The organism is Kitasatospora sp. DSM 101779 (assembly GCF_025655475.1).
Classification (GTDB): Bacteria; Actinomycetota; Actinomycetes; order Streptomycetales; family Streptomycetaceae; genus Kitasatospora.
This window is the reverse complement of the sequence record NZ_JAHTIK010000001.1, coordinates 5781325-5838995: the sequence shown is the minus strand read 5'-3', so window position 1 is coordinate 5838995 and position 57671 is coordinate 5781325. Positions and strand designations below refer to the sequence as shown.

General features: G+C 70.6%; 53 protein-coding genes, 1 other RNA gene and 1 pseudogene (1 of these 55 running past the window's edge). 46 read left to right on the top strand and 9 right to left on the bottom strand.

The features are described from left to right. Positions 1-470, top strand: the 3' end of a protein-coding gene (locus KSNIM_RS26595) for a PucR family transcriptional regulator (RefSeq protein WP_263105652.1). The gene continues 796 nt to the left of window position 1, outside the view; only the last 470 of its 1266 coding nucleotides appear in the window; its start codon lies beyond the left edge, outside the window; its stop codon occupies positions 468-470. Positions 471-570: 100 nt separating this feature from the next. Continuing rightward, positions 571-834: a hypothetical protein gene (locus tag KSNIM_RS26590; protein ID WP_263105651.1), complete on the top strand. Its 264-nt coding sequence runs from the start codon at positions 571-573 to the stop codon at positions 832-834. Positions 835-928: 94 nt separating this feature from the next. Here the strand turns inward: KSNIM_RS26590 and KSNIM_RS26585 are convergent, their stop codons facing one another. Together KSNIM_RS26585 and KSNIM_RS26580 are read right to left on the bottom strand one after the other, a co-directional pair. After that, positions 929-1171 (bottom strand): helix-turn-helix domain-containing protein, encoded by a 243-nt coding sequence (locus tag KSNIM_RS26585; protein ID WP_263105650.1) that lies wholly within the window; start codon positions 1169-1171, stop codon positions 929-931. Beyond that, a complete protein-coding gene (locus KSNIM_RS26580; RefSeq protein ID WP_263105649.1) occupies positions 1171-1662 on the bottom strand; it encodes a DUF2975 domain-containing protein in 492 nt (163 codons plus the stop codon). Before KSNIM_RS26580 ends, KSNIM_RS26585 begins: the two co-directional genes overlap by 1 nt. 626 nt (positions 1663-2288) lie before the next feature. Between KSNIM_RS26580 and KSNIM_RS26575 the strand changes: the two genes are divergently transcribed. Continuing rightward, complete coding sequence (locus KSNIM_RS26575; RefSeq protein WP_263105648.1) at positions 2289-3782, top strand: NAD(P)/FAD-dependent oxidoreductase; 1494 nt, start codon at positions 2289-2291, stop codon at positions 3780-3782. A gap of 434 nt (positions 3783-4216) precedes the next feature. Continuing rightward, complete coding sequence (locus KSNIM_RS26570) at positions 4217-5461, top strand: cation:proton antiporter (protein WP_263105647.1); 1245 nt, start codon at positions 4217-4219, stop codon at positions 5459-5461. Between the two features lie 459 nt (positions 5462-5920). Here KSNIM_RS26570 and KSNIM_RS26565 read toward each other — a convergent pair whose 3' ends face one another. Next, entirely contained in the window at positions 5921-6658 is a 738-nt protein-coding gene (locus KSNIM_RS26565; protein ID WP_263105646.1) for a TetR/AcrR family transcriptional regulator, read from the bottom strand. A 99-nt stretch (positions 6659-6757) separates the two neighbouring features. Between KSNIM_RS26565 and KSNIM_RS26560 the strand changes: the two genes are divergently transcribed. The 40 genes from KSNIM_RS26560 (at position 6758) to KSNIM_RS26365 (ending at position 49155) form a co-directional block, all read left to right on the top strand. Continuing rightward, positions 6758-8371 carry a DHA2 family efflux MFS transporter permease subunit gene (locus KSNIM_RS26560; RefSeq protein WP_263105645.1) on the top strand — a complete coding sequence of 538 codons (1614 nt, stop codon included), beginning with the start codon at positions 6758-6760 and terminating at the stop codon, positions 8369-8371. A gap of 376 nt (positions 8372-8747) precedes the next feature. Further along, complete coding sequence (locus KSNIM_RS26555) at positions 8748-10103, top strand: acyltransferase (protein ID WP_263105644.1); 1356 nt, start codon at positions 8748-8750, stop codon at positions 10101-10103. Between the two features lie 146 nt (positions 10104-10249). Beyond that, positions 10250-10498, top strand: coding sequence for an acyl carrier protein (locus KSNIM_RS26550; RefSeq protein WP_263105643.1), 249 nt, complete (start codon positions 10250-10252; stop codon positions 10496-10498). After that, entirely contained in the window at positions 10495-11574 is a 1080-nt protein-coding gene (locus KSNIM_RS26545; protein WP_263105642.1) for a beta-ketoacyl synthase N-terminal-like domain-containing protein, read from the top strand. Before KSNIM_RS26550 ends, KSNIM_RS26545 begins: the two co-directional genes overlap by 4 nt. Before the next feature lie 108 nt (positions 11575-11682). Next, positions 11683-12933 (top strand): beta-ketoacyl-[acyl-carrier-protein] synthase family protein, encoded by a 1251-nt coding sequence (locus KSNIM_RS26540; RefSeq protein WP_263105641.1) that lies wholly within the window; start codon positions 11683-11685, stop codon positions 12931-12933. 47 nt (positions 12934-12980) lie between these two features. Next, positions 12981-14024, top strand: coding sequence for an aldo/keto reductase (locus KSNIM_RS26535; RefSeq protein ID WP_263105640.1), 1044 nt, complete (start codon positions 12981-12983; stop codon positions 14022-14024). 57 nt (positions 14025-14081) lie between these two features. Further along, positions 14082-15242 (top strand): nucleotide disphospho-sugar-binding domain-containing protein, encoded by a 1161-nt coding sequence (locus tag KSNIM_RS26530; RefSeq protein WP_263105639.1) that lies wholly within the window; start codon positions 14082-14084, stop codon positions 15240-15242. 9 nt (positions 15243-15251) lie between these two features. Further along, complete coding sequence (locus KSNIM_RS26525; protein WP_263105638.1) at positions 15252-16010, top strand: NAD-dependent epimerase/dehydratase family protein; 759 nt, start codon at positions 15252-15254, stop codon at positions 16008-16010. After that, positions 16007-16978 (top strand): Gfo/Idh/MocA family protein, encoded by a 972-nt coding sequence (locus tag KSNIM_RS26520; RefSeq protein WP_263105637.1) that lies wholly within the window; start codon positions 16007-16009, stop codon positions 16976-16978. The genes KSNIM_RS26525 and KSNIM_RS26520 overlap by 4 nt, the downstream gene beginning before the upstream one ends. Beyond that, positions 16975-17928 (top strand): 3-oxoacyl-[acyl-carrier-protein] synthase III C-terminal domain-containing protein, encoded by a 954-nt coding sequence (locus KSNIM_RS26515; protein WP_263108120.1) that lies wholly within the window; start codon positions 16975-16977, stop codon positions 17926-17928. The genes KSNIM_RS26520 and KSNIM_RS26515 overlap by 4 nt, the downstream gene beginning before the upstream one ends. After that, a complete protein-coding gene (locus KSNIM_RS26510; protein WP_263105636.1) occupies positions 17925-18731 on the top strand; it encodes a hypothetical protein in 807 nt (268 codons plus the stop codon). The genes KSNIM_RS26515 and KSNIM_RS26510 overlap by 4 nt, the downstream gene beginning before the upstream one ends. 13 nt (positions 18732-18744) lie before the next feature. After that, positions 18745-19209 (top strand): hypothetical protein, encoded by a 465-nt coding sequence (locus KSNIM_RS26505; protein WP_263105635.1) that lies wholly within the window; start codon positions 18745-18747, stop codon positions 19207-19209. A gap of 12 nt (positions 19210-19221) precedes the next feature. Next, complete coding sequence (locus KSNIM_RS26500) at positions 19222-20058, top strand: NAD(P)H-binding protein (protein WP_263105634.1); 837 nt, start codon at positions 19222-19224, stop codon at positions 20056-20058. Positions 20059-20317: 259 nt separating this feature from the next. Continuing rightward, the gene (locus tag KSNIM_RS26495; protein ID WP_263105633.1) at positions 20318-21793 is read left to right on the top strand and encodes an FAD-dependent monooxygenase; all 1476 of its coding nucleotides are present in this window, start codon (positions 20318-20320) and stop codon (positions 21791-21793) included. 49 nt (positions 21794-21842) lie between these two features. Continuing rightward, complete coding sequence (locus tag KSNIM_RS26490) at positions 21843-22169, top strand: TcmI family type II polyketide cyclase (protein ID WP_263105632.1); 327 nt, start codon at positions 21843-21845, stop codon at positions 22167-22169. Continuing rightward, positions 22166-23434 carry a beta-ketoacyl-[acyl-carrier-protein] synthase family protein gene (locus tag KSNIM_RS26485; protein WP_263105631.1) on the top strand — a complete coding sequence of 423 codons (1269 nt, stop codon included), beginning with the start codon at positions 22166-22168 and terminating at the stop codon, positions 23432-23434. Before KSNIM_RS26490 ends, KSNIM_RS26485 begins: the two co-directional genes overlap by 4 nt. Further along, on the top strand, positions 23431-24645 hold the full coding sequence (locus KSNIM_RS26480) for a ketosynthase chain-length factor (protein ID WP_263105630.1): 1215 nt from the start codon (positions 23431-23433) through the stop codon (positions 24643-24645). Before KSNIM_RS26485 ends, KSNIM_RS26480 begins: the two co-directional genes overlap by 4 nt. A 51-nt stretch (positions 24646-24696) precedes the next feature. Continuing rightward, positions 24697-24966: an acyl carrier protein gene (locus KSNIM_RS26475; protein WP_263105629.1), complete on the top strand. Its 270-nt coding sequence runs from the start codon at positions 24697-24699 to the stop codon at positions 24964-24966. Positions 24967-24983: 17 nt separating this feature from the next. After that, entirely contained in the window at positions 24984-25769 is a 786-nt protein-coding gene (fabG, locus tag KSNIM_RS26470) for a 3-oxoacyl-ACP reductase FabG (RefSeq protein ID WP_263105628.1), read from the top strand. 26 nt (positions 25770-25795) lie between these two features. Then, positions 25796-26743, top strand: coding sequence for an aromatase/cyclase (locus tag KSNIM_RS26465; RefSeq protein WP_263105627.1), 948 nt, complete (start codon positions 25796-25798; stop codon positions 26741-26743). 5 nt (positions 26744-26748) lie between these two features. Then, entirely contained in the window at positions 26749-28239 is a 1491-nt protein-coding gene (locus KSNIM_RS26460; RefSeq protein ID WP_263105626.1) for an FAD-dependent monooxygenase, read from the top strand. Positions 28240-28314: 75 nt separating this feature from the next. Then, the gene (locus KSNIM_RS26455; protein WP_263105625.1) at positions 28315-29079 is read left to right on the top strand and encodes an SDR family oxidoreductase; all 765 of its coding nucleotides are present in this window, start codon (positions 28315-28317) and stop codon (positions 29077-29079) included. Between the two features lie 120 nt (positions 29080-29199). After that, the gene (locus KSNIM_RS26450) at positions 29200-29772 is read left to right on the top strand and encodes an NADPH-dependent FMN reductase (protein ID WP_263105624.1); all 573 of its coding nucleotides are present in this window, start codon (positions 29200-29202) and stop codon (positions 29770-29772) included. A gap of 61 nt (positions 29773-29833) precedes the next feature. Continuing rightward, positions 29834-30493, top strand: a complete 660-nt coding sequence (locus KSNIM_RS26445) for a 4'-phosphopantetheinyl transferase family protein (protein WP_263105623.1) — start codon at positions 29834-29836, stop codon at positions 30491-30493. Beyond that, on the top strand, positions 30486-32075 hold the full coding sequence (locus tag KSNIM_RS26440; protein ID WP_263105622.1) for an acyl-CoA carboxylase subunit beta: 1590 nt from the start codon (positions 30486-30488) through the stop codon (positions 32073-32075). Before KSNIM_RS26445 ends, KSNIM_RS26440 begins: the two co-directional genes overlap by 8 nt. 11 nt (positions 32076-32086) lie before the next feature. Further along, a complete protein-coding gene (locus KSNIM_RS26435; RefSeq protein WP_263105621.1) occupies positions 32087-32302 on the top strand; it encodes an acyl-CoA carboxylase subunit epsilon in 216 nt (71 codons plus the stop codon). A gap of 42 nt (positions 32303-32344) precedes the next feature. Further along, the gene (locus tag KSNIM_RS26430; RefSeq protein WP_263105620.1) at positions 32345-33118 is read left to right on the top strand and encodes a thioesterase II family protein; all 774 of its coding nucleotides are present in this window, start codon (positions 32345-32347) and stop codon (positions 33116-33118) included. Further along, on the top strand, positions 33115-34485 hold the full coding sequence (locus tag KSNIM_RS26425; RefSeq protein WP_263105619.1) for a carotenoid oxygenase family protein: 1371 nt from the start codon (positions 33115-33117) through the stop codon (positions 34483-34485). The genes KSNIM_RS26430 and KSNIM_RS26425 overlap by 4 nt, the downstream gene beginning before the upstream one ends. A 17-nt stretch (positions 34486-34502) precedes the next feature. Beyond that, positions 34503-35825 (top strand): aldehyde dehydrogenase family protein, encoded by a 1323-nt coding sequence (locus KSNIM_RS26420; RefSeq protein ID WP_263105618.1) that lies wholly within the window; start codon positions 34503-34505, stop codon positions 35823-35825. A 670-nt stretch (positions 35826-36495) separates the two neighbouring features. Next, on the top strand, positions 36496-37347 hold the full coding sequence (locus tag KSNIM_RS26415) for a metallophosphoesterase family protein (protein ID WP_263105617.1): 852 nt from the start codon (positions 36496-36498) through the stop codon (positions 37345-37347). Further along, positions 37344-38021, top strand: coding sequence for a 4'-phosphopantetheinyl transferase (locus KSNIM_RS26410; RefSeq protein WP_263105616.1), 678 nt, complete (start codon positions 37344-37346; stop codon positions 38019-38021). The genes KSNIM_RS26415 and KSNIM_RS26410 overlap by 4 nt, the downstream gene beginning before the upstream one ends. A gap of 124 nt (positions 38022-38145) precedes the next feature. Then, a complete protein-coding gene (locus tag KSNIM_RS26405; protein WP_263105615.1) occupies positions 38146-38853 on the top strand; it encodes an SDR family NAD(P)-dependent oxidoreductase in 708 nt (235 codons plus the stop codon). 34 nt (positions 38854-38887) lie between these two features. Further along, on the top strand, positions 38888-40456 hold the full coding sequence (locus KSNIM_RS26400; RefSeq protein ID WP_263105614.1) for an ANL family adenylate-forming protein: 1569 nt from the start codon (positions 38888-38890) through the stop codon (positions 40454-40456). Beyond that, the gene (locus KSNIM_RS26395; RefSeq protein WP_317634115.1) at positions 40410-43472 is read left to right on the top strand and encodes an amino acid adenylation domain-containing protein; all 3063 of its coding nucleotides are present in this window, start codon (positions 40410-40412) and stop codon (positions 43470-43472) included. Before KSNIM_RS26400 ends, KSNIM_RS26395 begins: the two co-directional genes overlap by 47 nt. A 4-nt stretch (positions 43473-43476) precedes the next feature. Beyond that, a complete protein-coding gene (locus KSNIM_RS26390) occupies positions 43477-44730 on the top strand; it encodes a cytochrome P450 (protein WP_263105613.1) in 1254 nt (417 codons plus the stop codon). A 36-nt stretch (positions 44731-44766) separates the two neighbouring features. Further along, complete coding sequence (locus KSNIM_RS26385; protein ID WP_263105612.1) at positions 44767-44967, top strand: MbtH family protein; 201 nt, start codon at positions 44767-44769, stop codon at positions 44965-44967. A 115-nt stretch (positions 44968-45082) separates the two neighbouring features. Next, on the top strand, positions 45083-45841 hold the full coding sequence (gene fabG / locus KSNIM_RS26380) for a 3-oxoacyl-ACP reductase FabG (protein WP_263105611.1): 759 nt from the start codon (positions 45083-45085) through the stop codon (positions 45839-45841). A gap of 179 nt (positions 45842-46020) precedes the next feature. Beyond that, a complete protein-coding gene (locus KSNIM_RS26375; RefSeq protein WP_263105610.1) occupies positions 46021-46713 on the top strand; it encodes a response regulator transcription factor in 693 nt (230 codons plus the stop codon). Between the two features lie 228 nt (positions 46714-46941). Then, on the top strand, positions 46942-47682 hold the full coding sequence (gene fabG, locus KSNIM_RS26370; RefSeq protein ID WP_263108118.1) for a 3-oxoacyl-ACP reductase FabG: 741 nt from the start codon (positions 46942-46944) through the stop codon (positions 47680-47682). Positions 47683-47706: 24 nt separating this feature from the next. Continuing rightward, positions 47707-49155 carry an NDP-hexose 2,3-dehydratase family protein gene (locus KSNIM_RS26365; protein WP_263105609.1) on the top strand — a complete coding sequence of 483 codons (1449 nt, stop codon included), beginning with the start codon at positions 47707-47709 and terminating at the stop codon, positions 49153-49155. A 546-nt stretch (positions 49156-49701) separates the two neighbouring features. Here KSNIM_RS26365 and rnpB read toward each other — a convergent pair. From rnpB to KSNIM_RS26350, 3 genes are all read right to left on the bottom strand, one after another. Beyond that, an RNA gene (gene rnpB, locus KSNIM_RS26360) (RNase P RNA component class A) lies at positions 49702-50105 on the bottom strand. Positions 50106-50118: 13 nt separating this feature from the next. Continuing rightward, a complete protein-coding gene (locus KSNIM_RS26355) occupies positions 50119-51549 on the bottom strand; it encodes a DHA2 family efflux MFS transporter permease subunit (RefSeq protein ID WP_263108117.1) in 1431 nt (476 codons plus the stop codon). A 103-nt stretch (positions 51550-51652) separates the two neighbouring features. Continuing rightward, complete coding sequence (locus KSNIM_RS26350; RefSeq protein ID WP_263105608.1) at positions 51653-53101, bottom strand: RNB domain-containing ribonuclease; 1449 nt, start codon at positions 53099-53101, stop codon at positions 51653-51655. 190 nt (positions 53102-53291) lie between these two features. Between KSNIM_RS26350 and yaaA the strand changes: the two genes are divergently transcribed. Beyond that, a complete protein-coding gene (yaaA, locus tag KSNIM_RS26345; protein ID WP_263105607.1) occupies positions 53292-54092 on the top strand; it encodes a peroxide stress protein YaaA in 801 nt (266 codons plus the stop codon). 163 nt (positions 54093-54255) lie between these two features. On the opposite strand, the gene KSNIM_RS26340 is transcribed toward yaaA, so the two are convergent. Genes KSNIM_RS26340 through KSNIM_RS26330 form a run of 3 tightly spaced genes read right to left on the bottom strand, consistent with a single transcriptional unit; the run spans position 54256 to position 57027 of the window. Then, positions 54256-55419, bottom strand: a complete 1164-nt coding sequence (locus tag KSNIM_RS26340; protein WP_411543888.1) for a bifunctional RNase H/acid phosphatase — start codon at positions 55417-55419, stop codon at positions 54256-54258. After that, positions 55416-56159, bottom strand: a complete 744-nt coding sequence (locus KSNIM_RS26335) for a zinc ribbon domain-containing protein (RefSeq protein WP_263105605.1) — start codon at positions 56157-56159, stop codon at positions 55416-55418. The genes KSNIM_RS26340 and KSNIM_RS26335 overlap by 4 nt, the downstream gene beginning before the upstream one ends. 31 nt (positions 56160-56190) lie before the next feature. After that, positions 56191-57027 carry a Nif3-like dinuclear metal center hexameric protein gene (locus KSNIM_RS26330; RefSeq protein ID WP_263105604.1) on the bottom strand — a complete coding sequence of 279 codons (837 nt, stop codon included), beginning with the start codon at positions 57025-57027 and terminating at the stop codon, positions 56191-56193. Between the two features lie 450 nt (positions 57028-57477). Here KSNIM_RS26330 and KSNIM_RS26325 point away from each other — a divergent pair. Continuing rightward, a pseudogene (locus KSNIM_RS26325) lies at positions 57478-57671 on the top strand (hypothetical protein); the annotation flags it as partial.

Here is a 57671-nt window from a genome sequence, read left to right as displayed (position 1 = left end):
CCGCCGACTGGCACCGCCTCGCGGACACCGTCGCCGCGACCGCGCGGGCCGCGGGCGCCCCGGTGCTCGCCGCGGGCGCAGCCGCGGAGCCGTCAGGTGTCGCGGCCGCCGCCGCCCTCGCCTACGAAGTCCTGGACGTGGCCCGCGCCTTCGGCCGCCCGCCCGGCCTCTACCGGCTGGACGACCTGCTGCTGGAGTACCAGCTCAGCCGCCCCGGCCACGCCAGACCCCGGCTCGCCGCCCTGATCGAACCCCTCCACGGGGCGGGTGAGTTGCTCACCACCCTGCGCACCCACCTGGCCGGTGGCCTCAACCGCCGGCACACCGCGAACGCGCTCCACCTCCACCCCAACACCGTCGACTACCGCCTGCGCCGCATCGCCGCCCTCACCGGCCTCGACCCGGCCCGCCCCGCCGACCTCCTGCGCATCACCGCCGCCGTCGCCGCCCACGACGCCGAACGGGCGTGACCCCCGGACGGCCTCCGCCGGTCACGGCTTCGTCATCGCCTTGCTCCACCAGCTGTGGCGCTGGGCAGGGTGCCGGCACAGCACCAGCAGAGGGGGGCACATGGGCTTCATCAACCAGGCCAAGGGGACCACCGCGGGCAAGGAGTCGGCCGATGCCTACATCCGCGGCGACTCCGTCTTCGTCCGGAACGCCATCGAGGCCGACAAGAACAGCCTCCCCACTGGACCGATGGTTGGCACGGCCGAGCAGATCCGGGCCATCGAGGCCGCCGGCTGGACCCTCGCCAACCTCGCCGTCGGCGAGGGCAAGACACCCGGCGGGGAGCGCATCGCCCTTGCCATGCTGTTCCGTCGCAGGGCCTGAGCGACGTGGCGGGAGGCGAGGTCATGGCCGCGCCTTCCACCACTGCCGTTCTCAAGGGCGCGATCGCCCGGAACGACGGCCGCCGGCACCTGCCTCACACGCGCTCCGGGTCCGCGTCGGCCGCCGCGGGCTCCTCGGACTCCCAGCGCAGCAGGTCGCCCGGCTGGCACACGAGCACCTCGCAGAGCGCGGCGAGCGTGGCGAAGCGAACCGCCTTGGCCCGGCCGTTCTTGAGCACCGCGAGGTTGGCGGGCGTGATCCCCACGCGGTCCGCGAGCTCGCCCACGGACATCTTCCGCCTGGCCAGCATCACGTCGATGTCGACGACGATGGGCATCAGATCACCTCGTCCAGCTCGGCCTTCAGCTGCGTCGCCTCGACGTCTCGCGCGACGGCCTGGGCGAGCAGCATCCGCAGCACGAGCACGATGAGCGCGACGCCCAGGATCGCCACGCCGATCCCGGCCATGATGACGGTGACGCCCGGATCCTCCCGCTGGCCCGGTGCGTTGATCGCCGTGACCGCGAACCAGACGAGGGCGGCCGCCACGATCGCACCGATCACGCCGTCCACGTAGCGGAAGGCGGCGTGGGAGAACACCGTCCCGCGGCGCACCATCGCCACCAGGCGCCACACGCAGACCAGGGCGACCTGGGCCGTCATCAGGCCCAGGATCGTGACCACGCGAAACGCGGTCAACGGCAGCGTCCCGCCCTCCGGGTCGTTCCCGCTCACCAGCACCCACACCATCAGGACCTGCACGAGCACGGTGCCCGCGAACACCACCGCGAGCACAGCGCGCAGCGCACCCACTGTCAGCTTTCCCACTGCCCATCCTCCCATCGAATCGCGATGGGAATCTATCGATTATCGATAGGGTGAGCAAGGGGGCGGAGGCAGATCGGCCGGGCAGGTCATCACGATGGCGTCCGGCCTGCCGGCGGCCGCACCCGCCGCCCACCGCAGGCCCGGCCGACCCCTCGCCGCACCCGCCCGCCGGCCGACCGGCACGTGCCGACGCGGAATCCACGGCCCCGAACGGCCCATTCAGTGCAATTGCACCGATAACCCCAGGGTGCCACGGAACCACCTGTGGAATTCGAAGCCGCGACCACGCATTGCGGGCCCTCAAGTGATCACGTCGACCGCCGGCGCCATCAGTCAGTCGGATTGTCCGAGTTAGCGTTTGCGTGCTGCAACCTAGTGAAAACGTAGAATTCTGCAGCTTGAACTTCGCCGGAGTTCCGAAGAGGCTGATGGATGACATCCGGTGAAGTGGTCGCGCACACGACGAGGAGCACCGCGGCAGTCGGGCAAGGCGGCGGCGCGTGCCCGACAGTCGACGGATCGGCTGCCCCACCGGGCACGTGGGAGCGGCGCGCACTCGGCCCGAACGCTGCCCGGGCGGCGCCGGTCACACCAGGACGCCACGCGGACAAATGGAAGGTGAGTTTGTGACTCAGGTAATCGTGGTCGGCGGCGGGCCGGCTGGTTCGACCGCTGCCGCGCTGCTGGCCAGGGCGGGAATATCGGTCACCCTGCTGGAGAGGGCCACATTCCCGCGGTACCACATCGGGGAATCCTTCTCGACTTCCTGCCGCGTGGTCCTCGACTATCTCGGAGCGCTCGAAAAGGTCGACGCCCGAGGCTACACGTCGAAGACGGGCCTGCTGGTGCGATGGGGGCAGGAGAAGGACTGGTCCATCGACTGGACCGCCCAGTTCGGCCCCGACGTACGGTCCTGGCAGGTGGACCGCGACGATTTCGACACCGTGCTGCTCGACCACGCGAGCGAGAGCGGCGTCCAGGTCGTGCAGGGGGCTCATGTCCACCGGGTCCTCTTCGACGGTGACCGCGCGACCGGTGTGGAGTGGACAGCGCCCGGCGAAACGGCCAAGCAGATCTCACGGGCCGACTTCGTCCTCGACGCCTCCGGCCGGGCCGGCCTCATCAGTGCTCAGCACTTCAACAACCGGCGCCCTCAGGAGATCTTCCGCAATGTGGCGATCTGGGGGTATTGGGAGGGCGGTGAACTCCTGCCCGGCAGCCCGTCCGGCGGCATCAACGTCATCTCCTCGGACGACGGCTGGTACTGGGTCATCCCGCTGCGGGACAACCGCTTCAGCGTCGGGTTCGTCACCCACAAGTCGCTCTTCGTCGAGCGCCGCAAGGAGTTCGACTCGATCGAGGACATGCTCCTGAAGGTGGTCGACGAGTCGCCCGCCGTACGGGAGATCCTGGCCAAGGGCACCTTCCAGCCCGGAACCCGGGTGGAGCAGGACTTCTCGTACGCCGCCGACAGCTTCTGCGGCCCCGGCCACTTCCTGCTGGGAGACGCGGCGTGCTTCCTCGATCCGCTGCTCTCCACCGGTGTTCACCTCGGGATGTACAGCGGACTGCTCGCGGCGGCCTCGGTCGTGGCGATCACCGACGGCGACGTCAGCGAGCACGAGGCGCTCGCCTTCTACGAGTCGTTGTTCCGCAACGCGTACCAGCGCCTCTTCACCCTTGTCGCCGGCTTCTACCAGAAGCACGCCGGCAAGGACCGCTACTTCGCGCTGGCCGAGACCCTGGCCCGGCAGGAGCCGGAGCACTGGCACTCCTCGGAACAGTCGTTCGGTGAGATCACCGCGGGCCTGACCGACATGCGTGAAGCTGCGGACGCAGCGGCCCGGGGCCGGAAGCCGATCCAGGAGATCATCGAGAAGGCGGCGACCGGAGAGCCCTCACCGGTGCAGCAGCTGCTCATCGCCGCGGCGGTGGCGCAGGCGCGGGCCCAGGGTGACACCGAACCCGGCGCGCGTCTCACCGCGGCACCGGGCGTCATCGACGCCAATGACCTCTACGACGCCGTGAGCGGCCTGCACCTGGTCATGCAGCCACGGCTGGGGATACGGTCCGTGGCTTCCCAGAAGCAGGGTCACGACGCGGCGCCGGTGCTTCCGTAGTCGCCCACCGGACGCGTCCCCGGCGGTAGGCGGGGCGTCGACACGGTGGTCGACCGCTCCGCGCCGGTGGCCCGCCCACGGTCCACCGGCCGCCGGTGGCGCTCCGACGCCGGCACGTACACCTGCGCCTCGATCGACCGACTGCCCTCTGCGCCAGCTGCTCTCGGCGCAGGGGGCAGCGCGGGGACCGGGCCAGCCGCGGGCATCGTCCGGACTGCCCGGCCGTCAGCTCCGACCCCAGATCGGCCGGCCGTCCGTCGGCGCCGTGCCCGCCCGAATGAGCCGTGCACGGGGACCCGAGCGCGCAGCGGCGTCCCTCCCGCGCTCGCCACGAGGCCCGGATCGCGACGCCCCAAGGGCGCACCCGTGTGTTCGGGCGCCGCCGGTGCGGGGGCGCATCATCCTGACGACCGCTCAAGAGGAGCCAGCAGACCGTGACCAGTTTCCAAGTCCAATTGGTCTTCATCGATCTGGCACTGATCTTCGGCCTCGCACGAGGCCTCGGCCGTCTCGCGGCACTGGTGCGGCAGCCGCCCGTGGTCGGCGAGATCATCGCGGGAGTGCTGCTCGGCCCGACGCTGTTCCACGGCCAGATCGCTGCCAGGCTCTTTCCGGCCGACATCCGGCCGCTGCTGACCGGAGTGTCCTACGTCGGCGTCGCCCTCTTCATGTTCCTCGTCGGCATGGAACTCGACGCCGGTAGCCTCCGCGGCAGGGGCAGGATCACCGCCGGAGCCGTCGTGGGGTCCACCGTGGTCCCCTTCGTCCTGGGGACAGTCCTGGCGCTCACCGCACTCCGCTCCCACCAGGGGCAGCACGGCGCCGCATTCGCGGTCTTCATCGGCCTTTCGGTGTCGGTCACCGCGTTCCCCGTCCTGGCCCGCATCCTTGCCGACCGGGGCCTGGCCAGGACGGCGCTCGGAGGCATCGCCCTGTCCACGGCGGCGGCGGTCGACGTCCTGGCGTGGGTGGCACTGGCCGCTGTCCAGGCGGTGGTGAGCGGCGGCAGCAACCACTGGCGCGTGCTGCTCTTCCTGCCCTACGTACTGGCGATGTTCCTGGTGGTCAGGCCCCTGCTGCGCCGCCTGCCCGGGCCCGTGCCCTTCGTCGCCGCGGTGGCCGGGACCCTGCTCTCGGCCGCGGCCACCGAGGCGATGGGCATGCACTTCATCTTCGGCGCCTTCCTCTTCGGCACGGTGATTCCGCGCAGCAGCACGCCCGCACCGCGCGTCGCGCTCCACGAGCGCACCAGCCAGATCACCGCGCTGCTGATGCCCGTCTACTTCGTGGTCGCCGGCCTTCAGGTCGACCTGGGCAGTCTGGACCTCGCTCAGGTCGCGAGTCTCTGCCTCATCCTCCTCACCGCCTTCCTGGGCAAGATCGGCGGCACCTACCTGGGCGTGCGCACCCAGAACCTGGCGCCGCGGCCCGCCGCCGCCCTCGCCGTCCTGATGAACACCCGGGGCCTCACCGAGCTGGTGATCCTGGGCGTCGGCCTCCAGCTCGGACTGCTCGACCGGAACCTCTACTCCCTGATGGTCGTCATGGCGCTGGTGACCACGGCCGCGACCGGCCCGCTGATCGCCCGCCTCTACGCAGGCCCTCTGGAGATCCCGGTCCCAGCCGCTCCGGCCAGCAGCCCGCGGGATGAGCTGCAGCCGCTGCGCCAGAGGCGTTGATCACCCGCTCACGGCAGATGGGGACGGGTCGACGGCGACGGGTTCGGCACCGCGCCCGGGCGGCGTGCACCACGCCTCGTCCTCGTCGGGGCCGAGCCGGCCGGGGCGCTTCCGGACGGCGCGGCCGTCGATGTGGCGGACAGGACCGGGGCGGCGTCCGCCAGCTCCCCGGCCGGGCAGGGATCAGCGAGATACACCTGGGCGCCGTCCCCGCACACGGCGGCGAGCAGCCCTGCACGCCGGCCCCCTCCCCCGCACCGTCGGCCGGGAAGTGCGCGAGCACGTTCCCCGGGTAGGCGCCGGGTCCGACCCGTCACCATCCGGCGTGGCCGCCGAGAACCGACGGGTGGTCACCGCCCCCGGACCTCCGCCGACGTGCCCGGGCCGGCCCGTCGACCGATGTCGAAGGTCGAGCGACCCGCGCTCTCGGCCCTTGCCTGCGCCGCAGACCGCGACCGGTCAGACGAGGCGGGCGAGGCTGGCTGCGATGCTGTCCAGCACTCGGGCGAGGCCGTACTGGAAGCGTTCGTCCGGCTCCATGTGCGGAGTCATGGTCTCGGTGAGTACCCGGGTGAACATCGGGTACTCACCGGTGGCAACCAGTTGTTGCGCATACGGCCTGCTCTGCCGCATCCACTCCGCCATGTCCACCTTGGTCCTGCGCGTTTCCTCCAGCCAGCCGACTTCGTTGCGGACGAAGCTCTCCACGTAGCTGTTGTACAGGCCGATGAGGCTGAGCAGCTCGTCGACCTGAAGGTCGAACTCGGCGAGCGTGCCGAGCACGAACTCCTGCTGGCGCAGCGAGTTGGGCCCCCAGATCGGGTGGCCGTGCGTCCACGCGGTGGCGAGCCAGGGGTGGCGGAGCCACAGGGCGCGCTTCTCGTTGGCTGCCGTCACCAGCGAGCCCCGCCAATCGGGGCCGGGTCGTTCCGGCAGCCGGGTCTCGCCGATCACCTCGTCGACCATCAGCTCGACGAGGTCCTCCTTGCTGGGAACGTAGTAGTAGAGGGACATCGCCCCGGCGCCGATCTCGGCCGCGATCCGACGCATGGAGGCCGCCTCCTGCCCCTCCGCGTCGGCGATCCGGATGGCGGCGCGCACGATCTGGTCGCGGCTGAGCGTCCGCCGCGCCCGCGCGGTCCGCCGGTCCGCCGGCTCCGGACGCATCCAGATGCTCAGGGGTTCGTTCTCGTTCATCGCACGCTCCACTCGCTCTCTGTCGTACAGCGTACCAACTGTGCTACGCTCATTTTTCGTACGGCGTACGAAGATGCTCGGACAAGGATGTGAGGCGCCATGCCAGACGGAGATGTCGTTGCGATCGGGGCTCCCCCCGTGGCGCCGGCCAGGCCGGTGCCGAAGCGCCGCGGTTTCGGCGTGCTGGCCGTGCTGCTCGGCTTGACGCTCTCGATGCTGGACCAGGTCATCGTGGGCACGGCGCTGCCGACGATCGTCGGTGAACTCGGGGGACTCAACGAGCTGTCCTGGGTGGTGACGGCCTATCTGGTGGCCAGCGCGGCGGTGATCCCGATCTGGGGCAAGCTGAGTGACCTCTACGGCCGCCGGGGCGCCTTCCTCACCGCGATCGTGGTCTTCCTGGCCGGTTCCGTGGGCTCGGGCCTGGCGCAGAGCATGACCCAGATCATCGCCTTCCGTGCGCTGCAGGGTCTGGGGTCGGCCGGCCTGATGGTCGGCACCTTCACGCTCATCGGCCACCTGGCGACCGGACCGGCCGACCGGATCAGGATGCAGACCATGATCGGCGTCGTCATGCCGCTCGCCATGGGCACCGGGCCGATGCTCGGCGGTCTGCTCACCGAACACGTCGGCTGGCGCTGGTCGTTCTTCATCAACGTTCCACTGTGCCTGGTCGCGCTCGCGGCCGGCGCCGTCGGCATTCCACGCAGCCCGCGCCGCCCGAAGGTCAGGATCGACCTGCTCGGCAGCGTGCAACTCACCGGCGGCATCGTGGCGCTGACCCTGCTGCTCAGCTGGGCGGGTACCCGGTACGCGTGGGACTCGGCCCCGATCATCGGGTTGGGCGTGACCGCCGTCGTGCTCCTGGCCGCGCTTCCGCTGGTCGAGCGGCGGGCAGTGGAGCCGATCCTGCCGTCGCGGCTCTTCCACACCCGCGACTTCACGCTCGCCCAGGTGCTGGGCCTGCTGGTCGGCGCCGGCCTGCTCGGCGCCCTGGTGTACTTCCCGCAGTACCTGCAGCAGGTGCTGGACGTCTCACCCACCACCAGTGGACTGCTGCTGCTGCCGTTCCTGATCGGCATGATCATCATGGAGCTGGTCGTCGCCCGGCTGGCCGTCCGCACCGGTCCACTGAGGCTCCACTCGGTGGTCGGCGCGATCGTTGCGGTGGTCGGCGTCCTGTTGTTGCTGCTGCTGGGCACGGGGACCGGCCTCGTCGCCGCCACTCTGCTGCCGTTGACGGCCGGGCTCGGCATCGGTGTGCTGATGCAGAGTTCGCTGATCATCTCGTTCGCCTGCCAGACCGATCAGCGCGACCTCGGCGCGGCGAGCGGACTGATCAACCTGTTCCGTGCGATCGGCGGCTCGTTGGGCGTCGCCCTGCTCGGCTCGCTCTACACCAACCGGCTGGAGCACGTCCTCACCGACCGACTCGGCCCCGAGGCTGGCCACGCCCTCGCCGCGGCCAGCGGTCAAAGCACTCCCGCCGAGATCCGCGCCCTGCCCACGCAGGTTCACGAGGCGTTCCAGGCCGCCGTCGTGGCGGGTCTGCACAGCGTGGTCATCGGGATGACCGTGATCGGCGTGCTGGCCCTGGTGACGTCGTTCTTCTTCCGGCGCCGCCTGACCGTGCCCGGCCAGGCGGGCCAGGCGGGCCAGGCCGGAGGAAGCCGCGACCGGAACGACGCGCCGACCGCACCCGACGCCGGGTAGCGGTCGGACACCGGGTCGAGCGCGTACGCCCGCCGCAGATCACGATCTGCGGCGGGCGTACGCGCGTCCTGCCGATGGCGGCGCCGCGGCTGCCCGGCCGACCCGGCTCCGGTGACGGGTGGCGGCCGGCCCGCGGACGGACGCCTGCCGCCGACGGCCGCCCGACCGAATAGCGGAGATTTAGCGAAATCTTAGTCAGTGAGCGCTTGAGTTCTTTCACATCTTCGAAGAGGCTGCTCTGCGGGGTGCGCCGAGCCCTTGTCCAGACGTGCCGAAGAATTGCGGCGCAGAGAAATTCAGGAAGGTTCGGTCCGACCATTGCGGAAGCGGATCGCGGCTGACCGCACAGGCGTACTCGTCCAGAATCGGAGATCACATGAGCACTCGGGCGCGACTGCGTGAAACATGGACGATCACGTCGGGCAGAGCGCCGGACACCGTCGTACGGTGCGGCTCGACCGACACGGTTTACGTCCAGCGCTATGTGGCGGTTGCGTTCTTCTTCGAGCGGACCGTGGACGAGGAGCGCCTGGCGGACGGTCTTCGCCGGGCGCTCGACCTCGTGCCGGTCTACGGGGGGCGTCTCCGCGCCGGCCCCGACGCGCTCGAGATCGTCTGCTCCGACGCCGGAGTGCCCATGACGGTCCTCGATGTCGACGCGTCCCTCAGCGACGCCGTCCTGGAGGCGACACGGCCGGACTGGGGCCTGGTCGACCGGGTCGACGTCATGGGCGAACCCCTGGAACAGCGCCCGCTCCTGACGGTGCGCGTCTGTCGGCTGGCCGACGGCGCCACGACCCTGGGGTGCACCTGGAACCACACGGTCGGCGACATGGGCAGCTTCATGCAGTTCATCCGCGTCTGGTCGGCGCTCGTCGAGGGGACAGCACCGCCAGAGGTGCTCGTGGTTGATGACCGGGAAGGCCACCTGGACCGCATCCTGGCGCAGGAGGGTTCCGGCCATCCGGCCTGTCCGCCGCTGGATCGGGGCGAGCCGGCGGGGCAGGGGCACCGGATGCCCGTCGTGCAGGAGGCCAACGGAACCGTTCAGATCCACTTCGCCGATGACGAAGTGCGCCGGATGCGGCAGCTGTTCGGCGGCCAGTCCCCGCGCCCCCTCTCGTCGAACGACGTGCTCTGCGCGCACCTGGTGACCGCGTTCCGGGACATGGCGGCGGATCCCGTCCCGTGGAACCTCTCGGTGCCCGTCGACCTCCGTCCCCGTCTCGGCGTTCCGACCGGGTTCCTCGGCAATCTCGTCCAGTCCATGTTCCTCCCGTGTCCGCCGACGGGAACGGCTGACGTGCTCGCGGCCCGCATCCGGTCCGGGCTGGACGACTTCATGCAGTCACATCTCTGCATGCGGTCCGACCGCGCCTTCGCCGGACCCGTCGGACGATCCCGCCTCCACCGCTGCGCTCCCGTGGCGTTCGACCCCGCACACCGGACGTTCATCATGACGAACTGGACCCGGATGGGCGTGTACGAGGTCGCGTTCGACGGACAGCGCCCGGCCGTCTTCAGTCCGGTCGTCAGCTCGCGGGCTCCGCTGTCGTGGTTCGGCTTCCTCGACCGAGGGTTCGGCGACGCGGGGTTCCTGCTCACCGCAGTGGTCCCGGAACGGCTCGCCGAACACCTGCGGAGTCCGGAAGGCCGAGCGGCGATCCACCGCTACGGCGACCCGGCAGCGGAGCGTCCGACAGGTTCCGTGCGCGTACCGGACGCCATCTGACGGCGGGCGACGGTCGGACCTAGCGTTCGCGCACCGCAAGCTAGTGAAAACATAGAATTCCTCGACTTGAACTTTGACGGAGTTCCGAAGAGGCTGTTGGACAACATCCGGAAAAATGGTTTCAGTAATGCGAACTGGAGGCGGTCATGGCGGTTGTGACGCCAGACGAAAAGCAGCTCATCAAGGGGATCGTCTGCGACATTCTGGAGCTCGAGAGCGACGAGATCACCGATGACAGCCTGTTCGTCGAGGACCACGACGCCGATTCGATGAGGCTCATCGAGATCCTCTCCTCCCTCGAACTGAATCTCAAGGTGACCATCGAGCAGTCGGAACTCTCCCGGATGGTGAACCTCCAGGGCGTCTACGAGGTCGTCGGGAACACCGCTCGATGAGCAACGTCGACTCGGCGGGTTCCGGCCTCGCCATCGTCGGGTGGGCGGTGACCTCGCCCTTCGGTATCGGCCGGTCGGTGTTCTCCGAAGGACTGGCAGCCGGGCGCTCCACCGAGCGGGCGATCGAGCAGGGGCAGGGGCCGGCCGGGACGGCGTGCCTCGTTCCGGAATTCGACTCGCGGGCCGTCCTGGGGAAGAAGGGCACCCGGATGATGAACCGGGTGACCGGGATGGCGGTCTCGACCATGGGGGACCTGCTCCGGGAGGTGAGCGGCCACCGGCTCGATCCGGACACCACCGGACTGGTCCTCGGGACGACCGTCGGAAGTGCGCAGAGCACCATCGACTTCACGCGCGGCTCGCTCACCGGCGAGCGGCCCTTCCATGTCGAGCCGGGCCTCATCCCCTACGCGGTGATGAACGGGGCGGCCGGACAGTGTGCCATCTGGCACGGGGTCAAGGGACCGAACGCCACTCTGGCCGCCGGCCGCTCGGCCGGCCTGCTCGCACTCAACTACGCCCGCCGACTCCTGCTCACCGGCCGGGCGGGAACCGTACTGTGCGGCGCTGCCGAGGAGTACTCGGTGGCCCGCGCCTGGATCTCCGAGCGCAGCGCCGGAAACGATGCCCCCGGCGCTGTGCTCGGTGAAGGTTGCGCGATGTTCGCGCTGACCGCCGAGCCCACCGACGAGCCGCCGCTCGCCACCTTGCTCGCGGTGAAGGCCATGACCTGCAGTGACGGGGACTGGTATGCGACCATCCGCCGATGCATCGAGCAGACGGTGGCGGCGGCCGGCGTCCAGCCCTGCGACGTGTGGATGGCCAGCCCCTCCGGCGCCGCCGGCGCGGCCGGGCAGGCCGAGCGTGCCGCGCTCGGTGATCTCTTCGAGGTCGGCGACCGGCTGGTCTCCATCACCGAGCTGGTCGGAGAGACTCACGCCGCCTCGGGGGCCTTGCAGCTCGCGGCAGTGCTCGGTCTGGCCGAGCGGAACCCGGAATCCGCCCAGCGGCTGGCCGTGGTCACCTCGACCGACGAGAGCGGCACCGTGGCGGTCTGCCTGCTGCGGCTGTCCTGAACCGTTCCCGCGCCGGTGGCCGGGTCCTGCCGCGGTGTCCTGCTGTATCGCGTAGTTCAGATGCCCGAGGCCCCGGGTCGGGTCAGGCATGGGAGGGTTGAGACGGACATGGGTGATGTGCTTGCCGCGCATGCGCGGCCTGCCAGTGACCGGGTGGTGATCACCGGGCTCGGCGTGTTCTCCAGCATCGGCATCGGTGTGGAGGAATTCGCCGCAGGACTGCAGGAGGGCCGCAACGGCGTCACACCGATCTCGGTGTTCGACACGGCCGGGTTCGCGCACGCCAACGGCTGCGAGGTGCTCGGCTTCAAGCCGGAGGAGTGGCTCGAGCGATGGACCGTGGACGAGCTCGGGCGGACCAGCCAGTTCGCGGTCGCGGCGGCCCGGATGGCGGTGCGCGACGCCGGGCTGACGGACGACGGTCTGCGTGAGCGGCGGGTGCAGATCTCGATCGGCACCACCGACGGCGAGTCGCAGGACCTGGACCAGTTGGCCATGACCTGGGTGGAGTCCGGGCCCCAGAACTGGGATCCGGGGGTGACGCGACGGGTCGGGGCCGGACAGCTGTCGGCGGCGGTCGCCTGGGAGTTGGGGCTGTCGGACGCCGAGGCGCTGACCCTGGCCACGGCGTGTTCGGCGGGGAACTACGCCATCGGCATGGGCTTCGACGCGATCCGGGTCGGCGACGCGGACATCGCCCTGTGCGGTGGGGCCGATGCGATGTGCCGGAAGTCCTTCACGGCGTTCTACCGACTGGGCACCATCGCGCCGGACTTCTGCCGGCCCTTCGACCGGGACCGTCAGGGAATCCTGACCGGCGAGGGCGCCGGCGTACTGGTGCTGGAGCGACTGGACTCCGCCCTCGCCCGCGGGGCACGGATCTACGCCGAGGTACTGGGATACGGCCTGAGTTGCGACGCCTACCACCCGGTGCAGCCCGAGCAGTCGAGCATCGCGCGCTGCATGCGCTCGGCCCTTTCGGACGCCGGTGTTCGGCCCGAGGAGGTGGACCTCGTCTCCGCGCACGGCACCGGGACGAAGACCAATGACGTGACCGAGTCCCGTGCGATACGCGAGGTGTTCTCCGGGATGCCGCCGCGCACCGTCTCGCTGAAGTCGATGCTCGGCCACACCATGGGAGCAGCCAGCGCGCTGGGGGCGATCGCCTGCTCACTGGCCATCACCCACGGGTTCGTCCCGCCGACGATCAACCACCGGGAGACCGATCCCGAGTGCGAGATCGACTGCGTGCCCAACGAGTCCGTCCCCGCCGATCTGCGGGTGGTGCAGAACAACGGCCTGGCCTTCGCGGGCAACAACGCGGTCGTCGTGCTCGGCAAGCATCGGCCTTCGGCGTGATGTCCGCCGACGGGCTTCCGGTCGACTGGTAGAGGAGGGCATGCCCGATGAAGTATTTCGTCCTGGGGAAGACCGGTCTGAGGGTCTCCGAACTCTGTTTCGGTGCGGGCACCTTCGGCGCCGGCGGCTGGGGAGCGCCGAAGGAGGTTGCCGGCCGACTGATCGATCTGTACGCCGAAGCGGGCGGCAACTTCCTGGACACCGCCAATGTGTACGGGGGCGGCCAGTCGGAGACGTACCTCGGTGAACTGCTGGACGGCCGACGGCACGAGTTCGTGCTGGCGACGAAGTACAACGCGATGACCCGACCGGGAGACGTGAACTCGGCAGGCAACCACCGGAAGAACCTGGTCGACTCGCTCGAGGCGAGCCTGCGCCGGCTGAAGACCGACCACGTGGACCTGCTGTGGCTGCACGCGCGTGACGGCTTCACACCCGTCGAGGAGGTCATGCGGGCCCTGGACGACCAGGTGAAGGCCGGAAAGGTGCTCTACGTCGGCGCCTCGAACTGGCCGGCCTGGGAGATCTCCAGGGCCAACATGCTGGCCGACCTCCGCGGCTGGTCGGCCTTCGCGGCGCTCCAGATCCGCTACAACCTGCTCGAACGCACCCCGGAGCGGGATCTCCTTCCGATGGCGCGCGGCTGTGGGGTCAGCTCGCTCGCCTGGGGGCCGCTGGCGGAAGGCCGGTTGACCGGCAAGTACCTGCGAGGCGAGACGGGCCGCCTCAGCGCGGAGAACTGGGCAGGAGACGCGCAGCGCGACGACGAGATCGTCCGCGAGGTCGTCAAGATCGCCGCCGAGGGCGGGTGGACGCCCGCCCAGGTCTCGCTCGCCTGGCTGCGCAGTCGTCCGGGAGCGGTGCATCCGATCCTCGGCGCGACCACCGAGGACCAGTTGCGCGACAACCTCGCGTGCCTGGACGTCCGGCTGGGCGAGGCGGAACTCGCCCGCCTCGACGAGATGAGCCGGGTCGACCTCGGGGCCCCTCACGAACAGCTGCGCCTCCCCAAGTTCACCACGTCCTGCTACGGCGATCGGTGGCGGGACATCGCCGATCTGCAGGGCCGGGGGCTGGCCGATCTCCGCTGAGGAGCAGAACGCGAAAGCCGTTCCGGAGGGACGGCCTCCACGGAATCTGGAGTACTGATGCGAATCCTCTTCGTCGCCGCCGGCAGCCTCGCCACCGCGTTCGCGCTCGCCCCGGTCGCCACGGCCGCTCGCAACGCGGGCCATGCCGTCATCATGGCCGCCAACGACGACGTGGTACCGGCGATCACGGGTGTGGGTCTGCCCGCGGTGTCGGTCTCGTCCCAGCCGATCGGCCACTTCGTCCACACGGACAGGTCGGGCCGGAAGGCGGAGATCCCCACCGTGCCGGAGGAGCAGATCCCTTTCACGGGACGCTGGTTCGGGCGGATGGCCGCCGCGTGGCTGGGCCCGCTCAGCGAGCTGGCCCGTGGCTGGCGGCCCGATGTCATCGTGGGCGGCACGATGTCGTACGCCGCCGGCCTCCTCGCGGCCCGGCTCGGTGTCCCGTACGTGCGCCACGCCTGGGACGCGATCGAGGCAACGTCCATCGATCACGGAGCGGTTGAGGAACTCGCGCCGGAGCTGGCCGAGTTGGGGTTGGACTGGCTGCCGGAGCCGGAGTTGTTCATCGACGTCTGTCCGCCGAGTCTGCGGCCTCCCGAGTCGCATCCGGCGAAGCGCACCATGGGGATGCGGTGGGTCCCGGTCAACGGGCAGCGACAGCTGGAGCCTTGGATGCTCGCCCGGCCGGAACGGCCGCGACTGTGTCTGACCACCGGCAGCCGCGTGGCGCACGACGTGGACGAGCACGACATCCGGCGCCGCTCGTACGACTTCCTGCGCGCCCAGGCCGTCGCCCTCCGGGAACTGGACGTCGACCTCGTGGTGGCCGCGCCCGACAAGGCCGGCGGGGCCCTGCAGGCGGAGGTCCCGGGTGTGCGGGCCGGATGGGTGCCGCTCGACGTGCTGGCACCGACATGTGACGTGATCGTGCACCACGGAGGGGGCACCACCAGCCTGACGGCGATGACCGCCGCGGTGCCACAGGTCGCCGTTCCCCAGGGCGCCGTCCAGAACCTCGGCGCGCAACGGCTGTCCCGGTACGGGGCCGCCGTCACCCTCTTCGGCACTGACGGATCACCCGAAGCGATCGTCGGTGCGTGCCGGGAGATCCTGGGCGATTCCTCGTACGCCGACCGCGCCCGCGCACTCTCCCGGGAGATCGCCGAACTCGCTCCGCCCTCCCGAGCGGTGCACGCCATGGCCGAGCTGGTCTAGGAGGTAGCGATGGAGATCATCGGCCGGGGATTCCTCGCCGGGCACCTTGCGCCTCTCGCCCACGAGCACGCCGACGCCGTGGCACTGGCCGCAGGGGTCTCGTGGGCGAGCGGCACGTCCACCGCCGACTTCGAACGCGAGCGCCACCTGTTCCACCAGGTGCTGGACCGCTGCCGAGCGTCGGGCCGGACCCTGATCTTCTTCTCCACGGCCTCCGCCGGCGTCTACGGCGCCGACCGGCCCGGCCGCGAGGACGACGCGGTCACCGCTCGCAGCGCCTACGGGGCACACAAACTCGGCATGGAGCGGGAGCTGCTCGAGTCCGGGGCCGACTTCCTGGTACTGCGGCTGGGTCACCTCGTCGGCCGCGGCCAGCCCGCCCACCAGCTGCTTCCCACCCTGGTGGCGTCCCTCGGCACCGGGCGGATCGCGATCCAGCGCCACGCCACCCGGGATGTGATCGACGTCGCGCATGTGGTCGCCGTCATCGACCTGCTGCTGCGCCGCGGAATCCGACGGGAGACCCTCAACGTGGCGTCGGGCACGGCCGTGCCCGTGGAACACGTCGTCGACCATCTGGAGTTCCGGCTCGGCCTCTCCGTCGACAGGCGGTACGAGGACACCGGGACGTCGCACCTCGTGTCGGTCGACAAGCTGCACTCGCTGCTGCCCGAGGTCCGCGGATTCGGCTTCGGTCCCGCCTACTACCGGACAGTGCTCGACGCCTACCTCGCCGGGACGCGGGGCAGTGCGGAGCCGGCCCCGTGACGCCACGGGTACGGATCGGGATCATGGGCTGCGCGGACATCGCCCGGCGTCGGATGCTCCCGGCGATGGCGGCGGCGGACGACATCGAAGTCGTCGCGGTCGCGAGCCGGACCGGCCCTCCGGCGGAGGAGCTGGCCGGTGCGTACCAGTGCCGCCCGGTCACCGGGTACGACGGGCTGCTGGCGCTTCCCGAGGTGGACGCCGTGTACGTTCCGCTGCCCCTGGCCCTGCACTCCCGATGGGTCGAGGCCGCCTTGCACGCCGGTAAGCACGTCCTGGTGGAGAAGCCGTTGACGGCGGACCCCGGGGAGACCCGGCGGCTGCTGGACCTGGCCTCCTCGCGTGGACTGGTGCTGATGGAGAACGTGATGTTCGTCCACCATCACCGGCACGACGCCGTCCGCCGCCTGCTGGAACGCGGGGCCATCGGTGAACTGCGGTCCTTCCATGCCGACTTCACCGTCCCACGGCTGCCGGACCAGGACATCCGGTACCAGCCGGAGCTGGGCGGTGGGGCGCTGTGGGACGTCGGCCTGTACCCGGTCCGGGCAGCGATGCACTTCCTCGGCGACGACCTGGAGGTGGTCGGTGCGGTGCTCGGTGCGAGCCCGGGACGTCGGGTCGACACCGCGGGAGCCGTGCTGCTGCGGCGGGGCGGTGTCACGGCACAGCTGACCTTCGGGCTCGAGCACGCCTATGCCTCGCGCTACCAGCTGTGCGGCAGCACGGGACGCATCCGGGTGGACCGTGCCTTCGCACCGCCCGCCGACCACGTTCCGGTGATCCGGGTCGACAGCGGTGGCAACAGCCGGGAGATCCGGCTCGCACCGGACGATCAGGTGCGCAACAGCCTCAGGGCGTTCACCGCGGCTGTGCGCGCGAGGAAGGCGGACGACGCGGTGGTTCACAGCTGCATACGCCAGGCCGATCTGCTGGCACTGGTGAGTGAAGGAGGTTCTTGGAAATGATCACCTTGGAAGCAGTCGAATCCTTCTTCCCCGACCGCACGGTCACGGTGGAGGAGCGAGCGGCCGAACTCGGGCTCAACCCCGCGCAGACGCACATGTTCCGCAGGATCCACGGGCTCGATCGGATGCACTACGACCCGGATCTGAGCCTGTACGACCTGGTGCTTCCGGCGGCCAGGAAGGCCCTGTCGCAGGTCGATCCCCGGTCCGTCCGATACCTGATCTACTGCCACGCACTCCACGGCGGGCGCAGCGTGGGGCCGGAGACCGCGCAGGACATCAAGCGGCTGCTGGGCCTGGAGAACGCGACCACGTTCGCGCTGACCCAACAGAACTGCGCCATCACGCTCAGTGCGATCGACGTCGCCGGTACGCTGCTCCGGGCGGACGGGGATCCCGAGGCCCGAGCACTGGTGGTGACGGGCGACAAGCCCCGCCACCGGGCGGCGCAGCTGGTGATGAACACCTGCGTGGTCGGGGACGGATCCGCTTCCGCCCTGGTGGCCTGGAACGGCTCGGGAACGGCTGTCCGCTCCTTCGTGACGAGGACCAGGGGCGAGTTCTCGGACGGCATGATGAGTTCCCCCGCGCTGATCAGGGCCGAGTCCGAGATGCGGCCGCGCCTCATGGTCGAGGTGATGCGGGAGGCGGCGGACCGCGCGGGCTGCACGCTGGACGACATCCAGGTCGTCATCGCGCCCAATCCGAACACCACTCTGTGGCAGGACACGATCAAGGACGAGGCTCTGCGCAGCAAGTTCTTCTTCGACAACATCCCGCGCTACAGCCATTGCCTCGCCTCGGACGTCCTCATCAACTACGTCACCCTGGGCGAAGAGAAGCGCTTCGAACCGGACCGTCCCGCCATGTTCGTGGCGATCGGAGTCGGTATGACCTTCTCCGCCATGGTCTTCACACCGTCGTCGAACACGGGGGGACCCCGGTCATGACCTTGCGACTGCGCACCGCCGTGTCGGTGCTGACACCGTCCGCCCCCGCGCCGGCGTCCCGCCTCGGGGCCCCCGACGGTGGGGACGATGCCGTCGTCGAGGTCGGCGGGACGCCGGACCACGAACCTGACGGGCAGCCCGCTCCGACGGGCCACGCGCGGCTGGTCGACCTGCTGGTCGACCAGGTGCCCGAGGCCGACACGGGGCCGGACCTGGTACTGCTCGCCTACGCACGGCCGGAGGCCAGCGGGTTCAAGACGGTGGCCTCGTACCTGAACATGCGGACCGGCGGTGACGCGCACAGCCTCGCACTCTGCGGGCAGGGGCTCGGCGCCCCGTTCAGCGCGGTGCGGGTGGCCGGCGCGTACGAACGGACCGGACAGAGCTCGAAGTCGCTCCTCGCGATCCTCGACTGCGCGCCGGCCGACGCCGCGGACCGACCGGACGCCTCCCCCGCCGACTCCGGGGTCCTGCTGACCTTCGACACCGGCTCCGGAGCCGGGGCCGTCGACACCGTCGTCTCCGTCGGGTCCGCCGAACTGGCGTCCCGTCTGGCCGAACTGGTGCCGGAAGGCGGGCGGCTCCTGGTGGTGCTCGGGCCGGGAGGCGATCCTGGCGCCGTCCCGGCGCAGGGCGCGGATCTGCACCGTGCCTCCGGCGAGGGTCACGGCACGGGCGTGTGGTCGGCGCTGGTGCAGCACTGGACGGAGTGGGAGAGCGCCTACCCGGTGGTCGTTCTCTGCGACACCGATCCCGGTTCGGACACGAGTCATCTGCTGGTGCTGCGTGCCGCGGCGGAGTAGCGAAGGAGTGGCGGTGGAGTTCACCGATGCCCAGCTTGCCGAACAGCCGGTCGGCTACTGGACCGGAGCCGTCAGGACGGCGGTCGTCCGCTACATCAACGCCAGGCTGGGGGAGCTCGGTCTGACGCAGCCGCACTGGTGGGCGATCTACCAACTGGGCGAGAGCCGCCGGCGGTTGACTCGTGACGAGCTGCTGACGCTGGTGTCGCAGCAGCGTCCGTACGTGGACGTCTCCGCTCTGGAACCGGCCATCGACGATCTGCTCGGCTCTCAGCGGTTCGGCCTGGACGGAGCGGGACGGCTGGGCCTCACCGAGGCCGGCACCGACCTGCGGGACCAGGTGCTGGTCCTGCTGCCCGAGGTGCGCGCACGGATCCACGACGGCATCAGCGAGGAGGACTACGTCCTCGTCGTCAAGGTGCTGCGTCGCATGCTCAGCAACATCGGCGGCGACACGGGCTTCGATCAGGCGGGATGAGGAGGACACTGCATGACGATTCTGGTGACTGGAGTCCGTGGGAACGTCGGGAGCCGCGTCGCCCGGAAGCTGGTGGCCGGCGGCCTGCCGGTCAGGGGCACGGCGCGTGACCCGGCGGCGTCCGGAGTGCCGGACGGCGTTGAGGTCGTGCACGCCGAACTGACCCGGCCGCAGACGCTCCGGGGCGCGCTCAAGGGCGTCGAGAAGGTGTTCCTCTACACCGTTCCCCAGGGCATCGACGGCTTCGTCGACGCCGCCCGCGCCGCCGGTGTCCGACACGTGGTGCTGCTCTCGTCGATCGCCGTGACCTGGGCGGACCGGGACCGGAACCCGATCGCCCGGATGCACCTCGGTGTCGAGGAGCCGCTCCGGGCGTCGGGGATCGGCTGGACGTTCATCCGGCCGGAGGCGCTGGCGACCAACGCGCTGGCCTGGGCGGCGGAGATCAGGACGGACGGCGTCGTGCGCTGCCCCTATCCGGGCTCGTACACGGTCCCGATCCACGAGGAGGACGTCGCCGACGTAGCGGTCAGGGCGCTCACCACGGACGGCCACCGGTCCGCCGCCTACGCGCTGACCGGCCCGCAGTCGCTGACCCAGCAGGAGCAGGTGGCGCTCATCGGGGAGGCGCTGGGCCGCGGGACACGGTGCGAGAGGATCCCGCTGGACGTGGCCCGGGCGGCGATGGAGCGCGTCTATCCGGCCGATGTGGTGGAGACCGTTCTGGCCGCCCAAGCAATGAGTGACGGTCGGCCGGCCACGGTGCTCGACACGGTCGAAGCCGTGACCGGCCGCCCCGCGCGGACGTTCGCGAGCTGGGCGGCCGATCACGCCGCCGACTTCCGCTGACGAGCGGCCGCCGCAGGTTTAGTGCGGACTGACGTTGACCTAGCGAAAGCTTAGAGAGTTCTCGCTTGTACTTGTCCGCGCCCGCGAAGAAGCTATTCATCAGCGTCCGGTGACGCGATGACAGAGGCGCTCCGAATTCCGGCCCCTGGCGTGGGCCCACTGCGTGCCGTGTTGTCCCTGAATTCTCGGTTCACGGCGATTCCGCATGCCTGCCACCACCCGGGGACCTCGCTTGCTCGAACAACGGAAGGACATGGGAATGGACGCGCAGGTCATAGTCGTAGGCGCCGGCCCCGCGGGGCTCATGCTCGCCGGTGAACTGCGGCTCGCTGGCGTCGAGGTCGTCGTTCTCGAACGCCTGGCGGAACCGACCGGAGAGTCTCGCGGTCTCGGCTTCACGGCGCGCACCCTGGAGGTGTTCGACCAGCGCGGCCTGCTGTCCGGGCTGGGTGACATCGAGATCACCGACCTGGGCCACTTCGGCGGGCTGCCCGTGGACTTCAGCATTCTCGGGCCGGCGCACTCCGGCGGTGTCAAGGGTGTTCCCCAGGCGGTCACCGAGACCATGCTCGAGAAGTGGGCGGTCGAACTCGGGGCGGACATTCGCCGGGGCCATGAGCTGCTCGCGCTCGGCGACGAGGGCGAGTACGTCGAGGTCGAGGTCGCCACCCCCGAGGGCCCTCGGCGGCTGCGCGCGGACTATCTCGTGGGCTGCGACGGCGGGCGGAGCACCGTCCGCAAGGCCGCGGGATTCGACTTCCCCGGCACCGACCCCACCATGGAGATGTACCTGGCGGACGTGCGGGACTGCGACATCACCCCGCGCATGATCGGCGAGACCGTGCCCGGCGGGATGGTCATGGCCGGCCCGCTGGGGAACGGCGTCCACCGGATCATCGTGTGCGAGCGCGGGACCCCGCCGCGCCGGCGAGACCAGCCGCCCTCCTGGGAGGAGGTCTCCTCGGCTTGGCAGCGGCTGACCGGCCAGGACATCAGCGGCGGCACGCCGGTCTGGCTCAGCGCGTTCGGGAACCCTGCCCGGCTGGTCACGCAGTACCGTCGCGGACGCGTGCTGCTCGCCGGTGACGCCGCCCACATCCACCTGCCTGCCGGTGGCCAGGGCATGAACACCAGCATCCAGGACGCCGTCAACCTCGGCTGGAAGCTCGCGGCAACGGTGAACGGAACCGCCCCCGAGGGACTCCTGGACACCTATCACGCGGAGCGGCACCCGGTCGGTCGACGGCTGCTGATGAACACCCAGGCGCAGGGTCTGCTGTTCCTCAGCGGAGCGGAGATGCAGCCGCTTCGGGAGGTGATGAGCGAGCTGATCACCTTCGACAACGTCAGTCGCCATCTGGCCGGGATGGTCAGCGGACTGTCGATCAAGTATGAACTCGGCCCCGGGGAACATCCGCTGATGGGCCTCCGGGTCCCCCACGTGGAGCTGGTCGGCGAATCCGGCAGGACCAGCACGACCGAGCTGCTCCACCCGGCACGAGGCGTCCTGCTGGACCTCGCCGACGACGACGCCCTGCGGGCGGCGGTCGAGCCGTGGTCGGACCGGGTGGACGTCGTCACGGCGGTCGTGCACGGGCCCGCGGACGGGAACCCGCTCGCACCGGCCGACGCGATCCTCGTCCGCCCCGACGGCCATGTCGCGTGGACCGCCCCCGGACCCGTTCCGCCGGCCGAGGCACTGGCCCGGTCCTTCGGCGCTCCGCGTTCGCGTTGACGAGCTCAGCCCCGGCAAGGCATCGGGGCACAGCCAAGGAGACAACACTATGCACAGCACCCTGATCGTGGCTCGGATGAGCCCCGGCGACGGCAATGAGGTCGCCCGGCTCTTCTCGGAGTTCGACGCCACCGACATGCCGCACCTGATGGGCACTCGCCGCCGCCAGCTGTTCTCGTACCGGGGCCTGTACTTCCACCTGCAGGACTTCGACACCGAGGCCGGCGGTGACGCGATCGAGGCGGCGAAGTCGCATCCGTCGTTCGTACGGATCAGCGCAGACCTCAAGCCCTTCATCCAGGCCTACGACCCCGACACCTGGCGCTCTCCGGCGGACGCGATGGCACAGCGCTTCTACCACTGGAGCGCGCAGTGAGGCGACGGGTCGCCATCACCGGCATCGGTGTCATGGCACCGGGCGGCATGGGCGTCAAGAACTTCTGGAGTCTGCTGAGCGAGGGCCGGACCGCCACCCGGGGGATCACCTTCTTCGATCCCGCGCCGTTCCGTTCCCGGGTCGCCGCGGAGATCGATTTCCACCCCGAGGAACACGGACTGACGCCGCAGGAGATCCGCCGGATGGACCGGGCCGCGCAGCTCGCGGTGGTCGCCACGCGTGAGGCGGTGGCCGGCAGCGGGATCGATCTGGCCGCCACGGACCCCCATCGGACCGGCGTCACCATCGGCAGCGCCGTCGGCGCGACCACCGGGCTCGACCAGGAGTACCGGGTCGTCAGCGACGACGGCCGGTTGGAGCTGGTCGACCACCGGTACGCGGTGCCTCACCTCTACGGCCACTTCGTCCCCAGCTCCTTCGCCGCCGAGGTCGCATGGGCGACCGGGGCGGAGGGGCCGAGCACGGTGGTCTCCACCGGCTGCACCTCCGGGCTGGACGCCATCGGCCACGCCGTGGAACTGATCCGTGAGAACAGTGCCGACGTGATGATCGCCGGCGCGACGGATGCGCCCATCTCACCGATCACGATGGCCTGCTTCGACGCGATCAAGGCCACCACGCCGTACAACGACGACCCCGGGCGGGCTTCCCGGCCCTTCGACCGGACCCGCAACGGCTTCGTCCTCGGCGAGGGTGCTGCGGTCCTCGTTCTGGAGGAACTCGGCCGGGCACAGCGGCGCGGCGCGCACATCTACGCGGAGATCGGCGGATACGCCTCCCGGTGCAACGCCTTCCACATGACGGGGCTGCGTCCCGACGGGCGGGAGATGGCCGAGGCCATCAGGGCCACCCTGGACGAGGCACGGTTGAACCCTTCGGACATCGACTACGTCAATGCCCACGGCTCCGGCACCAAGCAGAACGACCGGCACGAGTCCGCCGCCTTCAAGCTGAGCCTCGGCGATCACGCCTACCGCGTTCCGGTCAGTTCGATCAAATCGATGATCGGGCACTCGCTCGGCGCCATCGGATCCCTCGAGATCGCCGCCTGCGCACTGGCCATGGCGGAGAACGTGATTCCCCCAACGGCCAACCTGCACAACCCCGACCCCGAGTGCGATCTCGACTACGTGCCGGTGTCCGCCCGGGAAGCACGACTCGACCGAGTGCTCAGCGTCGGCAGCGGCTTCGGCGGCTTCCAGAGCGCCATGGTGCTCACCCGTCCCGAGAGGAATACGGCATGACCGTGTCCGTCGTCGTCACCGGACTCGGCATCGCGGCCCCCAACGGGCTCGGCGCGGCGGACTACTGGGCCGCCACCCGGGCCGGCCGCAGCGGCATCGGCCCGGTGACCCGGTTCGACCCGACGGCCTATCCCGCCCGCCTGGCGGGAGAGGTGCCGGGATTCGTCGCGGCCGACCACCTTCCGGGTCGGCTGCTCCCCCAGACCGATCACATGACCCGGCTCGCCCTGGTGAGCGCCGACTGGGCCCTCCTGGACGCCGGAATCCGACCGGACGATCTCCCGGAGTTCGCCGCGGGAGTGGTCACCGCGAGCTCGGCGGGCGGATTCGAGTTCGGGCAGAACGAGCTGCGGGCGCTCTGGAGCAAGGGCAGCCAGTACGTCAGCGCGTACCAGTCGTTCGCATGGTTCTACGCCGTCAACACCGGCCAGATCTCGATCCGGCACGGACTGCGCGGTCCCAGCGGCGTCCTGGTCAGCGACCAGGCCGGCGGGCTGGACGCGATCGCGCAGGCACGCCGCCAGATCCGGCGCGGGAGCCAGGTGATCGTTTCCGGCGGAGTCGACGCCTCCATCTGTCCCTGGGGCTGGGTGGCGCAGCTGACCAGTGGGCGGCTGAGCAACGACGACGACCCGACCACGGCCTACCGTCCGTTCGACGCCGGGGCGAGTGGCCATGTGGCGGGCGAGGGCGGTGCGCTGCTCGTCCTGGAGGACGAACGGGCAGCCCGCGCACGGGGTGCACGGGTGTACGGGCGGGTCGCCGGCTACGGCACCACGTTCGACCCCAGGCCCGGAAGCGGCCGCGAGCCGGGGCTGCGCCGAGCCGTCGAGATCGCTCTCCTGGACGCCGACCTGACACCTGGCGACATCGACGTGGTCTTCGCGGACGCCGCCGCTGTTCCGGAACTCGACCACATCGAGGCCCGGGCCCTCACGGAGGTCTTCGGCCCGCGTGGCGTCCCGGTCACCGCGCCGAAGTCGATGACCGGACGGCTGAACTCGGGCGCCGGACCGCTGGACGTGGCAGCCGCGTTGCTGGCCATCCGGGACGGTGTGATTCCGCCGACCATCAACGTCTCGCCCCGCGTCGACCTCGACCTCGACCTGGTCACCGGGGAGGAGCGGGTGGCACCGCTGCGCTCGGCCCTGGTCCTGGCGCGCGGGTTCGGCGGCTTCAACTCCGCGCTGGTGGTGACGGACGCGCGCTGAAGGCCCGGACCCCATGACGTACGCACTGACATCCAGGAAGGACACAAGGACATGCCGAACACCGAGTTCACCATCGACGACCTGAGGCGCATCCTCCGCGAGGGCGCGGGGACCGAAGAGGGGGTCGACCTCGACGCGGACATCCTCGACACCGACTTCGAGGAGCTGGGCTACGAATCGCTCGCGCTGCTGGAGACGTGCGGCCGGATCGAGCGCGAGTACGGAGTCACGCTCGACGACGACGCGCTGGCCGGGGCCCGGACGCCGCGAGCCCTGCTCGGACTCGTCCACAGCCACCTCGCGACCGTTCACGCCGGCTGATCGACACAGGAGAAGACATGCCTCAGCAGGAGCGGCGGGTGGCCCTGGTCACCGGTGCCACCAGTGGAATCGGGCTCGCCGTGGTACGGACCCTCGCAGGCCGGGGACACCGGGTCTTCCTCTGCGCACGCAGCGCGGAGAACGTGAAGACCACCGTCGAGGAACTGCGCGCGGAGGGCCTGGACGTCGACGGGACCAGCTGTGACGTGCGATCGACCGAGGAGGTCAAGGCCTTCGTCGCCGCTGCCGTCGCACGCTTCGGCCCGGTGGACGTGCTGGTCAACAACGCCGGTCGCAGCGGCGGCGGGGTGACCGCCGAGCTGACCGACGAGCTGTGGGCCGACGTGATCAACACCAACCTCAACAGCGTGTTCCTGGTCACCCGCGAGGTGCTCACCGCCGGCGGCATGCGCGAGAAGGCGAGCGGACGGATCATCAACATCGCCTCCACCGCGGGCAAGCAGGGCGTCGTGCTGGGGGCGCCGTACTCGGCCTCCAAGCACGGCGTCGTCGGATTCACGAAGGCGCTCGGCAACGAGCTGGGTCCGACCGGAATCACCGTCAACGCGGTCTGCCCCGGCTATGTCGAGACCCCCATGGCGGAGCGTGTCCGGCAGGGGTACGCGGCCGCGCTCGACATCTCCGAGGCAGCCGTCCTCGAGAAGTTCCACGCCAAGATCCCGCTCGGTCGCTACTCGACCCCCGAGGAGGTGGCGGGGCTGGTGGGCTACCTGGTCTCGGACACCGCCGCCTCGATCACTGCGCAGGCACTCAATGTCTGCGGAGGGCTTGGCAACTACTGAGCAGCAACCGAGCGCAAGGAGGCACCATGTCCGACCGGGAAATCAGCCGGGTGGAACACACCGTCGAGGTGGACGCACCGGCGGCCGACGTCTACCGCCTGCTGGCGGAGATCGAGAACTGGCCGAGGCTCTTCCACCCGACCATCCACGTGGAGCACGTCGAGCGGGGTGAGCACACCGAGCGGATCCGGATCTGGGCCACGGCCAACGGCGAGGCCAAGAGCTGGACGTCCCGCAGGCGGCTCAGTCCCGAGGACCTGCGCATCGACTTCCGCCAGGAGGTCTCCACCCCGCCGGTGGCCGCCATGGGCGGGGCGTGGATCATCGAGCCGGTCTCCGACCGCACCTGCCGGGTCCGGCTGCTGCACGACTACCGGGCCGTGGACGACGATGCGGAGGGCCTCGCCTGGATCGACCGGGCGGTGGACCGCAACAGCCGTTCCGAGCTGGCCGCGCTCAAGGCCAGTGCCGAGATGGTGGTCGGGGCTTCGGACGACCTGTTGCTGTCCTTCCAGGACTCGGTGCGGATCGACGGCTCGGCCAAGGACGTCTACGACTTCCTCGACCAGGCGAACCACTGGACCGAGCGGTTGCCCCACGTGGCGAAGGTCGAGCTGACCGAGGACACCCCCGGGCTGCAGGTGCTGACGATGGAGACGCTGGCCAAGGACGGCTCCGCACACACCACCAGCTCGGTGCGCGTCTGCTTCCCCCACCGGCGGATCGTCTACAAGCAGACCGTCGTCCCCGCGTTGATGACCCTGCACACCGGCTACTGGCTGCTGGAGGAGGACGACGAGGGCGTCCTCGCGACCTCCCAGCACACGGTGGTCATCAACGTCGAGAACATCGCCGCGGTCCTCGGTGACCGGGCCGGCGTCGCGGAAGCCCGGCAGTACGTGCAGGGTGCACTGAGCGCCAACAGCCGGGCCACCCTCGGGTACGCCAAGGACCACGCCGAGCGTCGGGCCTGACAGCCATGCCGGAGTCGCAGACGGATGTGCTGGTCGTCGGGGCCGGGCCGGTCGGACTGATGCTCGCCGGTGAGCTGCGGCTCGGCGGGGCGCGAGTGATCGTTGCCGAGCGGCTGCCCGCGCCGACCACGGAATCCCGGGCGTCCACCCTGCACGCCCGCACCATGGAGATCGTCGACCAACGAGGCCTGATGCCGGAGCTGGGCGAGGTGGCCCGCGACGGCACAGGGCACTTCGGCGGCATCCCGCTCCCCCTCGGCGGGCAGCCGAGCCGGTACGCCGGACTGTGGAAGGTCCCGCAGACCCGGATGGAGGAGATCCTCGGCGCGTGGGCGACAGGGCTGGGGGCCGACGTGCGCCGCGGCTGGGAGCTGACCGGCATCGACGAGGACGCTGAAGCCGTGACCGCCGTCCTGCACCACCGGGACGGCTCGCAGACCCGCCTGCGGGCCCGGTACGTGGTCGGATGCGACGGGGAGAAGAGCACTCTCAGGGGCCTGGCCGGGTTCGAGTTCGTCGGGACCGCCGCCGGCCGGGAGCTGATCCGGGCCGACGTGGCGGGAATCGACGTGCCCGACAGGAGGTTCCAGCGGCTGCCGAGGGGGCTGGCCATCGCGGCACGCCGCCCGGACGGGGTCACGCGCCTGATGGTGCACGAGTTCGGCCGGCCCGCGGTGTCCCGCAGCGCGGAGCCGGACTTCGACGAAGTGGCCGGCACCTGGGCGAGGGTCACCGGCGAGGACATCAGCCGGGGCACGCCCGTGTGGATCAACTCGTTCGGTGACGCCAGCCGTCAGGTGACGCAGTACCGTCGTGGCCGTGTGCTGCTGGCCGGTGACGCCGCGCACGAGCAGATGCCCGTAGGTGGCCAAGCCCTCAACCTGGGCCTGCAGGACGCCGCCAACCTGGGCTGGAAGCTCGCGGCGACGATTCGCGGCTGGGCACCTCCGGGCCTCCTCGACAGCTACCACGCGGAACGTCACCTGGTCGGCTCCCAGGTGCTGTCCGACATAGCCGCCCAGGCCGCACTGCTGCTCGGCGGGCCCGAGGTGGAGGCGATCCGCTCCGTCATGAGCGGTCTGCTCGGGCTCGAAGCGGTACGCGACCGATTGGGCGCGGGGATCAGCGGGGTCGGGATCCGGTATCCCGTGGACGCTGCCGACCACCCGCTCCTGGGAGCACGGCTGCCGCACGTCGAACTGGTCACCGAGGCAGGCGCGTCCACCACTGGCGCGCTGCTGCGCTCCGGGCGGGGACTCCTGCTCGACCTGGCGCCCGAGTCGTCCGGCCACGCAGGACTGCGGACGGTTGCGCAGGACTGGGCCGACCGGGTGTGCGTCGTGGCCGCGGAGCCACGACCGGGTGACACCGCGGTGTCGGCCCGCGCCGTCCTGGTCCGCCCCGACGGGCACGTGGTGTGGGCCGACGGCGGCGAGCAGCGACTGCGGGACGCACTGGCCCGCTGGTTCGGCCTCCCCCGGCCCACCCGACGGTGACATCCCCCCTTTTCCGGCCGGGCTCCCGTGCGCTGCGCACGAGGTCGCCGGCCTCATTCGACGAGGAGAACTCCTGTGAAGCGACTTGCTGGTAAGACCGCCCTGGTGACGGGTTCGAGCCGCGGCATCGGCCGCGCAACGGCGACGCGGCTCGCCCGTGACGGGGCGACCGTCGCCGTGCACTATGCGAGCAATGCCGACGCGGCCAAGGAGACCCTCTCCGCCATCGAGGCGGAAGGGGGGCGGGCCTTCCTGGTCCAGGCGGAACTGGGCGTGCCCGGCGATGTCGACACCCTCTTCCGGGGCCTGACGGCAGGACTGCGCGAGTTCACCGGGAAGGAGGAGCTGGACATTCTGGTGAACAACGCCGGTGTGATGGGCGGGGTCAAGCCGGAGGACCTCACTCCGGAGACCTTCGATCGGCTGATCGCGGTCAACGCCAAGGCGCCGCTCTTCCTGACCCAGCGTGTCCTGACGGTCATGCCGGACGGCGGGCGCATCATCAACATCGGTACCGGTCTGCTGCGTTACGCCAACCCGGACGAGGTCGCCTACGCCATGAGCAAGGGTGCGCTCGACCAGATCAGCCTGCACCTCGCCCGGCTCCTGGGCCCGCGGAACATCACCGTCAACACCGTGTCGCCCGGCATCACCAACAACGGCAGCCCGGTCTTCGACATCCCGGAGGCTCGCGAGTTCATGGCCAACATGAACGCCTTCAAGCGGATCGCCGAGCCCGAGGACGTCGGCGACGTCGTGGCCTTCCTCGCCTCCGACGACGCGCGCTGGATCACCGGCTCGTTCATCGACGCCAGCGGCGGCACGCTGCTCGGCGGCTGACGACCTGCACGGACCCCAGCACGTACGGGCCGGCCGAACGGGTCGGCCCGTACACCCCGTGCGGACGCACTCACCGCGGACGCACGGTCCCTGTCCCCCTCGCCTCGTGACGGGAGAGCCATGTCACCAGCACGTCTCCGCCTCGCCGTTGTCCTCGGAAGCACTCGTGAGGGGCGCCTGTGCCCGACGATCGCGTCCTGGTTCGCAGGGCAGGCTCGCCAGGTCGACGCGTTCGAGGTCGACGTCGTCGATCCGGCCGGCCTGGACGTTCCGGTGGCGCTGTCGCCGCAGCCGCCCGTGCAGGTGCGGGAACTGGGGAAACGGCTGGAGGCCGCCGATGCCTTCGTGATCGTCACGCCTGAGTACAACCACAGCTTTCCGGCGCCCCTGAAGTCCCTCATCGACTGGCACTACGTCCAGTGGCGGGCCAAGCCGGTGGGATTCGTGTCCTACGGGGGGCTGGCCGGGGGCCTGCGGGCGGTGGAACAGCTTCGGCCCGTCTTCGCCGAGCTGCATGCCACGACGATCCGCGACACCGTCAGCTTCCACAACGCCGCCGACCTGTTCGACGATGCCGGCGAACCCCGCGAGCCGGCCGGCTGCACCGCGGCCGCCAAGGTCATGCTCGACCAACTCACGTGGTGGGGCGATGCGTTGCAGCAGGCCCGGCGGGAACACCCGTACCGGTACTGATCCGATGACAGCGCCGACCACGCCCTGCCCGCCACCGGCCGCCGCATCGACGGAGAGAGGAGTGGACCTCTGGCTGGTGCGGCCCGACCGCCTCTCGGACCGGGACGGGCTCGCCGCGCTCGACGAGAACGAGAGGCGCCGGGCGGAGTCCTTCCGGCGGCCCGCGGACCGCGCGCTCTACGTCTCGGCCCACCTGGCACTGCGCCGCCTGCTCGCGGCACACCTCGGCAGTACGCCGCAGGAGGTGCGCATCGTTCGGGACCGAGGTGGCCGGCCGATCCTTCCCGGCGACTCGCCCCCCGTTCACTTCTCGCTGTCCCACAGCGCCGGGCTCGCGCTGCTGGGTGTGGCGCCCGTGCCGATCGGGGTGGACGTCCAGCGGATACCTTCGCTGTCCACCGTCGACCTGTGCAGCCCGCGCTTCCACCCGGCGGAGCAGGCCGAGTTGGCGGCCCGGCCACGGTCCGCCAGAGCGAGGTACTTCACCTGGCTGTGGACGCGCAAGGAGGCGTACCTGAAAGGGATCGGCGTCGGTCTGCGACGCTCGCTGGCCGCCGACTACCTGGGGGCAGGCGGACCGGCGGCTCCCGCCGGCCCGGCGGGTTGGACGGTGGCGGACGCGCCGTGCGAGGACCACTACGCGGCATCCGTGGCCCTCCTGACCAGGGCCTCGCTTCCGGTCACCCTGCGCCGGCTTCCAAGGAGTGTCGACCATGACTGATGTCTCATCCCCCACCGTGATCTCCACGGCCGGGACTTCGCGCCATCGGGTGGCGGAGTTGAACGCTCTCCGGGAGCGGGTCCGGCGTGGTCCGAGCGAGAAGGCCACCGAGGCCCAGCACGCGAAGGGCAAGCTGACCGCCCGCGAGCGGATCGACCTGCTGCTGGACGAGGACTCCTTCCACGAGGTGGAGCCGCTGCGCCGGCACCGCGCGCAGGGCTTCGGCCTGGAGGCGAAGAAGCCGCACACCGACGGCGTGGTGGTCGGCTGGGGCACCGTGCACGGCCGGACGGTCTTCGTCTACGCACACGACTTCCGGATCTTCGGCGGCGCACTCGGCGAGGCCCACGCGCAGAAGATCCACAAGATCATGGACATGGCCATCGCGGCCGGTGCTCCGCTGGTGTCACTGAACGACGGCGCCGGCGCCCGCATCCAGGAGGGCGTCACCGCCCTCGCCGGCTACGGCGGCATCTTCCAGCGCAACACCAAGGCCTCGGGCGTGATCCCGCAGATCTCGGTCATGCTCGGCCCCTGCGCCGGCGGCGCCGCCTACTCCCCCGCGCTCACGGACTTCGTGTTCATGGTCCGCGAGACCTCGCAGATGTTCATCACCGGCCCGGACGTCGTCCAGGCCGTCACCGGCGAGAAGATCACCCAGAACGGCCTCGGCGGCGCCGACGTCCACTCCTCGGTCTCCGGCGTCTCCCACTTCGTCTACGACGACGAGCAGTCCTGCATCGAGGAGGTCCGCTACCTCCTCTCCCTGCTGCCGCAGAACAACCGCGAGATGCCGCCGGCCAGCGCCACCGACGACCCGGTCGAGCGCCGCAACGAGAGCCTGCTCGACCTGGTGCCCGCGGACGGCAACCGCCCCTACGACATGCGCAAGGTCATCGAGGAGGTCGTCGACCACGGCGAGTACCTGGAGATCCACGAGCGCTGGGCGACCAACGTCATCGTGGCCCTGGCCCGGATCGACGGCCACGTGGTCGGACTGATCGCCAACCAGCCGCAGTCACTGGCCGGCGTGCTCGACATCAACGCCAGCGAGAAGGCCGCACGCTTCGTCCAGATGTGCGACGCCTTCAACATCCCGATCGTCACCCTGCTCGACGTCCCCGGCTTCCTGCCCGGCGTCGACCAGGAGCACGGCGGCATCATCCGGCACGGCGCCAAACTGCTCTACGCCTACTGCAACGCCACCGTGCCGCGGATCTCGCTGATCCTGCGCAAGGCCTACGGCGGCGCCTACATCGTCATGGACTCCCGCTCCATCGGCGCCGACCTGTCCTTCGCCTGGCCGACCAACGAGATCGCCGTGATGGGCGCCGAGGGCGCCGCCAACGTCATCTTCCGCCGCGACATCGCCGCGGCCGAGGACCCCGAGGCGATGCGCGCCCAGAAGATCAAGGAATACAAGAACGAGCTGATGCACCCGTACTACGCGGCCGAACGCGGCCTCGTCGACGACGTCATCGACCCGGCGGAGACCCGCCAGGTGCTCGCCGCCTCGCTCGCCATGCTCCGCACCAAGCACGCCGACCTGCCCAGCCGCAAGCACGGCAACCCACCGATGTAGGGGAGGCCTTGATGGCCGACGTCATGCTCGACGCCATCCGAGTGGAGAGAGGACAGCCCGGACCGGAGGAGCTCGCGGTTCTCACTGCCGTCCTCCTCGCCCGGATCCGCACCAGCGGCCCCGACCGGGCGGCGGACGCCGGCAGCTACCGGGACACCGCCCGCTGGCGCCGCCTGGAGCGCGTCAACGGCTTTCAAGGGCCCCGCAGTTGGCAGACGGCTTCCTAGCTGCGCGGCCCGCCCGCCCCTTGCCCGTGAGGACCACCCACCATGCATTCACCGCCCGTCTGGACCGGGCAACTGCGTCCTGCGACGCACAGCCGTTCCAGGCTCGTGGTCTTCCCCCACGCCGGCGCGGGGCCCCAGACCTACGCACGCCTGCTGTCCGGCCTGCCGGGCGACGTCGAGCTGACCGGGGTCACCCTTCCCGGGCGGGAGCGCCGTGGCGGTGAATCGCCGACCGGACCGCTCTCCGCCGCGGTCGAGGGAATCAGCGGCGAACTGGCGGCCCTTCCGCCGCTCCCCACCCTCTTCTGGGGTCACAGCATGGGCTCCCTGCTCGCCGTGACCGTCGCGGCACACCTCCCCGGCTCGTGCGCCGCCCTCGTCCTGACGGCCGGGATCCCGGGGCCCGACGCGCTCGACTTCGCGGTTCCTCTGGACTCACCGGAAGGGCTGGAGCTGATGTTCAGCCGGCACCGGCTGCCGCTACGGGCCCTGGACGCCGGCAGCGACCACTCCCGAGCCGATCACGTGCTGGCCCACGACCTGGTGCTGGCCCGCAGCGCCCTCCTCGGGCTGCGGGGTATCCGTCTCGGCCTGCCGCTGACCGCCTATGCCGGTGCCGATGACCCGCTGGTTCCCGCGTCCACACTGCCGGGGTGGCGCGACTTCACCACCGGTCGCTTCCGGTCCAGGACCCTGGCCGGCGGCCACTTCTTCCCCTTCCTCCCGTCCAACGGGCGTTCACTCCTGGCAGACATCGCCGACACACTGCGGTCCTCCGCCCCGGCCGGGAATCCAACGAGAGGAGTTGTCCGGTGAGCATCAAGGCCCCCTACCAGGGAGCTTTCACTCCGGTGCGCGAGGAGGTCACGGCCTTCGATCTGCCGGTGACCGGGCGGATCCCCGACGAACTGCGGGGACGCTACCTACGCATCGGTCCGAATCCGCTGCGCCTGGACGATCCACGCCTCAACCTGTTCCTCGGGGAGGGCATGGTCCACGGGGTGCGGCTGCGGGACGGCCGGGCCGAGTGGTACCGGAACAGGTGGGTCCGATCCGCCGCCGTGGCAAGGGCCTTCGGGGAGAAGGTGCGCCGGGGCTCCCGCTTCGCGGGATCGGATTTCGCCCCCAACACCCATGTGATCGAGCACGCCGGACGGATCCTCGCCCTGGTCGAGAACGGCTTCCGGCCGTACGAGCTGACCGAGGATCTCGACACCGTCGGCCCGTGCGACTTCCGAGGCACGCTCCCGGCGGGATATGCGGCGCACCCCAAGCTCGACCCGCACACCGGCGAACTCCACGCCGTCGCCTACGCGACGCGTGCCGAGTTCGTGCAGTACTCGGTGCTCTCTCCTGCCGGCATGGTCACACGGATCGTGAACATCCCCGCGCCGCACCGCCCGGTGATGCACGACTTCGCGCTCACCGGCAGGTACGTCGTCCTCTACGACCTGCCGGTGGTCAACAGCCTGGTCGCCGCGGCGTCCGGGGAACCCCTGGTGTACGACTGGCGGGAGAGCCGGGGAGCCAGGATCGGGCTCCTGCCGAGGCACGGGACCGAGGTGCGCTGGTTCGAGATCGCCCCCTGCTGGGTCTTCCACACCGTGAACGCCTACGACAACGGCGATCGTGTGGTCGTCGACGTCATTCGCTACCCCCGCATGTACACGGGCCTCCGGCTGGACGGCAATTCCCTGCCCACGCTCGATCGCTGGATCATCGACACGGTGAGCGGCAAGGTCACGGAGACCCGCCTGGACGACCGCGCCCAGGAGTTCCCCGGCGTCAACCCCGCTGTGGTCTCGGCCCCTCACCGCTTCGGATACGCGGCCGTGGTCCCCGACATGCACTCCTACTTCGGTCCCGACGACGACGTGGAGGGCCTGCCCGATCAGGCGTACGGCGATGCGCTGCTCAAGCACGACTTCTCCGCCGGAACCACTGCGGTCCGCTCCCTGGGCCGCGGCCACTACACCGGTGAGCCGGTCTTCGTCCCCCGCGCGTCCGCGGATGCGGAGGACGAGGGCTACCTGCTCGCCTACGTCCACGACCCCGACCGCGGCGCCAGTGATCTCGTCATCCTGTCCGCGCAGGACTTCACGGGTGAGCCCCTGGCCACCGTGCATCTGCCCGCCCGGGTCCCGCTCGGATTCCACGGGAGCTGGATCGCCGACCCGGCCTGACCGAAACGGAAGGTCCCTTGCCACGCACATCCGCTCCGGAGCGACCCGAGGAAGTCGTCGCTCGTCTCCGCGCCGCCTGTCGCACCGGCCCCAACCGTTCGCTGGAGTGGCGGACCGAGCAGCTCACTCGGCTGCGGGCCCTGTTGCGCGACCACGTGGAGGATTTGGCCGCGGCACTCCACACCGACCTGCGCAAGAGCCGGACCGAGGCGTACGCGGCCGAGATCGGGTTCACGATCCGCGAGATCGACCACATCCTGGTGAACCTGGAGGAGTGGCTGCGGCCGGTCCCCGTGGCCCTGACCGGCTGTCCTCCCGGCTCGACGGCCCACCTCCAGTACGACCCGCTGGGAGTCGTGCTGGTGATGGCGCCGTGGAACTATCCCGTACAGCTGCTGCTCGTCCCGATCGCGGGTGCGCTGGCCGCCGGCAATGCGGTGGTGGCCAAGCCCAGCGAGGTGGCACCCGCCTGCTCCGCGCTCCTGGCCCGGCTGATTCCGCGGTACCTGGACACCGGTGCGGTCGCCGTGGTGGAGGGCGGTGTGGCGGAGGCCACCGCCCTGTTGGCCCAGCGCTTCGACCACGTCTTCTACACCGGGAACGGCGCGGTCGGACGGATCGTCATGCGTGCTGCGGCCGAGCACCTCACCCCGGTCACGCTGGAACTGGGCGGCAAGTCCCCGGTGTTCGTCGACCGCGGGACGAGTCTCGCAGCCACGGCGACGCGGCTGGCCCGGGCCAAGTTCGCCAACGCGGGCCAGACCTGCGTCGCTCCCGACTACGTGCTGACCGACCCCGGGACGGCGCGGGCGCTGGAGGTCGAGCTTGCCCGGACACTCGAGAAGCTGTTCGGAACCACGCCGGAGACCTCACGCGGGTACGGACGGATCATCAATGTGCAGCACTTCGACCGCATCGTCCGCCTGCTCGACTCCGGCCGGATCGCCGTCGGTGGCGGCCACGACCGGGAGAGCCGGTTCATCGCGCCGACGGTGCTGGCCGAGGTGCCGGCCGATTCGCCGGTCATGCAGGAGGAGATCTTCGGGCCGGTCCTGCCGATCGTCGAGGTGTCCGGGGTGGACGAGGCGATCACCTTCATCAACGCGCGGGACAAGCCGCTTGCGGTCTACGGCTTCACCGACTCCGCGGAAATCCGGCGCCGTCTGGCCGAGGAGACGGCCTCGGGCAGTGTCGTGCTCGGCCTGCCGATGGCGCAGGTCCTGGAGCCGGGACTGCCGTTCGGCGGGGTGGGGCAGAGCGGGACGGGCAGCTACCGGGGCGCGCACTCCCTCGCCGCCTTCAGCCATCGCAAGACCGTGCTCGATGTGCCGGGACGCTGACCCCGGCGCTTCCCGCGACCGGCTGCCCGACGGGCCCGGTAGCGGCCCGGTAGCGGCCCGGTAGCGGCCCGGAACCACACTCCTGGTGGAGATCTCATGTCGTGACTGTGTTTCGGGGCCTTGTGGCTGTTCGCAATCCTCGCACGAAATCAAGTGCCGAATCCGGGCAATTCAACCTCCGTCCGGCCCGCAACCGGCTCCGGACCGACGCGATCACCCATGCGTCCGAGTGGCTCCAGCCCCGCCGGACCCGGATGACCAGCGACAACACTCCCCCCGACAGGTGTCGGCCCCCCTCCGGAGCCGTGGAACCGGCGTCAAGCCGACGCGGCAGCCGGATCCCCCGTGCCCCCATGACAGAAACACCGAACCACCCAAACTGAACAGTCCGCCGGCCAAACCAAACAGCCTGTCGAACCGGCGGCCCGTCATACAAGATCGAGACTAAGCCGACTTAGTGCGCTGCTAGAACTGAGCTGCTTGTTCGCCTGGTTACCGATCCCTATGATCGAACTCGTGCGATATCAGTGAGCGCGTCGAAGCGGACTGCGCCGGTGAGCCGACCTCGCTGGTCCGGCAGCGGGAATCGGTAATGCCCGCCGATATTCGCTGTTCCCGCGATGAATCGCATGTCCGGCGAAGCATTCAAAGGGGGGCAGGAGCAGTGAGGATGCAAGGCAGCCTGCTGGCGATCAGCGATCTTCACGTCCGCTACGAGGACAACAGGAGAATCGTCGAGACGCTGCGCCCCGAGTCGGATCACGACTGGCTGCTGGTCGCAGGGGATGTCGGTGACACGGTTGCGGACATCGAGTGGGCGCTGTCGCTGCTGGCCGACCGCTTCGAGAAGGTGGTCTGGGTCCCGGGCAACCACGAGCTGTGGACCCCGCCCGACGACCCGGTGCAGCTGCGCGGTGAGGCCCGGTACCGCTACCTCGTGGAGCTGTGCCGAAGGCTCGGCGTCATCACTCCCGAGGATCCGTACCCGCTCTGGGAGGGCACGGGCGGTCCAGCCGTGATCGCACCGCTCTTCGTCCTCTACGACTACAGCTTCAGGCCTGCCGGCGCCCGCGACGCACAGGAGGCACTCGCCCTCGCCGAGGACGCCGGGGTGATCTGCACCGACGAGTTCATGCTGCACCCCGACCCGTATCCGAGCCGGACCGCCTGGTGCCGTGCGCGCGTCGAGATCACCGAGGCGCGGCTGACCGCCGTGGACGAGACGCTGCCCACCGTCCTGGTCAACCACTTCCCCCTGGTGCGCCGGCCCACCAGGGTGCTTCGGCATCCGGAGTTCGCACTCTGGTGCGGCACCGAGGCCACTGCGGACTGGCACCGCAGATTCCGTTCGGCGGCGGTCGTCTACGGCCATCTGCACATCCCCTCCCTCATCCACGAGGACGGGGTGCCGCACCACGAGGTCTCGCTCGGCTACCCCCGGGAGTGGCAGCCGCGCCCTGCCGCACCGGGCCGGTTGGTCCGGATCCTCCCCGAGGCGGCGGCCGTGCGGAGTGGCGGATGATCGAGCAGCTGCTGGCGCCGCCGGTCGTGGCCGTCCAGGCCTTCACCGACCCGGTGGATCCGCCCGTGCTCTTCGCCGAGGAGCAGGCCCTGATCACCCGGGCGGTGGACAGCCGGCGACGCGAGTTCGGCACGGTACGGGCGTGTGCCCGCACAGCTCTGTCCGCACTCGGAGTCGCTCCCGTGCCGATCCTCCCCGGACCACGAGGCGCACCGGCCTGGCCCGACGGCGTCGTCGGCTCGATGACCCACTGCGCGGGCTACCGGGCCGCCGCGGTCGCGCGCGCCGCCGACCTGGTGACGATCGGCCTCGACGCCGAGCCCCACCGGCCGCTGCCCGGCAGCGAACTGGACGTCATCGCCCTTCCCGAGGAGCGGACCAGGCTGTCCGATCTGGCGGCCCGGAGACCCGGGACCTGCTGGGACCGGCTGCTGTTCAGCGCCAAGGAGAGCGTGTACAAGGCGTGGTTCCCGCTCACCAACCGGTGGCTGGACTTCGAGGAAGCCTCGATCACCTTCGATCCGGATGCCGGGACCTTCCGGGCCCGGTTGCTGGTACCGGGCCCGGTCGTCGCCGGGGTTCGAGTGCCCGGGTTCGACGGGCGCTGGCTGGTCCGGAACGGACTCGCCCTCACGGCGATCACCGTGGCCACCGGCGGCACAGCGGAGATTTAGCGAAAGCTTAGTCAGTGGGCGCTTGAGTTTCCCTCAATATTCGAAGAGGCTGCTTACAGGGTGCGCCGAACCTTTTTAAAGTCGTCGCATTATGGGCGGCGGTGAATTCAAGGAGGATCGGCACATGGCTCCTGTCGCGATTGTTGCCGACGGAAACCAGGAATCGAGTTCTGCCTTCGCGATGCGATTGGCAGAGCTCGGCTGGGACGTTGCGGTACTCTGCCGGGACAGCACCGCCGGTACGGAGACGGTCAATCGCGTACGGGGGACCGGACGACAGGCGCTGGCCGTCGAGACCGATGTGACCGATTCCGTTTCGGTCGATGCCGCCCTCGGCCGGGTGTGCGCCGAACTGGGTGAGCCGAATGTCCTGGTGAACACTGTCACCACCACCGTCCGCGGTCCGCTGAGCCGGATTTCCGACGATGACTGGCTCGCAGCGACCGGGCTCCCCCTTCGAGGACTCTTCGTCACCAGTCGGTCGGTGATCGATCCCATGATCAGGCAAGGCTGGGGACGCATCATCAACATCGCGGCCCTTCCCGCTTCCGTGGCGAGCGGGCCGCACCACCACGCAACCGTGCTGGCCGCCGTCGAAGGCTTCACCAGGACGATCGCGCTGGAGCTGCAGGCCTTCGGGATCACGGTGAACGCCATCGCGCCCGCGACTCCCGCAGCGGAGGTCCGAACCGGTGCCGGCCCACACGTCACCGACGCGGCCGGGCCGCGGTACGCGGCGCAGATCGCTGCGGCGGTGCCGTTCCTGGTCAGTGACGGGGCGTCATCGGTGACCGGTCAGGTCATCCACGTGGGCGACGAGGAAGCGGCCTGAACCTCGCCCCGTCAGCTGGATTGGAGAATGTGTTTTGCAAGGCAACGAGCATTATGTCCGCCAGATCCTGAGCGCCTTCCGAGCCAACCCTTCCGGCGTACCGCTCGTCCACCGCGACGTGCCCACGACGGCCGGCGACCTGGCCGACTCGGTCACGTCGGCGGCCGCGGTGATGCGCACGCACGGTGTCGGGGTGGGCAGCGTGGTCGGCATCCTGACCGACCCGAACACCCCGGCGACGCTGGTGTCGCGCTACGCCGCGAATCTGCTCGGCGCCACGGTGGTCCACCTTGCCGGTGTCAACGCCGTCGATCCCGCCGACCGGCTCTCGACGGACCGTCAGGGGAGCATCGTGGCAGAGGCAGCGCCCTCGATGATCACCGTTGACGACGCCAATCTCGGCCGCGCGCGGGCGGTTTGCGGCACGACGGCGATCCGCCCCGTGCTCGCCGGGTTCGGCGACCTGGGCAGCGACGTCGTCGACCTGACGGCCCTTCCCTCGGACGCCTTCCAGCTCGAGGCGGCGCGCAGCGGTGACATCGCCGTGGTCACCTACTCCAGCGGCTCGACCGGCCGGCCCAAGGGAGCGAGCTGGTCGTTCAGGGTGAAGAACGAGATGGTCACGGCGTCCGCCGTCCGGGCACAGAAGGCGACCAGCCTGATCACCGCGCCCCTGACCCACTCCAGCGGGTTCGCCGCCGACGATGTGATGGTTCCCGGCGGCACGGTCGTGCTGCTGCCCGGCTTCGACGCGGCAGAGGTCCTGCGGACGGTGGCCCTGCACCGGGTCAACCGACTCGTGCTGTCCGCTCCGCAGCTGTACGCGCTGGCCGACCATCCGGACACGGCGCGGACCGATCTGTCGAGCGTGCGCGACTTCTTCTACACCGGCCTGCCCGCCTCTCCCGAGCGACTGGCGGTGGCCGCGAAGGTCTTCGGGCCGGTGCTCATGCAGGTCTACGGCACGATCGAGACCAACATGATCAGCTGGCTCCTGCCGCACGAGCACGGAGACGACACCCTGCGCGCGACGGTGGGACGTCCGCTCGAATGGCTGCAGGTGACCATCCGGGATCCGCAGGACGGCCGGACGCTGCCGACCGGCGAGTCCGGCGAGGTGTGCGTCAACTCGCCCTGGTCGATGGACCATTACTGGAACGATCCTGAGCAGACCGCGCGCACCGTCCGGGACGGATGGATCCGCACGGGGGACATCGGGCATCTCGACGACGCGGGCTATCTCCACCTGCACGGCCGGATCGCGGATGTGATCAAGGCGAATGGGATCAAGGTCTTCCCGGCCGCGGTCGAGCGCGCGCTGCTGGCGCACCCCGCTGTCGCGGAGGCGGCGGTTTTCGGGGCCGAGAACGCCGACCGTCTTGAGCGCATCTGCGCCACGGTCGTCCTGCGTGAGGGCGCAGAGGTCGCTCCCGACGAACTGCGCAAGCACGTCGACGGCCTCCTCAGTGCCAACCATGCCCCGGCCGACATCGAGCTGCGGAAGAGCCTGCCGCTCATCGGCGTCGGGAAACCGGACAAATTGCGGCTCCGCGCGGATGCCTCGGCGCGTTTCGCGGCCGCCCACGGCGAAGAAGAGTCCTGAGATGACGGAGAACAACATGGCCATGGTTCCCGGCAGTGTGGTGTCGTCCCTCGACATCGAGGGCTCCGTCGACGAGGCCGCGCTCGCCGTCGCCGCTGCCGTGCTGGCGAAGCGTCACCCGGTCTCGGTCGCGGGTCTGTCCTGGCGCGCCGTCGACCTGAGCGAGTTCGACGCGGTACGCCGCCGGGCCGAGCTGGACCGGATCGAGTCGGAAGAGGGCGTGGCCCCCGGAGTCCCGCTCCGCCTGACGTTGGTACGGCTGGGAGCCACCACCCACCGGCTCCGTCTGACCAGTGATCGCGCGGTGCTCGATGCCCGATCCCATCGCATGCTCCTCGGCGAACTCCTCGACTGGTACGTCAAGCCCCTCGAGGTGGCCGACCTGGCCGTGCCGACGTCCACCGACGACTACGACGCATGGCTGGCCGAGCGGGACCGTGCCGCTGCCGAACGGACCTGGCGCGAGTGGCTCGCCGAAGCGGACGAACCCACCCTGGTGGCTCCGGCGGTCCCCGCCGGGAGGCCGTCGCCTCCGGAGCGAGTCGTCCGAGAACTCCCGGCCGGGGCCGGAGCCCGGGTGATCACCCGGGCGCGTGACCACCAGTTGTCGCTCACCGCGGTGGTCCAGGGTGCGTGGGGACTGCTGCTGGGCTGGCTGACCAACCGTCGCGAGGTCGTCTTCGGTGGCATCCACGCGGAGCCTTCGAGGTTTCCCGGCACCGAGTCGATGGTGGGTGGCTTCTGCGACGTCCTGCCGGTGGTGGTGCGGTGGTCCGCGGGCGAGCCGCTCGTCGAGGTGCTGTCCCGGGTGGAGCAGGAGCAGGCGCGCATCGCCGAACACGCGCCCCTCCGCGCGGCGGAGATCGATGCCCTCGCCGGCCGGCAGCGGCTCTTCGACACGGTCGCGGTGCTCGAGGACGGGGATCCCGACCCGGCCCGGTACCTCGGCGCCCTCCCTGAGCTGCGCATCGTCGCGGCGGAGCAGCACGAGGACTTCGGCGCCGCCGTCGCCCTCGTCGTCCGTCGCACCGATGACGGGCTGCGGCTGGTACTGGACTTCCGCCCGGATCTGTTCGCACGCGCCGAAGCCGAACGGGTGCTGGACGTCCTGTGCCGGATCTTCGAGGCGATCGCCGACGAGCCCGAACAGCCCGTCGGCCGGGTGCAGATGCTCGACGGCGACGAGCGCCACAGGATCCTGCTCGCCTCCGACAACACCGATCGGACCGTGCCTGCCGTCACCCTGGCGGACCTGGTGGAGCGCAGGGTCGGGCGCAGCCCGGGAAGCACCGTGCTGGTCTCCGGCGACGAGACCCTCTCGTACGACGAGCTGAACCGTCGTGCCAACAGGCTGGCGCGCTTCCTTGCCGACCGGGGTGCCGGACCGGAGCAGCTGGTGGCCCTGGCCCTTCCGCGCTCGATCGAGATGGTGGTCGCGATCCTGGCGGTGGCCAAGACGGGCGCGGGCTTCCTGCCGATCGACCCCGGCTACCCCGCTGATCGCGTCGCCTACATGGTGGCCGACGCCGGCCCCGTCCTGCTGTGCACCACCCGGGCGGCAGCGGTCGGGCTGCCGCAGGGGCCTCGGCACATCGTGCTGGACGATGCCGTCGTCGTGGCCGAGACCGACCGACTGTCCGACGAGAACCTCGGTGATCGCGACGGCGGGGGTCCGCCGTCGACCGCAGGACTCGCCTACGTGATCTACACCTCCGGATCCACCGGGAAGCCGAAGGGTGTCGCGGTCACCCACGCCGGTCTCGCCAACCTCGCGGCGGCCAAGGTCGAGCGGATGAACGTCGGTCCGGAGAGCAGGATCCTGCAGTTCGCGTCCCCGAGCTTCGACGCCTTCCTGACGGAACTCCTCGCCACCGTCGACGCCGGGGCCACGCTGGTCATCCCGCCTGCCGCCGTTCTGGTCGGCGACACCTTGTCGGACGTCCTCATCGGCCGACGGATCACCCACGCGGTCCTTCCGCCCGTGGCCGCGGCCAGCGTGTCCCCCGAGACCCTGCCGGAGCTGCGGTCCCTCGTGCTCGCCGGCGAAGCCGCCTCCGCCGACCTCATCGGGCGCTGGGCGACCGGCCGTCGAGTGATCAATGCCTACGGCCCGACCGAGGCGACCGTGTGTGCCACGATGAGCGAGCCGCTGTCGGCCGCCGCGACGCCGCCGATCGGCGGGCCCATCGCCGGCGCAGCGTGCTACGTGCTCGACCAGGCGCTGCGCCCGGTGCCTTCGGGTGTGCCCGGCGAGCTCTACGTCGCCGGTGCCGGACTCGCGCGCGGCTACCTCGGGCGACCGGCACTGACCGCTGAGCGTTTTGTCGCCAACCCGTTCGCCGCGGACGGCTCCCGCATGTACCGGACGGGTGACGTGGTCTCCTGGCGGCCGGACGGGGCCCTCGACTTCCTCGGCCGCGCTGACGAGCAGGTGAAACTGCGCGGGTTCCGGATCGAACTCGGGGAGGTGGAGGCCGCCCTCGCCGCGCACCCCGCAGTCGACCGGGCCGTCGCTGTGATCCGTGAGGACCGGGCCGGCGCACGGCAGATCGTGGCCTATCTGATCCCCGCCGGTGCCGCGCCGACCACGGCGGAGCTTCGCCGGCACGCCGGACGTTTCCTGCCCGACTTCATGGTTCCGGGCGCCTACGTCCTGATCGACTCGCTTCCGCTGACCCCGAGCGGCAAGCTCGACCGTCGGGCACTGCCGGCGCCGGCCGTCGAGCCCGGATCGACCGGGCGGGCTCCCGCCTCCCCGCAGGAGAAGGCGCTGAGCGAGATCTTCGGCGAGGTGCTCGGTGTGCCCCCGGTGGATGTCGACAGGAACTTCTTCGAGCTCGGCGGCACCAGCATGGTGGCCATCGCCGTGATCCAGAAGGCCCGGAAGGCCGGTCTGGCGATCTCGCCGAAGGACCTCGTCATGAACCCGACCGTCGAAGCGCTTGCCGCGGTGGCGGTCAGTGTCGACCGGGCACCGGCACGCGCGGCAGCTCCGACGGACGGAAACGGAAGGTAAGACGATGACCGCACAACCGGTAGTCCCGCCGCACGAGCTCGAGAACATCGATCTGGCAGACCCCAGGCTGCACGCGGAGAACGATCTCAGTGAGGTGTGGCGCCACCTGAGGGAGGAGCGTCCGTTCTACTGGCAGCCCCCGCGTGGTTCGCAGCCCGGCTTCTGGGTGGTCACGCGCCACGCCGACGCCACCGCCGTGTACAAGGACCGGGAGAACTTCACCGCCGAGCAGGGCAACGTCCTGCCGATGCTGGTCACCGGCGGCGACTCTGCCGCCCGTACGATGCTGGCGGTGACCGACGGCGTCCGGCACACGCAGATGCGCGCCATCCTGACGAGGGCGTTCTCGCCGCGGATGCTGATGAAGATCAAGGACACCCTGACGAGGACGGTCGACCGGCTCCTGGCCGATGCGGCGGCCGGCGGGAACTGCGACTTCGCGACCGACGTGTCGGGCAACGTCCCGCTCGCGGCGATCTGCGACCTGCTCGCCGTTCCGGAAGCGGACCGCAGGTACCTGCTCAACCTGACCGGCCACGTGCTGAGTTCGGACTACGCCGACGCTCCGGCCGAGGAGGGCGCGGTGGCCAAGAACGAGATCCTCCTGTACTTCGCCGACTTGGCGGAAACTCGCCGGGGCAGCGACGAGACGGACGTGGTGAGCCTGCTGGCCAACAGCACGATCGATGGCCGGCCGCTCAACGCTGCCGAACTCATGGCCAACTGCTACGGGCTGATCATCGGAGGTGACGAGACCGGCCGCCATGCGATCACCGGCGGACTGCTCGCACTGATGGAGCACCGGGACCAGTGGCAGGCGCTCAAGCGGGGAGAGGCGGATCTGAAGACCGCCACGGAAGAGGTCTTGCGGTGGACGGTGCCGCCTCTGCACGGCGGCCGCTACGCCACCGCGGACACCGTGGTGAACGGCGATCAGCTCATCAAGGCCGGCGAGATCGTCAGTGTCTGGTTCGCCTCCGCCAACCGGGACGAGCGAACCTTTCCCGACCCGGACAGGTTCGATCTGAACCGCACCCCCAACAAGCACCTGACCTTCGCCACCGGCTCGCACTACTGCCTCGGTCACTTCCTCGCTCGCATGGAGGTCGAGGCGGTACTGGACGGACTGCGCCGCACCATCTCCGATTTCGAACAGACGGCGCCCGAAAAGTGGATCTACTCGAGCGTCCTGCAGGGGATGAGTTCGTTGCCGGTCTCCCTCAAGGCCGATGACGGCCACACGCCGCAGCCGGTCTGACGGTCGCTCAACAACACCCGTGGAAAGGTACAGGCCATGGCCAACCCGTTCGACGATGAACACGGCGCCTATCTGGTGCTGCGGAACGAAGAGGAGCAGTACTCGCTGTGGCCCGAGTTCGTGGACGTTCCGACCGGGTGGCGGATCGTACTGGGGCCGGACAATCGCTCGGCATGCCTCGCGCACATCGAATCCGCATGGACCGATCTGCGCCCGAAGAGTCTGCTCCGCCCGTAGGAAGGCCACCGGTCCGGGCAGCGTCCGGATCCAGCCGGCGTCCGGCGGGATCACGGCTCGATCCGCACCTGCAGGACCGACAACCGCCGACAGCCACGCAGAGGAAGGAGCGCACATGGGCCTCGCCGCCGACACTGTCGCCGTCGTCACCGGAGCAGGACGGGGCATCGGCGCGGCCACGGCCGAGCGCCTCGCCCTGGAGGGTGCCGCCGTCGCCGTCGTCGAACGGATCGAGGCGGACACCGCCGCCACCGTCTCGTCGATCCGCGCGGCCGGCGGCCGGTGCGTCGGCATCGGTTGCGACGTCGAGGACACCGGCCAGGTGGAGGCCGCGATCGACCGCACGGTCGAGGAGTTCGGCCGCCTGGACGTCCTGGTCAACAACGCCGGGGTCACCCGGGACAACCTGTTCTTCATGATGAGCGACGAGGACTGGGACACCGTCATCGACGTGCATCTGCACGGCGCCCTCCGGACGGCCCGCGCAGCGCTGCGGCACATGGTGCGACAGGGCTCGGGGCGGATCGTCAACCTGAGTTCCGTCGCGGCACGGGGCAACCCGGGTCAGGCCAACTATGCGACCGCCAAGGCCGCCGTGCAGGGACTCACCCGCACCCTGGCGGTCGAGCTCGGTCCGTACGGGATCACGGTCAACGCGGTGGCCCCCGGGTTCATCGCCACCGCGATGACCGACGACACGGCCCGCCGGCTGGGCACCGACCCGGTGCGGTTGCGGGAGCAGGTGGCATCGAGGGTGCCCCTGCGCAGGGTCGGTTCGCCGTCCGACATCGCCGGCGTGGTGGCGTTCCTGGCCGGTGCGGACGCGGCGTACCTGACGGGCCAGACCATCTACGTGGACGGAGGACCGCAGTAGCGCCGGTTGGGCGATTATCGGCCATACCTGATGTTCGTTCAAGATCAAATGATGTTGACACCCAAAAGATCCGCTGTAAACTGGGCAAAACTGGTGCTTCTGGCCGATTGACGACGGAGCGTTCGGTCGTTATAGGACGGAGCAGCGGCGCAACCAGAAAGCGGGGGATAATGACGCAGGTGCTGATTGTTGCCGATGATCTTGATTTCGCCGAGGAGCTGGCGGAGGGGCTGGGGAGCAAGGGGTTCCAGGTTCAACAAGAAAGCGACATCCGTCCGGCACTTGAAAAGAGCAGGAACGTCGATGCAGTGCTGCTCGACCTCACCCTCTCGGATGTCGACGGGTTTGAGGCGTGCCGGGCCCTTCGGGCCACTTCTCATGTGCCAGTCATTGTCATGGGCCTGCAGGACGACGAGTTCGACCAGGTGCTGAGCTTCAAGCTGGGAGCCGACGACTACGTCGTGCGGCCCTGCAGCCTGCGCAAGTTGGCTGCCCGGATAGAGGCGGTCAACCGACGCGCCCGAAATTCCTGGGGGCTCCCGGCCGAGCCGGAGGACGAGATCCACGAGTTCGGCCCGATCCGCATCGACATGAACCGCCGGATGGTGCTGAGAAGCGGCCGCGAGGTCATGCTGACGCGTAAGGAATTCGACGTCCTGGCGCTGTTGGCGACGAATCCGGGCCGGGTGTGCACGCGCGAGCAGATCATGAGCGAGGTCTGGGGGCACGACGGCGCCGGAGACACACGGACGCTGGGTGTCCACATGACGGGACTTCGCAAGAAGCTGGGGATGCCGATGCTCATCGAAACTGTGCGCGGGGTCGGTTTCCGACTGGCCGTCCACAGGGCGTCGGAGGGCGAGGCGGCCTGAGCCGGTCCGCCCACGCGCGGTTGCCGCGCCCGAACGGTGAATGAATCTCCTGACACGACAGCTGATGACAATGGCGCCATCAGCTGTTCAGGCGATGACCGCCCGCCATAACCTAGTAAAAAATTAGAGAACCGCTGCTTGTGCTCTGCGGCAACTCCTACGAGGCTGTTTTCGTAATGTCCAGTGGGATGAGTCCCGACTGGGTCGACGACAGCGGGGAGCTGCATGATGAGCCACAGCGTTCGGCGTATCGCCCTGGTGACGGGAGGATCGCGCGGAATTGGCCGGGCCGTGGTACTGCGATTGGTCAACGATGGGTTCGATGTGGCGTTCTGCTATCAGCGCGGGTCGGAGGCCGCCAGCGACCTGGAAAAAGTCGCGGCTGAACTCGGCGGGCGGGTTTCGCACCGCCAGGTAAATGTAGCAGATGCGGCACAGGTACGGGAATGGGTACTCGACGTCGAGAACTCCCTCGGGCCGATCGACGTGGTGGTGACTTCCGCCGGAATCGTGCGCGACGGGCCGCTGGTGATGATGCCGGACAAGGACTGGCAGGACGTCATCGATGTCAATCTCAACGGCACATACAACGTCTGCCGGGCCGCGGTATTCGGAATGCTGAAGCGGAAGTCCGGATGCATTGTCAATATCTCTTCGGTGGCAGGCGTGCACGGAAACTCGACCCAGGCGAACTACTCCGCGTCGAAGGCCGGAATCATTGGATTCACGAAGGCCCTCTCGAAGGAGGTCGGCCGGTACATGGTCCGCGTGAATGCGGTGGCTCCCGGCTACATCGAGACCGACATGGTGGCCGGGATCTCCGACAAATTGCGGAGCAAGGCCGTGGCCGGCGTCTCACTGGGCCGGATGGGCCAGCCCGATGAGGTGGCCGACGCGGTCTCGTACCTGGTGACGGCCGACTACGTCACCGGCTCGGTGCTGCAGATCGACGGCGGCCTTTCCATCTGACGTCCTTACACGAGGAGTACAGGTATGAGCCCCACCAAGACCCTGCGCACGGAGCGCTCCGCCAGGGAGTCCGCGGACACTGGCCGCCGTTTCACGAGGTCGGCGTCCCTGCTGGATTCCACGGTGACCTCGAACGACGTCTTCCACCGCTGGTTCGCCGAGCAGCGGGTTCGCAACCGGTTCGAAGTCAACCGCATACCGTTCAAGGAGCTGCGCGGCTGGCAGTTCCACCCGGACACCGGGAACCTGGGCCACACCAGCGGCCGGTTCTTCACCGTCGAGGGGCTCCGTGTCGAGACGAACTGGGGACATCACCCCTCGTGGGCGCAGCCGATCATCAATCAGCCGGAGATCGGCATCCTCGGAATCGTCGTCAAGGAGTTCGACGGTGTGCTGCACTGCCTGATGCAGGCGAAGATGGAACCCGGGAATCTCAACACCATCCAGCTCTCGCCGACGGTCCAGGCCACGCGCAGCAATTTCACCGGTGTGCACGGCGGACGCGGGATCACCTTCATCGAGTACTTCAGGGACCCGGAACGCGGTCGAGTACTCGTCGACTCGCTGCAGTCCGAGCAGGCCTCCTGGTTCCTGCGCAAGCGCAACCGGAACATGATCGTCGAGGTCACCGAGGAGGTTCCCCCGCACGAGGACTTCGTCTGGCTGAGTCTCGGTCAGATCCACCAACTGCTCTCCCGGGACAACATCGTCAACATGGACGCCCGGACCGTGCTGTCCTGCATCCCGTTCGATGCACCCAACGGTCCCGCCCGATGGGGCTCGGCCGGCCCGTTTCGGGAGGGCCTGGTGCGGTCGATGTCGGCCGACCAGGGCTCCCTGCACAGCGCGGGCGAGATCCTGAGCTGGCTGACCGACCTCAAGACCCGGCACTCGCTCGTCCAGCGCAGCGTGCCTCTTCAGGAGGTCGAACACTGGCATGTGTCCGCCGACGTGATCGGCCATGAGACGGGCAAGTACTTCACCATCATCGCGGCCGATGTCCAGGCCCCCAATCGGGAGGTCTCCAGCTGGACCCAGCCACTCCTGGCGCCCGTCGAGTGCGGCCGGGTCGCGATGATCGTCCGTCGGATCGACGGCGTACTGCACCTCCTGCTCCGAGCCCGGCTGGAAGCGGGAGTGCTCAACGTCGCAGAACTCGGCCCGACGGTGCAGTGCCTGCCGGGCAACTTCCGCGGCCTCCCGGAGGAGCAACGCCCGCCCTACCTCGACCTGGTGTTGGGGGCCGAGCCGGAACAGCTCCGGTACGACGTGGTGCAGTCGGAGGAGGGGGGTCGCTTCTACCACGCAGAGAACCGCTATCAGATCATCGAGGTCGGAGAGGAGTTCGAACTCGAGGAACTCCCGGGATTCCGATGGATGACAGCGAATCAGATGACCCTGCTGCTGGCACACAGCAACTACCTGAACATCCAGGCCCGCAGCCTACTGGCCGGCCTGCACACCATCTGGTGACCGGTGACCGCTCCGGCCGAGGGCGCCCACCGGCTCCGGTCGAGTCACCGGGTCCGTACGGCACAGGTGCATCCCCGATGCGGCGCCGGTCAACCGACGGAGAGTCGGCCGTCGAAGGCGATGCACGAAGACCTGGGGCGCCGGGTTCCGGAGCACGATCCAGCCTCGTTCGGGAGGCCCCGCAGGCACGGACGACCACCCCGACGTTCCGTTCACGCTCTCGACGGCGCCGGTCGTGCAGAGGGTGCGCCGGCCCGGTGGCCACCTGGCGGAACGGCACGGCCCCGGCCCGGCCGGCTTCCCGCTCGGGGATCGTTCTGCTGCCCGACCCGGCAAGCCCCTGGTACGGCGGATGGAGCCGGCCTGTACCGCCAGACAGGGGCCACCTCCGGGAGCCCTCTCACCGCCACACGATCGCCACAGGGCAGCCGGAAACAGGCCGGGAAAGGCTCGATCAGGCAGGAGTACGAACGTCCTCCAGCGGACATGCAAAAGGCCCTCTGACCTGCATATTCGCAGGTCAGAGGGCCTTCCTCGGCTAGGCAGCGGACGAGTCGGCCTGTACGCCGGGTTCTGTCTCCCGGGTTGCTTGCGCGGCCCGGGGAGGCGGCCATCCATCTAGGGCTGCCGTTGCCGACAGCCTCGTGCGGTCCACCCGCGGACTCGGGCGAGCAGCCCTCGGACATCCGCGCACGGCACCCCGAGGGGCACCGATCTTGACCTTGCTCCAGGTGGGGTTTACCGAGCCGGCCGAGTCACCTCGGTCGCTGGTGGTCTCTTACACCACCGTTTCACCCTTACCCTCCGCCGAAGCGGTGGGCGGTCTGTTTTCTGTGGCACTGTCCCGCGGGTCACCCCGGGTGGGCGTTACCCACCACCCTGCTCTGTGGAGCCCGGACGTTCCTCGGCGAGCCCCGTGAGGGACCCGTCGCGACCGCCCGGCCGGCTCGTCCGCCGTAGTGGTCATCGTAGCCGCTCGGGGGCCCCGCCCGGCACACCGGCCCGGCCCGGGTCGAGCCGGGCGGCGACCCGTGCGGCGCTCGCCGCGGCCCGCGGGGTGGTGGTCACCAGACCCAGTCCGATCACGGCGAGGCCGAGCGCGGTGACGATCCACCAGCCGGCGTGGCTGGCCTCCGCGAATCCGGTGGCGACCGGGCCGACCAGCGCCGAGGTGACCACCGTGCCGATCACCGCCACGCCGAGCGACTGGCCGACCGAGCGGCTGGTCGAGGCGACCGCGGCGGCCACCCCCGCCTGGGCGAGCGGCATGCCGGAGACCGCCGAGTTGGTGATCGGCGCGTTCACCAGCCCGAAGCCGAGCCCGAACAACGCGTAGGCGCCGAGCACCAGCGCCGGCGGCGAGTCCGCGGCGACCCTGGTCAGCAGCAGTCCGCTGGCGGCCAGCGCCGCGCCCGCGCAGACCAGCGGCATCCGCGGCCCGGACCGCCCGACGATCCGCCCGGACACCGGCGCGAAGACCAGCATCATCACGGCCATCGGCAGCGTGAACAGCCCGGCCTGCACCGGGTCGTACCCGCGCACCTCCTGCAGGTACAGCGCATTGAGGAAGAGGAAGCCGCCGAGCGAGGCGAAGGCGCAGACCGCGGTGACGGTGGCGCCGCTGAACGGCACACTGGCGAAGAACCGCGGGTCGATCAGCGGCTCGCGCACCCGTGACTCCCACATCGGCAGCAGCACGAGCGCGCCCAGCGCCACCCCGGCCAGCGTGAGGATCAGCGGGGACGTCCAGCCGTGGCCCGGTCCCTCGATGATCGCGGCGGTGCCGCAGCCGAGCAGCAGCAGCATCAGCACCTGCCCGACCGGGTCGAGCCGGCGCGGCCGCGGCGAACGCGACTCCGGTACATACCGGACGGTCAGTGCGAAGGCGGCGAGGCCGATCGGCACGTTGACCAGGAAGATCGCCGGCCATCCGGCGCTGTCCACCAGGAAGCCGCCGATCAGCGGGCCGAGCGCCATGGAGATGCCGACCACACCGCCCCAGACACCGATCGCCTGGGCCCGTTCGCGCGGGTGGGTGAAGGTGTTGGTGATGATCGACATCGCCACCGGGTTGAGCATCGAGCCGCCGACCGCCTGCAGGCTGCGGAAGGCGATCAGCCAGCCCAGGCCCGGCGCGAGGCTGCACAGCAGGGAGCCGAGGACGAAGACCAGCAGGCCGATCAGGAAGATCCGCCGCCGGCCGACCCGGTCGGCCACCGAGCCGGAGAGCATCAGCAGCGCGGCGAGCACCAGGGTGTAGGCGTCGATCACCCACTGCAGGCCGGAGGCGGGTGCACCGAGGTCGTGCTGGACGGCCGGCAGCGCGACGTTCACCACGGTGGTGTCGAGGCTGACGATGAACAGACTGAGGCAGCAGACCGCCAGGACGAGCAGGCGGCGGCGCCGGTCGCCCGCGGGGGCGGGCGGACGGACGGCGGGGTCGTCCCGGCCGGGGCCGGGCGACGGCGGGACGGGTCGGCTCAGGGACACGGGCGGCTCACACGGGTGCGAAGCGGACGGTTCGGGTGGCGGGGTCGGCACTGGTGAGGCGGACGCGGATGCGTTCGCCGAGCGGCAGCCCGGGCCCCTCGCCGTCGCACGTGGCGACGACGGCGGGATCGGCGAGCTGAACGGTTCCCCGGGCGGGCCGCCGCTCGTCGACGTCGATCACCACGGCGTCGAAGTCCTCGCCCTCGCGGCCGCGCAGCACCTCGGCCTCGATCAGGTCGACGCAGGCCCGCTCGACCTCGTGCGCCCGCCGGTCACCGCGCGCCATGTCCCCGGGCACGTCGAGCAGCTCGTCGCGGACCCAGCCGGGCACGTCGGTGCCACCGGCCACCGCCAGGCAGATCTCCTGCGCGTACCGGTCGGCGAGGCGGCGCAGCGGCGCGGTGCAGTGCGCGTACGGCGCGGCGAGCGCGGCGTGGCCCGGGTCGGCGGGCGGCGGCACTCCCCTGGCGGCGTCGAAGGCGTGGTAGCCGGCGCCGCGCAGCAGGCCGGTGCACTCCTCCAGGAAGGCGGCGTTGCGGGTGTCGGTGGGGTCGAGCGAGCGGATCAGCTCGGGGTAGGGGGTGGACCCGGGCCAGTCCACGCCGAGTGCGCGGGCGACCCGGCGCAGCCGGGCGTAGGCGGCCTCGGGGGCGGCGGGCAGGGTGCGGAGCAGGCCGATGCCCGCGTCCAGCATGAGGTCGGCGGCGGCCATGCCGGTGAGCAGGGAGATCTGCGCGTTCCAGGCGTCGGCGGGACACGGGGTGCGGTAGGCGAGCCGGTAGCCGCCGTCGGCCGGCTCGACCTCCTGCTCCGGGACGGGCAGGCTGATGCCGCCGCGGGCGGCCTCCTGCTGTTCGCGCAGCCGTCCGACCTCGGCGAGCAGCCGGAGCTGCTCGTCGGCCGTGCCCGCGTTGAGCGCCTCCTGGACGCCGGCGTAGTCGAGTCTGCGGCGGGAGCGGACCTGGGCGCGGCGGACGTCGGCGAGCACCACGGCGCCGTCCGCGTCGAGGTCGATCTGCCAGAGCAGGGCGGGGCGCAGCCGGCCCGGCAGCAGACTGGCCGCGTCCTCGGAGATCCGGGGCGGGTGCAGCGGCACCCGCACGTCCGGGAAGTACAGGGTCTGCACCCGGCGGCGGGACTCCGCCTCCACCGCCCCGCCCGGCACGACGAACGCGCTGACGTCGGCGATCGCGTAGTGCACGCGGTAGCCGCCGTCACGGCGGGCCAGGTGCATCGCCTGGTCGAGGTCGCGGGAGTCCGGCGGGTCGAGGGTGAAGAGTTCCACGTCGGTCGCGTCGGCGTCCGGCAGCCGGGGCACGGCGGCCGCGCGGTCCGCCTCGGCGAGCACCTCGGCGGGCCAGTCGGTGCGGATCTCCAGCCGGCTGCGCAGCTCGGCGAGCTCGGTGTTGATCCGGGCGGTGTCGGCGGTGCGGACACTCAGTTGTCGACGTGGCATGACCGCAGCGTAAGGGGGCGGGCAGCGGCGGGCCCGTCGGGCGCGTCCCGTCCGGTGGTCAGGGGCGGTGAGTCCGCGCGGCAGGGAGTTGACGGGCGGCGGGAACAGCGGGTGGACGGCTGCGGGGCGGGCCGCCGGTCGCCAGTACAGTGGCGGGGACGTCCGCCACAAAGTGTTGAGGAGTGCCGCCGTGCTGGTCCTGTTGCCGCCCTCGGAGGGGAAGGCCGCGTCGGCGGAGGGCGCCCCGGTCGACCTGGACGCGCTGTCCCTGCCCGGGCTGACCGCGGCACGGCGGGCCGTGCTCGACGCGCTGGTCGGACTCTGCCGCGGCGACGAGGACACCGCGGCCCAGGTGCTCGGCCTGTCCCAGGGGCTGCGGGGCGAGATCGCGCGCAACGCCGGGCTGCCCACGGCCGGGGCCCTGCCGGCCGGCGAGGTGTACACCGGCGTGCTCTTCGACAACCTGGGCCTCGCCAAGCTCGACCAGGAGGCGTTCGAGCGGGCGGAGCGCACGCTGCTGGTTTTCTCCGGGCTGTGGGGCGCCGTACGGATCGGCGACCGGATTCCGCCCTACCGCTGCTCGATGGGGGTGAAGCTGCCGCCGCTCGGAGCACTCGGGGCGCACTGGCGGGCCGCCACCGCGGAGGTCCTGCCGGAGGCTGCGGGTGAGGGTCTGGTGCTCGACCTGCGGAGTTCCGCGTACGCGGCGGCGTGGAAGCCGGCCGGGGAGGTCGCGGGGCGGACGGCGACCGTACGGGTGTTGCACGAGCGCGAGGTCGGCGGCGAGCTCAAGCGCTCGGTGGTCAGCCACTTCAACAAGGCCACCAAGGGCCGCCTCGTCCGGGACCTGCTGAACGCGGGCGACGACCCGGCCACCCCCGGCGAACTCGTCGACGCCCTCACCGCCCTGGGCCACCGCGTCGAGGTCCCCGCCCGCGGCACCGCCCGCCGCCCCTGGCAGCTCGACGTCGTCGTCAACGAGATCCACTAGGCGAAGCGGCCGTCCGGGGGCGGGACTGCGCAATCGGGGCAGGGCCGGACCTGCGAAGTACGCCGGCCCCGGCTTGCGCAGTTCCGCCCCCGGCGCCCTGACTGCCCTCGCCGGACCTGCAGAGTCGGCCAGCGCCCCTGACGTGCTGCCCCCTGACCCGCTCCTACCGCAGGTGGCCGGTGTCGTTGAGGAGGCGCAGGGAGGCGTTGCCGTCGGCGTAGTACTGGACGGCGCAGAGGGAGGCTGCGGAGAGCTCCATCCGGTAGACCGCGTCGGGCGGGGCGCCGAGGGCGAGGCGGACGAGGGTCTTGATCGGGCTGACGTGGGAGACGACGAGGACCGTCCGGCCGGGGTGGCGGGCGATGATCTTGTCGCGGGCGACGCCCGTCCGGTGGGCGAGGGAGGCGAAGCTCTCGCTGCTGCCGGTGGGCTTGGCCTTGCTGGAGGCGAGCCAGGCGTTCAGGTCGTCGGGGTACTGCTGCTGGACCTCGCCGAAGGTGAGACCCTCCCAGGCGCCGAAGTCGAGCTCCCGCAGGCCGTCCTCGATCCGGACCTCCAGGCCGAGCCGCCGGGCGACCGCCTCCGCGGTCTCGCGGGTGCGCCGCATCGGGGAGCTGACGACCGCCTGGACGGTGCCGCGGGCGGCGAGCGCCTCGGCGACCCGGTCGGCCTGCCAGCGGCCCTTCTCGGAGAGCTCGGGATCGGTTCCGCCGCTGCCGGAGAAGCGCTTCTGCGGGGTGAGGGCGGTCTCGCCGTGCCGGAGCAGGACGAAGGTGGTGGGGGTGCCGAGGTCGGCGGGCGCGGCCCAGCCGGCCCGGGGGGCGGCGGGTTCGGGCAGCGGCTCCTCCAGCGGGGCGGCCGGGACTGCGGAGGCCGCGGCGGCCCGCGGTTCCCACTGCCGGCCGGCCCGGCCGGCGTCCATGGCCTCGTTGGCGAGCCGGTCGGCGTCCTTGTTCCGCTCGCGCGGGATCCAGGTGTAGGCGACGCGGCCGCGCGGGAAGACGGTGCGGGCCTCGGCGGCCAGCGGCTGCATGTCGGGGTGCTTGATCTTCCAGCGGCCGGACATCTGCTCGACGACGAGCTTGGAGTCCATCCGGACGTCGACGGAGGCGTCCGGGTCGAGGCCGTGGGCGGCCCGCAGGCCGGCGATCAGGCCGCGGTACTCGGCCACGTTGTTGGTGGCGTGGCCGATGAACTCCGCGGCCTCGGCGATGATCGCCCCGGTGTCGGCGTCGCGGACGACGGCGCCGTAGCCGGCCGGCCCCGGGTTGCCCCGGGAGCCGCCGTCGGCCTCGACGATGAACCTGCGGGGGGACACGCCGATCAGACGCCCGACTCGGCGGTGCGCACCAGGATGCGGCCGCAGTTCTCGCAGCGGACGACCGCGTCGGCCGGCTCCGCCTTGATGGCGTTGAGGTCGGTGATGGCGAACTCGACCCGGCAGCCCTCGCAGCGGCGCTGCTGGAGGCGGGCCGCGCCGACGCCGCCCTGCTGCTCGCGCAGGCGGGTGTAGAGCTTGAGCAGGTCGGCGGGGATGACCTTGGCGACGGTCTCACGGTCGCGGGTGGTCTTCTCGACCTCGGCGTCGATCTCGCCCCAGGCGGCGTCACGGTGCTCCTCGGCCTCCTTGAGGACGACCTCGGAGTGCTGCAGACGGGCCGTCAGCTCGGTGACCCGGCTCTGGGCGGACTCCAGGCGCTCCATGACCTCCAGGACGACGTCCTCCAGGTCGGACTGGCGCTTGGCGAGCGAGCCGATCTCGTGCTGGAGGTTCTCCAGGTCCTTCGGGGAGGTGACGGTGCCGGAGTCCATCCGCTGCTGGTTGCGGGCGGCGCGGGCGCGGACCTGCTCGACGTCCTGCTCGGCCTTGGTCTGCTCGCGGATGGTGTCGGAGAGCTGGGCCTGGGCGGCGACGACCAGGTCCTTGAGTGCGGTGTGGTCGGCGCCGGCCTTCTCGATCTCGGCGAGCTCGGGCAGGGTGCGGCGCCGGTGGGCCAGCTGGTCCAGGCGGGAGTCGATGGCCTGCAGGTCGAGCAGGCGGATCTGGTCGGCGGGCGCGGCGTTCAAGCGGGAAGCTCCTGTGTGAATCGATCAGGTGTCAGGCGGTGTACGGCATGGGGGCGTGCCCCGTCCACGGGTCGGTGACCAGGTCGGAGACCTTCGTCTCCAGCTGCCAGCCGTGCTTGCCGGCCGCCTCGGTCAGGGACCGGGCGGCGAGGTTGAGCCAGGGCCATTCGGTGGCCCAGTGGGCGGCGTCGACGAGGGCGATCGGGGCGGCCTCGGACGCCTCGGAGGCGGGGTGGTGGCGCAGGTCGGCGGTGACGTAGGCGTCGACGTCCGCGGCGCGGACCTCGGCGAAGAAGCTGTCGCCGGAGCCGCCGCAGACGGCGACCCGGGAGATCGTCCGCTCCGGGTCGCCCGAGACGCGGACGCCGGTGGCGGTGGCGGGCAGCCCGGCGGCGACCTGCGCGGCGAAGGCGGCGAGGGTCATCGGCTCGGGCAGCACGCCGATCCGGCCGCCGCCGCGGCGGCCGGCCGGGTCGGTGGGGTCGGGGACGAGCGGGCCGGTGACGCGCAGGCCGACCGCCTCGGCGAGGGCGTCGGAGACGCCGGGGTCGGCGTGGTCGGCGTTGGTGTGCGCGACGTGCAGCGCGATGCCCTGCCGGATCAGGGTGTGCACGACCCGGCCCTTGAAGGTGGTGGCGGCGACGCTGGTGGTGCCGCGCAGGTAGAGGGGGTGGTGGGTGACGACCAGGTCGGCGCCCCACGCGGCGGCCTCGTCGACCACCGCCTGCACCGGGTCCACCGCGAACAGCACGCGCCGGACCTCGGCCTCCGGGTCGCCGCAGACCAGCCCGACGGCGTCCCAGGACTCCGCCCACTGCGGCGGGTACAGCTCTTCGAGCGAGGCGATCACGTCGGACAGTTTCGGCACCTGTCGAGACTACCGCGCCCGGCGGGCGCCCCGGTCCGCGCCATTCGGCAGCGGCCCGCACAGCTGCGCGTCAATCCGCGCGCGGCGGCACGCGATCGGCCCTGCGGCCGGTCCGCGGCGCACGTCGTCCGGGGTGCGCTCCGGAGCGCCGGGCCCGGTCCGGTCGCACTCCGGCGCCCGCGCACGACCGGAATCGGATCCGGATCACCCTTATGAGTGAAGTGACCCGGGCTGCGTTGAGTCACACCGACCACGAAAGTAACTTCAGTTCCGCGAACGAGAGTTGCCCTGACCTGGGGGGTCGGGAAGGGCGCCGGACTCCGGCCCGGGCCGGGCGAGTGGCCCGCGGACGGTCCGGCAACCGGGCGGCTCTCGTCACTTCCAGGACGACCGGGCCGCGGTGCAGGAGCAGTGGGCACCCGCGGCGTCGACACGAAGGGGTGTGAAGCGATGGGGGCGGGCACACCGCTGCGTTCGGCCTCGGTGGCGGGGTCGGTCGGTGGCGGGCCGGATGCGGACGGCACGGCACTGGAGGTCGTGCGGACGGCCGAGGCCGGTGCGCGGGGGCAGGGAGGCGAGGGCGGCCGGGCGGCCGCCCTCGAGGTCCCCCGGCGCACCGGCCGGCCGTCCGCGCCGGCGGATCG

Bases quoted from the DNA above. Each gene is read 5' to 3' on its own strand.
- KSNIM_RS26435 (WP_263105621.1), top strand. From the start codon at position 32,087: ATGGCCGACGTCATGCTCGACGCCATCCGAGTGGAGAGAGGACAGCCC.
- KSNIM_RS26500 (WP_263105634.1), top strand. From the start codon at position 19,222: ATGACGATTCTGGTGACTGGAGTCCGTGGGAACGTCGGGAGCCGCGTC.
- KSNIM_RS26540 (WP_263105641.1), top strand. From the start codon at position 11,683: ATGGGTGATGTGCTTGCCGCGCATGCGCGGCCTGCCAGTGACCGGGTG.
- KSNIM_RS26515 (WP_263108120.1), top strand. From the start codon at position 16,975: ATGATCACCTTGGAAGCAGTCGAATCCTTCTTCCCCGACCGCACGGTC.
- KSNIM_RS26415 (WP_263105617.1), top strand. From the start codon at position 36,496: ATGCAAGGCAGCCTGCTGGCGATCAGCGATCTTCACGTCCGCTACGAG.
- KSNIM_RS26460 (WP_263105626.1), top strand. From the start codon at position 26,749: ATGCCGGAGTCGCAGACGGATGTGCTGGTCGTCGGGGCCGGGCCGGTC.
- fabG (WP_263105628.1), top strand. From the start codon at position 24,984: ATGCCTCAGCAGGAGCGGCGGGTGGCCCTGGTCACCGGTGCCACCAGT.
- KSNIM_RS26590 (WP_263105651.1), top strand. From the start codon at position 571: ATGGGCTTCATCAACCAGGCCAAGGGGACCACCGCGGGCAAGGAGTCG.
- KSNIM_RS26390 (WP_263105613.1), top strand. From the start codon at position 43,477: ATGACCGCACAACCGGTAGTCCCGCCGCACGAGCTCGAGAACATCGAT.
- KSNIM_RS26530 (WP_263105639.1), top strand. From the start codon at position 14,082: ATGCGAATCCTCTTCGTCGCCGCCGGCAGCCTCGCCACCGCGTTCGCG.
- fabG (WP_263105611.1), top strand. From the start codon at position 45,083: ATGGGCCTCGCCGCCGACACTGTCGCCGTCGTCACCGGAGCAGGACGG.
- KSNIM_RS26550 (WP_263105643.1), top strand. From the start codon at position 10,250: ATGGCGGTTGTGACGCCAGACGAAAAGCAGCTCATCAAGGGGATCGTC.
- fabG (WP_263108118.1), top strand. From the start codon at position 46,942: ATGAGCCACAGCGTTCGGCGTATCGCCCTGGTGACGGGAGGATCGCGC.
- KSNIM_RS26385 (WP_263105612.1), top strand. From the start codon at position 44,767: ATGGCCAACCCGTTCGACGATGAACACGGCGCCTATCTGGTGCTGCGG.
- KSNIM_RS26490 (WP_263105632.1), top strand. From the start codon at position 21,843: ATGCACAGCACCCTGATCGTGGCTCGGATGAGCCCCGGCGACGGCAAT.
- KSNIM_RS26465 (WP_263105627.1), top strand. From the start codon at position 25,796: ATGTCCGACCGGGAAATCAGCCGGGTGGAACACACCGTCGAGGTGGAC.
- KSNIM_RS26440 (WP_263105622.1), top strand. From the start codon at position 30,486: ATGACTGATGTCTCATCCCCCACCGTGATCTCCACGGCCGGGACTTCG.
- KSNIM_RS26405 (WP_263105615.1), top strand. From the start codon at position 38,146: ATGGCTCCTGTCGCGATTGTTGCCGACGGAAACCAGGAATCGAGTTCT.
- KSNIM_RS26495 (WP_263105633.1), top strand. From the start codon at position 20,318: ATGGACGCGCAGGTCATAGTCGTAGGCGCCGGCCCCGCGGGGCTCATG.
- KSNIM_RS26565 (WP_263105646.1), bottom strand. From the start codon at position 6,658: ATGAACGAGAACGAACCCCTGAGCATCTGGATGCGTCCGGAGCCGGCG.
- KSNIM_RS26510 (WP_263105636.1), top strand. From the start codon at position 17,925: ATGACCTTGCGACTGCGCACCGCCGTGTCGGTGCTGACACCGTCCGCC.
- KSNIM_RS26430 (WP_263105620.1), top strand. From the start codon at position 32,345: ATGCATTCACCGCCCGTCTGGACCGGGCAACTGCGTCCTGCGACGCAC.
- KSNIM_RS26585 (WP_263105650.1), bottom strand. From the start codon at position 1,171: ATGCCCATCGTCGTCGACATCGACGTGATGCTGGCCAGGCGGAAGATG.
- KSNIM_RS26525 (WP_263105638.1), top strand. From the start codon at position 15,252: ATGGAGATCATCGGCCGGGGATTCCTCGCCGGGCACCTTGCGCCTCTC.
- KSNIM_RS26395 (WP_317634115.1), top strand. From the start codon at position 40,410: ATGCCTCGGCGCGTTTCGCGGCCGCCCACGGCGAAGAAGAGTCCTGAG.
- KSNIM_RS26410 (WP_263105616.1), top strand. From the start codon at position 37,344: ATGATCGAGCAGCTGCTGGCGCCGCCGGTCGTGGCCGTCCAGGCCTTC.
- KSNIM_RS26560 (WP_263105645.1), top strand. From the start codon at position 6,758: ATGCCAGACGGAGATGTCGTTGCGATCGGGGCTCCCCCCGTGGCGCCG.
- KSNIM_RS26450 (WP_263105624.1), top strand. From the start codon at position 29,200: ATGTCACCAGCACGTCTCCGCCTCGCCGTTGTCCTCGGAAGCACTCGT.
- KSNIM_RS26475 (WP_263105629.1), top strand. From the start codon at position 24,697: ATGCCGAACACCGAGTTCACCATCGACGACCTGAGGCGCATCCTCCGC.
- KSNIM_RS26535 (WP_263105640.1), top strand. From the start codon at position 12,981: ATGAAGTATTTCGTCCTGGGGAAGACCGGTCTGAGGGTCTCCGAACTC.
- KSNIM_RS26365 (WP_263105609.1), top strand. From the start codon at position 47,707: ATGAGCCCCACCAAGACCCTGCGCACGGAGCGCTCCGCCAGGGAGTCC.
- KSNIM_RS26480 (WP_263105630.1), top strand. From the start codon at position 23,431: ATGACCGTGTCCGTCGTCGTCACCGGACTCGGCATCGCGGCCCCCAAC.
- KSNIM_RS26545 (WP_263105642.1), top strand. From the start codon at position 10,495: ATGAGCAACGTCGACTCGGCGGGTTCCGGCCTCGCCATCGTCGGGTGG.
- KSNIM_RS26555 (WP_263105644.1), top strand. From the start codon at position 8,748: ATGAGCACTCGGGCGCGACTGCGTGAAACATGGACGATCACGTCGGGC.
- KSNIM_RS26350 (WP_263105608.1), bottom strand. From the start codon at position 53,101: ATGCCACGTCGACAACTGAGTGTCCGCACCGCCGACACCGCCCGGATC.